This window comes from Geomonas anaerohicana, from assembly GCF_016458305.1.
Classification (GTDB): domain Bacteria; phylum Desulfobacterota; class Desulfuromonadia; order Geobacterales; family Geobacteraceae; genus Geomonas; species Geomonas anaerohicana.
In genome coordinates this window covers 402,595-460,265 of sequence record NZ_JAEMHL010000002.1, presented here as the reverse complement: position 1 = coordinate 460,265, position 57,671 = coordinate 402,595, and the positions used below count along the sequence as shown (strand labels likewise).

General features: G+C 62.2%; 44 protein-coding genes (2 of these 44 only partly in view). 13 read left to right on the top strand and 31 right to left on the bottom strand.

The window, feature by feature from the left end:
- The 30 genes from JFN91_RS05340 to secA all read right to left on the bottom strand — a co-directional run.
- A protein-coding gene (locus tag JFN91_RS05340; RefSeq protein ID WP_328745865.1) for a shikimate kinase crosses the window boundary here: on the bottom strand, positions 1–325 show its 5' portion. 191 nt of this gene lie to the left of the window's left edge; 325 of the gene's 516 nt are visible here — the first part of the coding sequence; its start codon is at positions 323–325; its stop codon lies beyond the left edge, outside the window.
- Positions 326–555: 230 nt separating this feature from the next.
- Positions 556–1,737, bottom strand: coding sequence for a chorismate synthase (aroC, locus tag JFN91_RS05335; protein WP_199388153.1), 1,182 nt, complete (start codon positions 1,735–1,737; stop codon positions 556–558).
- A gap of 166 nt (positions 1,738–1,903) precedes the next feature.
- On the bottom strand, positions 1,904–2,206 hold the full coding sequence (locus JFN91_RS05330; RefSeq protein WP_199388152.1) for a disulfide isomerase DsbC N-terminal domain-containing protein: 303 nt from the start codon (positions 2,204–2,206) through the stop codon (positions 1,904–1,906).
- 39 nt (positions 2,207–2,245) lie between these two features.
- On the bottom strand, positions 2,246–6,877 hold the full coding sequence (locus JFN91_RS05325) for a CFI-box-CTERM domain-containing protein (RefSeq protein ID WP_199388151.1): 4,632 nt from the start codon (positions 6,875–6,877) through the stop codon (positions 2,246–2,248).
- 71 nt (positions 6,878–6,948) lie between these two features.
- Positions 6,949–7,530, bottom strand: a complete 582-nt coding sequence (locus tag JFN91_RS05320; RefSeq protein WP_199388150.1) for a hypothetical protein — start codon at positions 7,528–7,530, stop codon at positions 6,949–6,951.
- 17 nt (positions 7,531–7,547) lie between these two features.
- Entirely contained in the window at positions 7,548–10,361 is a 2,814-nt protein-coding gene (gene pilQ / locus JFN91_RS05315) for a type IV pilus secretin family protein (protein WP_199388149.1), read from the bottom strand.
- A 12-nt stretch (positions 10,362–10,373) separates the two neighbouring features.
- Positions 10,374–10,910 (bottom strand): pilus assembly protein PilP, encoded by a 537-nt coding sequence (locus tag JFN91_RS05310; protein ID WP_199388148.1) that lies wholly within the window; start codon positions 10,908–10,910, stop codon positions 10,374–10,376.
- A complete protein-coding gene (locus JFN91_RS05305; protein ID WP_199388147.1) occupies positions 10,885–11,490 on the bottom strand; it encodes a type IV pilus inner membrane component PilO in 606 nt (201 codons plus the stop codon). Before JFN91_RS05305 ends, JFN91_RS05310 begins: the two co-directional genes overlap by 26 nt.
- 75 nt (positions 11,491–11,565) lie before the next feature.
- A complete protein-coding gene (locus JFN91_RS05300) occupies positions 11,566–12,114 on the bottom strand; it encodes a PilN domain-containing protein (protein ID WP_199388146.1) in 549 nt (182 codons plus the stop codon).
- Positions 12,111–13,163 (bottom strand): type IV pilus biogenesis protein PilM, encoded by a 1,053-nt coding sequence (gene pilM, locus JFN91_RS05295; RefSeq protein WP_199388145.1) that lies wholly within the window; start codon positions 13,161–13,163, stop codon positions 12,111–12,113. Before pilM ends, JFN91_RS05300 begins: the two co-directional genes overlap by 4 nt.
- Before the next feature lie 17 nt (positions 13,164–13,180).
- Entirely contained in the window at positions 13,181–13,378 is a 198-nt protein-coding gene (locus JFN91_RS05290) for a helix-turn-helix transcriptional regulator (RefSeq protein ID WP_041248407.1), read from the bottom strand.
- Positions 13,379–13,768: 390 nt separating this feature from the next.
- Positions 13,769–14,389 (bottom strand): pilus assembly protein PilX, encoded by a 621-nt coding sequence (locus tag JFN91_RS05285; RefSeq protein ID WP_199388144.1) that lies wholly within the window; start codon positions 14,387–14,389, stop codon positions 13,769–13,771.
- Positions 14,390–14,403: 14 nt separating this feature from the next.
- Positions 14,404–15,561, bottom strand: coding sequence for a prepilin-type N-terminal cleavage/methylation domain-containing protein (locus JFN91_RS05280; RefSeq protein WP_199388143.1), 1,158 nt, complete (start codon positions 15,559–15,561; stop codon positions 14,404–14,406).
- Positions 15,558–15,971 (bottom strand): type IV pilus modification PilV family protein, encoded by a 414-nt coding sequence (locus JFN91_RS05275; protein WP_199388142.1) that lies wholly within the window; start codon positions 15,969–15,971, stop codon positions 15,558–15,560. The genes JFN91_RS05280 and JFN91_RS05275 overlap by 4 nt, the downstream gene beginning before the upstream one ends.
- The gene (locus JFN91_RS05270) at positions 15,937–16,431 is read right to left on the bottom strand and encodes a pilus assembly FimT family protein (protein ID WP_199388141.1); all 495 of its coding nucleotides are present in this window, start codon (positions 16,429–16,431) and stop codon (positions 15,937–15,939) included. Before JFN91_RS05270 ends, JFN91_RS05275 begins: the two co-directional genes overlap by 35 nt.
- A 167-nt stretch (positions 16,432–16,598) precedes the next feature.
- Positions 16,599–17,225: a pilus assembly PilX N-terminal domain-containing protein gene (locus JFN91_RS05265; protein WP_199388140.1), complete on the bottom strand. Its 627-nt coding sequence runs from the start codon at positions 17,223–17,225 to the stop codon at positions 16,599–16,601.
- Positions 17,226–17,240: 15 nt separating this feature from the next.
- Positions 17,241–18,473 carry a PilW family protein gene (locus tag JFN91_RS05260; RefSeq protein ID WP_199388139.1) on the bottom strand — a complete coding sequence of 411 codons (1,233 nt, stop codon included), beginning with the start codon at positions 18,471–18,473 and terminating at the stop codon, positions 17,241–17,243.
- Positions 18,470–18,880, bottom strand: coding sequence for a prepilin-type N-terminal cleavage/methylation domain-containing protein (locus JFN91_RS05255; protein WP_199388138.1), 411 nt, complete (start codon positions 18,878–18,880; stop codon positions 18,470–18,472). Before JFN91_RS05255 ends, JFN91_RS05260 begins: the two co-directional genes overlap by 4 nt.
- Complete coding sequence (locus JFN91_RS05250) at positions 18,852–19,340, bottom strand: pilus assembly FimT family protein (protein ID WP_199388137.1); 489 nt, start codon at positions 19,338–19,340, stop codon at positions 18,852–18,854. Before JFN91_RS05250 ends, JFN91_RS05255 begins: the two co-directional genes overlap by 29 nt.
- Positions 19,341–19,343: 3 nt before the next feature.
- Positions 19,344–25,004 (bottom strand): pilus assembly protein, encoded by a 5,661-nt coding sequence (locus JFN91_RS05245; RefSeq protein WP_199388136.1) that lies wholly within the window; start codon positions 25,002–25,004, stop codon positions 19,344–19,346.
- 55 nt (positions 25,005–25,059) lie between these two features.
- Complete coding sequence (locus JFN91_RS05240; protein WP_199388135.1) at positions 25,060–25,854, bottom strand: DsbC family protein; 795 nt, start codon at positions 25,852–25,854, stop codon at positions 25,060–25,062.
- A 363-nt stretch (positions 25,855–26,217) separates the two neighbouring features.
- Positions 26,218–27,585 (bottom strand): sigma-54-dependent transcriptional regulator, encoded by a 1,368-nt coding sequence (locus JFN91_RS05235; protein ID WP_199388371.1) that lies wholly within the window; start codon positions 27,583–27,585, stop codon positions 26,218–26,220.
- A gap of 213 nt (positions 27,586–27,798) precedes the next feature.
- Positions 27,799–29,274 (bottom strand): sensor histidine kinase, encoded by a 1,476-nt coding sequence (locus JFN91_RS05230; protein ID WP_199388134.1) that lies wholly within the window; start codon positions 29,272–29,274, stop codon positions 27,799–27,801.
- A 10-nt stretch (positions 29,275–29,284) separates the two neighbouring features.
- Positions 29,285–30,109, bottom strand: a complete 825-nt coding sequence (locus JFN91_RS05225; RefSeq protein WP_199388133.1) for a prepilin peptidase — start codon at positions 30,107–30,109, stop codon at positions 29,285–29,287.
- Between the two features lie 137 nt (positions 30,110–30,246).
- Positions 30,247–32,913, bottom strand: a complete 2,667-nt coding sequence (locus JFN91_RS05220) for a valine--tRNA ligase (RefSeq protein WP_199388132.1) — start codon at positions 32,911–32,913, stop codon at positions 30,247–30,249.
- 239 nt (positions 32,914–33,152) lie between these two features.
- Complete coding sequence (locus JFN91_RS05215; RefSeq protein ID WP_199388131.1) at positions 33,153–34,517, bottom strand: response regulator; 1,365 nt, start codon at positions 34,515–34,517, stop codon at positions 33,153–33,155.
- Between the two features lie 238 nt (positions 34,518–34,755).
- A complete protein-coding gene (locus JFN91_RS05210; RefSeq protein WP_407932152.1) occupies positions 34,756–35,895 on the bottom strand; it encodes a serine hydrolase domain-containing protein in 1,140 nt (379 codons plus the stop codon).
- A 76-nt stretch (positions 35,896–35,971) separates the two neighbouring features.
- Entirely contained in the window at positions 35,972–36,376 is a 405-nt protein-coding gene (locus JFN91_RS05205; RefSeq protein WP_199388129.1) for a DUF2914 domain-containing protein, read from the bottom strand.
- A gap of 89 nt (positions 36,377–36,465) precedes the next feature.
- Positions 36,466–37,641, bottom strand: a complete 1,176-nt coding sequence (gene argJ, locus JFN91_RS05200) for a bifunctional glutamate N-acetyltransferase/amino-acid acetyltransferase ArgJ (protein ID WP_199388128.1) — start codon at positions 37,639–37,641, stop codon at positions 36,466–36,468.
- A gap of 314 nt (positions 37,642–37,955) precedes the next feature.
- On the bottom strand, positions 37,956–40,838 hold the full coding sequence (gene secA / locus JFN91_RS05195; RefSeq protein WP_199388127.1) for a preprotein translocase subunit SecA: 2,883 nt from the start codon (positions 40,836–40,838) through the stop codon (positions 37,956–37,958).
- A 380-nt stretch (positions 40,839–41,218) separates the two neighbouring features.
- On the opposite strand from secA, the gene mnmH reads away from it, so the two are divergent.
- Positions 41,219–42,244 carry a tRNA 2-selenouridine(34) synthase MnmH gene (mnmH, locus tag JFN91_RS05190; protein ID WP_199388126.1) on the top strand — a complete coding sequence of 342 codons (1,026 nt, stop codon included), beginning with the start codon at positions 41,219–41,221 and terminating at the stop codon, positions 42,242–42,244.
- A gap of 162 nt (positions 42,245–42,406) precedes the next feature.
- On the opposite strand, the gene JFN91_RS05185 is transcribed toward mnmH, so the two are convergent.
- Positions 42,407–43,306, bottom strand: coding sequence for a DUF2156 domain-containing protein (locus JFN91_RS05185; RefSeq protein ID WP_199388125.1), 900 nt, complete (start codon positions 43,304–43,306; stop codon positions 42,407–42,409).
- Between the two features lie 236 nt (positions 43,307–43,542).
- Here JFN91_RS05185 and JFN91_RS05180 point away from each other — a divergent pair, with 236 nt between their 5' ends.
- The 12 genes from JFN91_RS05180 to JFN91_RS05125 all read left to right on the top strand — a co-directional run.
- Positions 43,543–45,513 carry a cache domain-containing protein gene (locus JFN91_RS05180; protein ID WP_199388124.1) on the top strand — a complete coding sequence of 657 codons (1,971 nt, stop codon included), beginning with the start codon at positions 43,543–43,545 and terminating at the stop codon, positions 45,511–45,513.
- A 35-nt stretch (positions 45,514–45,548) separates the two neighbouring features.
- Positions 45,549–46,931, top strand: coding sequence for a sigma-54-dependent transcriptional regulator (locus tag JFN91_RS05175; protein ID WP_199388123.1), 1,383 nt, complete (start codon positions 45,549–45,551; stop codon positions 46,929–46,931).
- A 374-nt stretch (positions 46,932–47,305) separates the two neighbouring features.
- Positions 47,306–47,503 (top strand): hypothetical protein, encoded by a 198-nt coding sequence (locus JFN91_RS05170; RefSeq protein ID WP_183346746.1) that lies wholly within the window; start codon positions 47,306–47,308, stop codon positions 47,501–47,503.
- A 70-nt stretch (positions 47,504–47,573) separates the two neighbouring features.
- Positions 47,574–47,825 (top strand): hypothetical protein, encoded by a 252-nt coding sequence (locus JFN91_RS05165; protein ID WP_012529954.1) that lies wholly within the window; start codon positions 47,574–47,576, stop codon positions 47,823–47,825.
- Positions 47,826–47,856: 31 nt separating this feature from the next.
- Positions 47,857–48,909: a hypothetical protein gene (locus JFN91_RS05160; protein ID WP_199388122.1), complete on the top strand. Its 1,053-nt coding sequence runs from the start codon at positions 47,857–47,859 to the stop codon at positions 48,907–48,909.
- A gap of 867 nt (positions 48,910–49,776) precedes the next feature.
- Entirely contained in the window at positions 49,777–50,088 is a 312-nt protein-coding gene (locus JFN91_RS05155; RefSeq protein WP_183346748.1) for a DUF485 domain-containing protein, read from the top strand.
- Positions 50,089–50,104: 16 nt separating this feature from the next.
- On the top strand, positions 50,105–52,099 hold the full coding sequence (locus JFN91_RS05150; RefSeq protein ID WP_199388121.1) for a solute symporter family protein: 1,995 nt from the start codon (positions 50,105–50,107) through the stop codon (positions 52,097–52,099).
- 207 nt (positions 52,100–52,306) lie between these two features.
- Positions 52,307–53,524: a putative nucleotidyltransferase substrate binding domain-containing protein gene (locus JFN91_RS05145; protein WP_199388120.1), complete on the top strand. Its 1,218-nt coding sequence runs from the start codon at positions 52,307–52,309 to the stop codon at positions 53,522–53,524.
- 61 nt (positions 53,525–53,585) lie between these two features.
- Positions 53,586–53,909: a DUF4212 domain-containing protein gene (locus tag JFN91_RS05140; RefSeq protein ID WP_199388119.1), complete on the top strand. Its 324-nt coding sequence runs from the start codon at positions 53,586–53,588 to the stop codon at positions 53,907–53,909.
- Entirely contained in the window at positions 53,902–55,422 is a 1,521-nt protein-coding gene (locus tag JFN91_RS05135; protein WP_199388118.1) for a VC_2705 family sodium/solute symporter, read from the top strand. Before JFN91_RS05140 ends, JFN91_RS05135 begins: the two co-directional genes overlap by 8 nt.
- Positions 55,423–55,675: 253 nt before the next feature.
- Complete coding sequence (locus tag JFN91_RS05130; protein ID WP_199388117.1) at positions 55,676–56,941, top strand: putative nucleotidyltransferase substrate binding domain-containing protein; 1,266 nt, start codon at positions 55,676–55,678, stop codon at positions 56,939–56,941.
- Positions 56,942–56,949: 8 nt separating this feature from the next.
- Positions 56,950–57,671, top strand: partial view of a sugar phosphate isomerase/epimerase family protein gene (locus JFN91_RS05125; RefSeq protein WP_199388116.1) — the 5' portion only. Its footprint extends 73 nt past the window's final position; only the first 722 of its 795 coding nucleotides appear in the window; its start codon is at positions 56,950–56,952; its stop codon lies off the right edge, out of view.

Sequence of the window (57,671 nt, the reverse complement as noted above, 5' to 3'; positions counted from 1 at the left end):
TGGTCTCCACGCTGGCGGTGAGGTTCACGATGCAGCCGTGGCTGCGCATCACGGCCCGATTGGCGGGCGCGATGACGACACCGCCTCCGGTCGAAACCACCTGGCCCGCCCCGGTGGCCACCCGCTCCAGGGTTGTTGACTCCAGTGCCCGAAAGGCGGGCTCGCCCTCTTCGGCGAAGATCTCCTTGATGCTCCGCCCCGCCTCCTGGACGATGACCTGGTCCAGATCAACGAAAGACCAACCCAGCCGCTGCGCCAGCACCTGTCCCACACTGGTCTTGCCGCACCCCATGAAACCGGTGAGAAAAATGTTCTTGAAACTCACAAATACCTCTAACGCAAAGACGCGGAGCCGCTAAGGCGCAAAGTAGAACCTGATTAACGATGATCTTCCGCTACCTGCCACTCCCCCCTTTGCGAAGGGGGGCCGGGGGGGATTTGCCGTTCCCAAACCAAAAGCAAATCCCCCTAAATCCCCCTTCGCAAAGGGGGACTTTGTTTTTCTTCGCGCCTCCGCGCCTTGGCGCCTTTGCGTTAATGCCTTTGACGTGCCTTTTAGAATTCCCGCAGGTACTCGATGTAGGACGAGTAGTTCCTGGCGGTCTCGGCCACCGAATCGCCGCCGAACTTTTCCATGAAGGCGTTGACGATCTCGACGGCGACCACGGCCTCGGCAACCACGGAGGCAGCAGGAACCGCACAGCAGTCCGACCTTTCCACGGTGGCCTCGAAGGGCTCCTTGGTCAGGATGTCGACCGACTTGAGAGGCGTGTACAGGGTCGGGATCGGTTTCATGGCGCCGTACACGACGACCTCCTCGCCATTGGTGATGCCCCCTTCGAGTCCCCCGGCGCGGTTGGTGTTACGGTAGAAGCCGGTCTTCTCACCGCGCGCCACGCGCTGCTCGTCGAAGTAGATCTCGTCGTGCACCTGGGAACCGGGAAGACGCGCCGTCTCGAACCCTGCACCGATTTCCACACCCTTGAACGCCTGGATGCTCATCACTGCCGCGGCCAGGCGCGCATCGAGCCTGCGGTCCCACTGCACGTGGCTCCCCAGGCCTACCGGAAGACCGGTCACCCTGACCTCGACCACCCCACCCAGGGTGTCGCCGGCAGCCTTGGCGCGGTCGATGGCCTCTACCATCTCGGCCTCGGCCTTGGCGTCATAGGTGTACACGGGCGAGGCGGCAATGACCTCCTGCAGCGCCTTCACGGAGAGATCCGGACGCTCCGCCTTCACTCCGCCCAACTCAACGACGCAACCGGTCACCGCGATACCGAAGCGGGACAGGTAGGCCTTGGCTACCGCCCCTACCGCAACGCGCACCGCGGTTTCCCGGGCGCTGGAGCGCTCCAGGATGTTGCGCACGTCGTTGTGGGCGTACTTCATGGCGCCGGGAAGGTCGGCATGGCCGGGCCGGGCGCGGGTGACGCGGATGGAATCGTCGCGGTGCTCCGGGCTGACCGACATGCGCTCTTCCCAGTTCACCCAGTCGGAGTTTTCCACCACCAGGGTGACAGGGGAGCCCAGTGTCTCGCCCCAGCGCACGCCGGAACGGATGCTGGCGCGGTCGGTTTCTATCTTCATGCGGCCGCCACGGCCGTAGCCACCCTGCCTGCGCAACAGATCCGCGTTGATGTCACTTTCGCTGAGCTTAAGCCCTGAGGGGAGACCTTCGATGATGGCGGTCAACTGCGGGCCGTGCGATTCGCCCGCGGTAAGGTATCTGAACATGCGTGCTCCTAGTATTCTAATTCAGCGCCCGGCGTAGCTGCCACCCGCCTGCACGTCGCAGCGGATATTAGCAGTAAATCATGCCGCAGGCAAAACAATATAACCAGATAAACGAAAGCCAGGATCGTCCCTGGCTTTCGCACACATCTGGTTGTAGTAGGTACGGCTACTTCGCCATGAATTTCTTCAGTGTCTCCGCGGTGATGTTCGCCTTGGTTTCCGCCGACATCATGCTGCCGGAGAATAGGTACTGGCAATTCTTGTCGATGTAGAAGACGACCGGCTGCTTTTTGACGCCGATAACGACCTCGTACAGTCCGGCATACGGCTTCTCCGAAATCTGCAGCACCTCGAAGTCGGTCGGAACGAACTTCTTGATGGTCTCCTGTACCTGCTCCTTGGCGGGAGCCTTGGAGCAGGCGGTAAGAGTCATGGTGATGAAACAAAAAACAAGCAACTTCTTTAACATCAAAACACTCCTGAAAATCTGATTACGCGCCGAGGCCTGCTACTGCACGCTCTCCCTGGCGGGTGCCGCCACACGCAGGTTGCGCAGGCGGTAAAAGAGTACACCCACCGGCAGGAGCAGCAGGGCCAGCGGATATTTCACCGCGAAGATGAGCGGGGTAAGCGCCCAGCGGGTCAGCATCCTCAGGAAGCCGTGCTCGTAGATGAAGTCCGCGATGGGCGGGCTGTGCTTGTAGTAGAAGGAGACGAAAGCACGACCCGGTGCCGACTTGAGCAGCACGTTGTCGCGGAAGTGCCTGAGCACCACGACCTGCGGGTCGAGGTAGCTGCCGTAGGCCGCAGTCGCGATGAAGCAACCGCTCTTGCCGGAGCCGGACGGGGGCGGAGTCGTGGTGCCCGGATCGGTGGTGGGGGTGCCGGTGGTGCCTACCACGATGGGATCCTGGATGAAGCCGGCCCTGCCGTCGGAGTCATAGAGGTCGTTGTTGTCGTAGATCTTGAACGTCGCCGTGTTGCCGACAGCCGCCCCACCCACCGGGATAATCGGGGTCCACACGTTGTTCACGACTTTATAGAACTCGGGGTTCGCAGGAAGCGAGGCGAAGGTGACGTCGACATTGACGGTTCCGGCTGCCTGGATGTTATCGATCCTGATTCCGGTGACCGAGCTGATGTTGAAGTTAGCCGGCTTGTTCGAGGCTACGAAGCTCGCGGGAATGGTCGCGTAGGCAATGGTGCTGCTGCCGGTGACGCTGCCGGGGGTCGCGTTGAACGCGGCCACCGAGCTCACGCCGTTGCCGGTCAGGGTGAGCGGATAGACGGAGCCGCTGGAATCCTTGATGTTCAAGGTGGCGGTGTAGTTTCTTATCGCCTTCGGAGTGAAGACGATGCTCACCGGCAGGGATCCGCCGCTGGCGACCGGGTAGTTGGTCTGCACGTTGGCCTGGAAGGTGGTCGGATCAGTGGTGCTCACTTCAGTGAAGGTCACTGCCGAGGAACCGTTGTTGATGATGGTGACCGTGGTCGAGGAAGTGTTGCTGTTGGTTAGCTTCCCGCCGAAGGCGTAGAAGGAGCTGTCGATACCACCAGTTTGGTAGACGACGGAGCTCGAAGAGACACCCGGGCTGTTGACGGTGATGGTGAGAAGCTTGTTGACCGCGGTCCCGTCCGCGTCCTTGAGCTGTACCACGAAGTCATAGTTGCCTGCGCCGGTGGCAGTGCCGCTCAAGACGCCGGTCGCGCCGTCAAGGACGACTCCGGGGGGCAGGTTGCCGGACACCGACCAGGTGTACGGCTTGGTGCCGCCGATGCCGACCAGCTGCTGCGTGTAGGAGGAGCCGGTCATGACCGCAGGAAGCGAGATGGTCGAGATGGAGAGCGTCGGGTTGACCGTGACCGAGAAGGAACGCTCGGTGGTGGCGCCGGTAGCGTCTGTCACGACGACGGTGAAGTTGGTGGTGCCTGTGCCGGTCGGGGTGCCGGTGAGGGCGCCGGTGCTCGGATTCATCTGGATGCCCGGGGGAAGCGTGGTGCCGTCCTTGAGGGTCCAGGAGAACGAGGGGGTGCCGCCGACCATGGCGAGTTGCTGGGTATAGCTGGTCCCGACGACGACCGCCGGAAGGCTGGTGGTCGTGATGGACAGCGCCGGGTTGATGGTTATGCTGACAGTCTTGGTCGCCTTATAGGTCTTGTTGGCGTTGTCGGTGTAGGACGCCTCCACCAGTATGTTGTTGGTTCCGGCGATCAGCGGGCCGGTAACGTCATCAGTGATGCTGCCGTCCGCGTTCAGGTGGAGCCCCTGCGGCACGGAGCTGAGCGCCTTCCAGGAGACCGAGTTGGTGGGCACCTGGGTGCCGTTGAACGTGGCGGTTAACTGCTCACGGTAGCCACTGTGCAACTGGGTCCAGGGCTTCAGGGTGGTGTTGTCGATGCTGAGCGAGGTGACGTTGATGGTGAACGTCTTGGTGGACGTGACACCTGCGTTGTCGGTAACCTTGACGGTGAAGGTGTAGCTGGAAAGCGCAGCGGGGTCCACCGTACCGCTGAGGACACCATTGCCGTTGGCGTCAGTGGTGATGTCGTTCATGCCAAGCGGCAGCGATCCGGAGATGACCGTCCATTTGCTGTAGGGGGTCACGCCGCCGTTGGCAGTGAGTGTGGTGGTCGGGTAGGGCTGGCCGGCCGTGGCGTCGGGGAGCGCGGTGCTGTCGATGGACAGCGCCCGGGTTCCGATGCCCGCGCCGGAAAGGTAGATGACCGCGGTGCCGCCGTTGGAGTTGAAGGTCATCTTGTAGTTGTTGGACGGGCTTCCCGCGAAGGAACCGGCGCCGGTCGGCGTAAAGCGGACCGTCATGTCGGCGCTGGTGCCCGGGCTCACCGTCACCGGCTTCGGCGTCATAAGCGAAAACGGCGCGGCCGGGTCGGTGATGGAATTGATGGTGAGCTGCGAGTTGCCGTCGTTGCGGATCTTGAAGTTGATGTCCTTGTACGGCGTGGCGGTGGTGATGTCCACGTTGCCGAAGTCGATGGCACCGTTGAAAATCGGGTTCCCCTGCGCGTCGGTGATGACCAGCTGGGGCAGGGTCGAGTACTCGAGCAACTGCGCGGTGATGTCGGAGTTGTTGTTGAGACGACCGTCGGTCCAGACCACCATGAACTTGCGGAAGTACACGTCGCCGAAGGACACGGCAGGTGCCAGCTGGTTACCCTCGCCGACGGTGATGATGGTGTTGCCGCCGGAGAGATTCCCCTGCGGGTCCACGAACTGGCCGTAGACGTCGATGTTGGAGATGTTGGCGCTCTGGTTCCTGGCGTCCTCCCAGGCCACGAGGTACCTGGAGTTGACGCTGTCGAAGGCCGCAGCCGGGGCGCTCTGGTCGCCGATTGCCTTGGAGACGTAGATCAGGGAGCCGTAAGGCACGAAGCTGGTGATGTCAAAGAGTTGGGCCTGGATGTCCTTGCCGGTCACGGCGGCGGTGCTGTTTTCCTCCCAGCCGATCAGCATGCGGTACTTGTTCGGGTCGACCGCCAGGGTCGGGGAGGTGGCATCGGTGCCGAAGCTGTAATCGGTGACCAAGCCAAGGCCGGCGTTGCGGCGAACCTTGATCTTCGGGGTGGCATCCACGTTGCTGCCAGTGAAGACGGGGGCTTTATAGGTACAGGTGGCGCCGTTGTTATCCTTGGTGTAGGCGACGGTCAGGCCGACGAGACTGTTGATGCCGCTCCATGCGAAATAGTTTTCACCGGTGCTCGGGTTGAACGCGAGCTTGGGCTTGGACTCGGCGAGCTGGGAGCGCCAGGCAGCCGTGATCGCGTTTCCGCTATCGGAAAAGTCGCTTGTGAGGACCAGTGTCGAAACTGAGGATTTCGCGCTGAGGACCCCGCCCATCGGAGTGATGGTAACCGACCTGATCACGTTGTTGTCTACGAAGGGGTAGGCGACGTAGTTGACCAGGACGCTGTTACTGCAGGTAGCGCCTTGAAGCTCAGCTGTGTGTTGCGTGTCGAGGTCGCTGATATCGACCCAACTGACGACGAACTTGTTGGTGACCGAGTTGTAAATGACGTCGGGGTCGGTCTGGTTGGTGTGAGCGGTTATCTTGTAAGGGAGCCCGGCGCCGCTGTAGTTGTACCCCGCCGGCGTGGTCATCGTGACCTGGGTTTCGGAATCGACCGTCTCAATCTCATACCAGATGTTGTTGATGGCGATCCTGTCGCCCTTTTGCACGCCGTCGCTCACGAAGTGGGTGCCGGTGCCTGTGACGGTCGCGCTCGGGGTCGAAGTGCCGTAGGCGAAGTAGGATAAACCGCTGACCCGCTGGGGAACGTTGTTCACCAACGGGAATCCTGCGTAATTGGTGGTCAGGGTCAGGTTGGTGTCATCGGTGACGGAGGCGACGGAATAGGCGACTCCGGCGATCATGAAGACATCACCGGGGTTGATCCTCCCCGTGAACGTGGTCCCGGCCCCCACCACCGCCTTGGGCGAAGTCGGATCGATGGCCACGGTGCCGTTGGTGACCGGCGCGGTGTAAGAACCAGTGACGGCCACGGTGCCGGCCAGCGAGATGGCGACGTGCTCGGTGATCGGGAAGTTGGCAGGAGCGTTAACGACGACGCCGGCCTGATTGAGGTAGTGGCCGTCGGAGGCCCTCAGGAACTGGCCGTAGATCTGGCTCCATCCGTTACGGGAGTCGGTCCATACCACGAGGTAGCGGCTGTTGGCAGGTGTGTTGGCGTCCGGAAAGAAGGCAACCTTGGGCTGGCGCTTGTCCCCGACGGAACCGACGTCGCTGATCTGGAAGTCGGTGGTGATGAAGGTCATGGGGGGCGTCCCCACCTTCGCAACGTGGCTCGTCGTGTTGTCGAACCTGAGCTTGCCGTCGGCGTAGAGGTTCTGACCGAAGGTGATCTTGCCCCAGATACTGGTTGCGCCGGCCGTGCGCGAATCGGTCCACGCGGTCAGGTACTGGTGGTTGATGTTGTCGAAAGCGACCGCGGGCTGCGCCTGGTCGTTAGAGTCGGTGGTTATCTGCTGGTCCGAGTCGAGCACCTTCCCGGTCGATTTCCCCGCCAGCTTGGCTCCTGCCTTGGAATCCTGTCCGCTGCAACCGGTGAAGACCGTCATCAGCACCAGCAGCAGGATCCAGCACAAATTTCTTTTCAAATTCATCGCATACCTCTTGAATATTTTGGCTCGTTACACGCAGCTCACCGCGTTCCGACAAAACGGAGATTGACCGTCTACTGGATGTTGGTGAAGGTCACTGGAACAACGGCACGGATAGTGCCGTCGGTGCCACTTTCCTCTGTTCCGGCGATGTTGATGGTGGCGTAATACTTGTACTGGGTCGGCGTGCAGGAGGCGATCGACGAGTTGGTGGCGAAGAAATCAGTCAACGCGGCAGTGGTCACCGGAATGTCGCGACTTGCGGAGTTGCCGGGGGGCACAATACCGCCGAACCATCCCTGGAGCCCGAGGGCAAGGTTGCCGGGTATGGCTGGCGCGCCGGCGATCGGAGAGAAGGTCACCGTGTAGCTGTTGAGGGAAACGTTCTGCCCGGTGATGGTGCTGTTGTAGATGGAAGAAAGGACCGTCACTGTCGGATCGGTTACCCCGGGGTTTACCGTCCCGGAGATGACGTTGTTGGTGCAGGTGTTCCCGGAAGCTATCTGCACCACAATCTGGTCCGGAGTCGTCTCGGTATGCAGCTTTACGGTCTTGAAAAGGGCCACGCTAGCACCGGGGTCGGACTCCCCCCCCCCGCAGGATGTCAATGCCAGCAGCCCCACACTCAACAACAAAAGCCCCTTCAGTTTCTTCATTCAAGCTCTCCTTTTTATTACAATACAATTTTCGGCGTAATGAATATCAAAAGTTCAGTCTTCGTTTTCTGCTTGCTGTTGGACTTGAACAACCAGCCCAGCAGCGGGATGTCGGCGAGGAAGGGGACACCGGTGTCGGTCTCGGTTTCGTTGTCGACGTAGATGCCGCCGATGACGGTGGTGTCGCCGTTGGAAACCACCAGTTCGGTGGTGGCCTCTTTCTTGTTGATCGGAGGCGGCGACCCGACGCCCGGGGAGTTGTTGCTGGCCTTGATCTTCATGCTGACGGAACCGTCGGCGGTGATGTGCGGCGTCACCTCGAGGGTCAGCGCTGCTTCGACGAACTCAGTCTTGGTCCCTTCGGCAGAGGTGGTCTGGTACGGGATCGACTGTCCCTGGGAGATCTTGGCCGCCTTGTTGTTCAGCGTGACCACCTTCGGGGTGGAGATGATCTTCACCTGGCCGATGGTCGCGGCGGCGGCGAGCCTCATGTCGAGCTTGATGTTGCTGGTCAGCTTGCCGAAGGAAACCCCCATGCCGATACCGCCGGAACCGGAAGCGCCGGGGCCGGCCGTGGAGACGACGCCGCCGAAGGTGGTTTCCAGGGAGTTGATGCCGGCGACGGAGGCGGAGCCGTCCGAGTAACCAAGCGACCACTGCACGCCGAGGTCACGGGTGAAGGTCGAGGTGGCCTCGACGATGCGCGCCTCTATCTGGACCTGCTTTTCCGGCAGGTCGAGGGTCTTCAGCAGCGCCCTCATGTCATCGAGAGCAGGCTGGATGTCCTTCACGATTACGCGGCTGGTACGCTCGTCCTTGGTGATGATGCCGCGCTCGCTCTTCATGATGTTGAATTGGGTGGCGACATCGTTGATGGAGGCGTAGTTGACCTCGAACACCGCCGTTTTCAGCTCCAGCAGCCTTTCGGCCGCTTTCTTCGCCGCAGTCTCCTCGTCGGCCTGGTTCTGCATCTTGTTACGCGCCTTGATCTGCACGATGTTCCCCTGCTGCACCATGGCGAGCCCTTTGCTGTCGAGGATCACGTCCAGTGCCTGGTCCCAGGGTACGTTGACCAGCTTGATGCTGATGGTGCCGGTGACGTCGTCGGCGATGAGGAAGTTCAGGTTACTGACCTCGGCGATCAGCTGGAAGATCTTCCTGATGTCGGCATCGGAGAACTCGAGAGTGACCCTCCTCCCCTTGTACACCTTCTTCACGGCCCGCTTCTCGACGTTGCCGGAGATCTCGGTCATCGCCTCCTCGGCGCGGGGGGCGGCCAGCTCGTCGGCGGCCTCGGGCGCCCTGGGCTTGGCGGCAGGAGCCGGCGGCAGTTTCGCCGCCACGGCCGGGCCGGGGTTGACGATGTCCCAGGTAAGGACGTCACCCTTGCGGCTGGTGGTGTACTCCGGGCTCCCCTGCAGCTTGACCGCGATCTTGGTGACATAGCCAGCTTTGACCTTCACCTGGTACGGGGTGACGGCAAGGACCGGTGAGCCGAACTTCGAGGTATCCATGGCGCGCTGCAGCGACTTGGGCACCTGGCAGTTGTTAATGGTCAGGGTCAGCCCCTGGGGGCTCCGCACTGGTTCGCCGGGCTCGCAGGTGCCGTGCAGCTTCAACGCGATGCGGGAAACGCCGTCGACGATCTTGAAGTCGACCGCCTCCAGCGCGCCCTTTACGTTGCGCCCGGGCGGGACTTCAGCCTTCATCTTGGCGACCGGTGCCGGTGCCGCTGCGGCCGGTGCAGGAGCAGGAGCAGGAGCAGGAGCAGGTGCCGGGGCCGCGGCGGCCGGTGCAGGAGCAGGTGCCAGGGCCGCGGCTACTGCCGGGGCGGGGGCGGGCGCCGCGGCTGCGGCTGCGGCCGGGGCCTTACCCTTTAATTTGATCTTCACGCCGAGGTCGCTTTTGACGACCTCGAAAGCGGGGAGCCCCTCGCCGGAGGCATCGAGCACCACGCGCACCTTGTCAGGGGTGGAGCCGACCCGGGCGTTGGCGACGCCGAAGGCGCCGACCGGGATCACGTTCTGCGCCAGCGCGTTTTTGACCTTGAACAGATCGACCACGATACGGTCGGGTTTGGCGAGCTTGAAGGAGTTGAAGGTTTCCACCCCTCCCTGTACCGAGAGTTCGACACCGTCAGCCGCGGTGATGACCGCGTTCAGCTTGGGCTGGCCGCCGTTTTCCGCCTCGTTTTTCGCAGCCGGGACCGGCTTGGCAGCAGGTTTGTCGGCAGGCGCTGTCGGCGGCGCGGGGACTGCCGCTTTGGCGTCGGCGGCCTGGGGTGCCGGGGTCTTCGCTGCCGCGTCGGCTACCAGGGTCTTCTCCTCGATGCGCGGCTCGGCGATGGGAGCTTCCTTGGTTGCGGGCTCGATCTTGGCCTCGGCCTCGCGCGGCAGGCTGATCAGGAGCTTGTTCTTGCTGGCGGGATCGGTGGCGACCGAGAAGTCGACGTCGTGGTTGAGCACCAGGGCGACCCGGGTCAGCACGCTGCCACCGACAGGCTGACGCTCGATCTCGATCCGCTTGACGCTGCCGCGGTTGACCTCGATGGGCGAGGCGACCGCACCCGGCTCGGTCTGCGAGATGTCGACGATGATCTTCGCCGGCTCCCCCCCCTTGTAGGAAGTATAGGTAAGGGGCCTGTCGCTGGTCAGCTCGACGCTGGAGCCATCGTCCGAAACCGTCACGGAGCGCAGGGTGGCAAAAGCCGCGGCCTCTGCCTGAGCAGGCTCGTTAACGGCGGTCATCCTCTTGACGCATCCGGCAGAAACCGTCAACAGGACGATGAGTGCCATGGCATGACAAAGAATTCTGCTCTGGTACATGGTCATCTGAAACGCTCCTTACCTTTTCTTGGCCAGCGTGAGCACGGTGGTTTTACTCTTGCGACCGCTCTTCTCCACGACCTCCACCGTCGAGGAGGTGATCCTGGAGACCCTGCCGTTGGCGTTGCCTATCTGCATGCCGACCTGAACTACGTAACCTTTGCCGGTGGGGTCGATCACCAGTGCCTTGTTCTCCCTGAGCCCGGCGATGATGCCGGCGACCTTGAACTTGGTCACCTCGAAGCTCTGGATCGGCAGCAGTTCGACAGCAGGCGCCCCGGCGGGACGGGCGCCCTGGCCGGCCGGCGCTGCCGGAGCCGGCGGCACCAGCAGCGGCTTGAAGGGATCCTTCTTGAAGAGGACCGCGGCACCAGCCTTGGCCGCGGAGGAGAGCTGCTGTTGTACCGGCGGCGCCGGTTTGGGCGCGGGGGCGGGTTTCGGCGCGGCGGGAGCGGGAGGGGGCGGCGCCGGGGCCTCTTCCTTTTTGCAGCCGTACGAAAACGCCAGCAACAGCGTCAAAAGCAGCGCGCTATTTCGGTTTATTGGCATTCGCATTCTTGCTCTCTTTGGGATCGAGGAAACGGAAGGTGGTGGCCAGGCAGTTCACCTTCATGGTGGTGCGCCCCGCAGTTTCCTTGATGTCCGTGACGTTGACGTTGGTGATGTTCACGATGCGCGGCAGTTTCCCGACCGCGACGAAGAAGTCGGCCACGTTGAAGAAGGTCCCGGAGACGGAGATGTCAACCGGCACCTCGGCGTAGAAGTCCTTGGGAACCTCGGGCTTGGGCCTGAACAGCAGGAAGTCGAGACCGGCCCCCTTGCCGGAGTTGGAGATGCTGGTCAAAAGCGACGGGATCTCCTTCTGGTTGGGGAGTTCGGTCAGGGCGTTGTCCAGGTCACGCTTCAGCTGCTCGAATTCGGCCTTGAAGCGCGGCAGGTTGTTGGCGATGCGCCGGTTCTCGTCGATCTGCTTTTGCAACTCCTGCTGCTGCGTCTTGAGCGCCTCCAGTTCCAGGAGCCGGGGACGGTGCAGCCCGTAGTAGAGACCGACCCCTTCCAGGGCCAGCAGCAGTATCAAGAGCGCGACCTTCTCTTTGGTCGGCAGCTTCAGCAACTTCTCTATCTGTGGATCCATGGCAATGCCTCTGATTCAGCTTCTTGGTTTGCGCGCTGCCTGCTCGCGCCGCATCCTGGGCCGGAGGTCCCGGCGCTACGGCTTCTGGTCCTTGATCTGGAACGACAGGTCGAAACGCTTGTACTTGATGCCGCTAAAGTCCGCCTGCTCCGAGACCACCAGTTCCACGTTGGTGAAGGCACCCGACGCCTGCAACGTCTTCATGAACACCGCGATCAGGTCCTCGCTCATGGCGCCGCCGGACAGCGTTACCGCCGAGCCGTTCTCGGTGTACCTGGTGAGCCAGAGCTTGTCCGGGGTGGAGTCGGAGAGCGCGGCCAGCCGCGACGCGGGACCGGTCTTGCCGCGGCGCAGGCGGTTCAGCACGTCGAGCTTCTTCTTGACGTCGGCCTGCAGCTTCTTCAGGTTGTCGATGACCCCGATCTTGGTCTTCAGCTGGGCCAGTTCCGCCTCGGCCTGGGTGATGTCGGACTTCACCGTGTTGACCTGGCTGCGCAGGTAGATCCACCAGCCCAGCCCCACCACCAGGACGGTCACCAGGGCGATCACCAGGATGGTGACCTGCTGGCGCATGGTTTCCTTCTTCTTGGATGCCCGTATCGGGAGGAGGTTTATCTTGATCATTTGTCTCCAGCCCTCCTCGTAGCGAGCCCCACCGCTACCGACATGAGCGGAGCGATCTCATCGAGATACCGGGAATCGAACTCCTTCTCGTTCACGGTAACCCGGGCCAGCGGGTTCAGGATCTCGACCGGGAGCGCCAGCCTCTGCTGCACCGCCTCGATCAGCTGCTGCGTCTTGGCCGCGCCGCCGCTCAAAAAGACCTTGGTGATGCGCTCCTCGCCCGCGGTGGAGTTGTAGAAGTCCAGGGAGCGGCGCATCTCCAGGGCGATGGTGTCATTGACCCGCTGCAGCACCTCGCCCAGGCGCGGGTCGGAGGAGTGCTCGGAGCCCAGCTTGATCTCCTCGGCCTCGGCGCTGCTGATGCCGAACTGCTTCTGGATCTCCTCGGTGTAGAGGTTGCCCCCCATCTGCACGTCGCGGGTGAACAGGGAGACGCCGTCCCTGACGATGTTGAGGTTGAAGATGCTGGCGCCGATGTTGACCAGTGCCACGACCTGGTCCGGGTCGACCGGGTAGTTCAGCTCGAAGGCGTTCTGGACGGCGAAGGAGTCGACGTCGACCACCGCCAGCTTGAGCCCGGCCTCCGCGAACACGGAGATGTAGTCGTTGATGATGTCCTTTTTGCTGGCAACCAGCAGGACGTTCATCTTGGAGGGGTCCTGCTCGTCGGGGGAGAGAATCTGGAAGTCGACGTTGACGTCGTTGATGTCGAAGGGAATGTACTGCTCGGCCTCCCAGTGGATCTGGTCTTCCAGTTCCTCGACCGGCATCACCGGCAGGGAGATCTTTCTGATGATGACCGAGTTGCCCGAGATGGAGCAGACGGCCTCTTTGGCCTTCACCCCCAGGGTCCCCAACAACTGCTTGACCGTCTCGACGATCGAAGAGCTGTCCATCAGGGTGTTGTCGACGATGGCCTCGGCCGGCAGCGGCAGGATCCCGATCTTCACGAGCTGGAAGCCGCCCTTGGCCGGGCGCAGCTGCACGAGCTTCACGGCACTCGATCCTATGTCGACCCCTACTATGTCCTTCTTCTTGGAGAAAAGCATCGCGTGGTCCTATCTACCTAGTCCTGGAATACCTTGTTTTTGTCGGAGAGGGAAAACCCGAGTGCAAGCAGGATCTTGCGCTTGGTCTCCATCCTGCAGTCCTCACCCCGTTCGATCCGGTCAATGGTGATGGGCGATACCCCAGCCAGTCGTGCCAGCTCGGCCTTGCTCATCAGGCGTTCTTCCCGGAGTTTCTTGACGCTGTTCATGATCATAAGTAGGCACCGCTTGAAGACAGATGTTACGAATTTTGGCGCACTTTCTCATCAATAAAAAGGAAAGTCAATATTTTATTTAAAGTTATATGTAATTATACTTCAGAATAAAAACTTTCCCATGGGGAGAAGCTGCGCCTCCTGTCTCACACGCGTTTTCTAATGGGCGGGATGGGGAGATCATACCAATAAAAAGGCGAGTTGCAATTTTCGGCAACCCGCGTAGGTGAAAAGTCGCGACTCAAGCTGCAAGCAGAGGGGAACCGACCAGTGTTGTCCGGTTGGATGTTGCAGTGGTAACCAAAGTCCCCCCTCCCCTGGCGGGAGGGGGGAGCTGCAAACATCTAACCGGACAACTAGGACCGGCACCTTGCGGAGTCAGTCCCCTACTCAGTAGGCGTAGAGGACGGAGAGGCGGGCCTTCTCGCGGGTCCCCTCTTCTTCCCGCACCCCCTGCACATAGATGTTGTACATGGCCGGCACGTGCTGCGGGCGGATCACGTCATCCTGGCCCGCCACGGCTCCTCCCGCGTCCAACAGGTAGTACCCGCTGCGGTCGGTATTGCCCGGCACGGTGTCGATGATCTTGGTGCTGACGTTGAACCCCGTCGCCGGCGGCTCTCCCGCCAGGCGAAACGAGGTCTCCGGTGCCTGGGCGGGATCGGGGCTGGCCTGGACATCGCTGCAGGCGGACCAGTCGGCGCGCGGCAGCGTGAGTTTTTGCTGCAGGCATGGATCGAGCGCCACCTTCAGGTCGATTCCGGGGAAGTCGCGCTCGAAGTCGGAGGTCCCGTACCCGGATTGAAAAAGCCTGGGGAGTATCTCGCTGGTGAACAGGTCGAGGCCGCCGTGCGCCGAGGTGAGGGCGCTGCGGTAGCGCTTCTGGCTCGCGGCGACCTGGGTCCCGGCGATGATGGTGGACAAAAGGGCCATCGCGATCACCAGGGAGAGCGTCGTCAGCATCAAAGCGGTAATCAGGGCTGCGCCCCTTTGGCAACGTAGAGCCGCCATAGCCCCCTCCCCTGCTACAGGTTTTTGGGCTGCACCACGATCGTGTACAGTTTCCAGCGATAACTGCGCCACTGCTCACCGAAGGCGGCGCCCATCGCCTGGGAGGTCCAGACGTGCCCCGCGTAATCGGGCAGCTCCGGGTCCCCGACCACGACGGCGCGCGCCGGGTCCTGCACCGGATAGCGGTAGCCCGGGTCTTGCCGCCCCTGCTGGGCCAGGATGTAGACTCGGACCTCCTGCAACTCCTCGCGCAGGTACTCCGCTGTGAACACGCCGTCATCGGGGTCGGGATGGTAGTCGGGTTTGCCGTCATGGTTGGTGTCCATGTAGAACACGACCTGCATGTCCGCCACGCAGTCGAGGATGGGGTACTTGGTGTAGCTGCCGTTCTGCTCGATGGTGGTCTTGTAGAGCGTGCCGGTCCCGGGGTTGCACACGGTGGAGATGTCCGACCTGCGGTTGATGTAGTAATCGGACCGGTTGAAGGGGAAGGTGAGGTCGCCGCCACCGTTGGCCACTGCGTAGACGACGTGGCTGTCGCCCCTCTCCGCCGGTGCGAAGTCGGCATCGACGTCGTCGAGGAAAAAGGTGAAACTTCCGTCGGCGGTGACCAGGTCCCGGACCGGCTTGCCGGAGGCACCGACCCCGGTATGCAGCACGATGGCGCGGGCCTTGGTGCCGATCTTCAGTTCGGGCTCGACGCGCGACGGCCTGGTGACCGCACTGTAGTTCAGATAGCACCAACTGTGACAGACCGTGTTGATGCCGAGGGGGGTCCCCTTGACCACCAGGTAGTCGGAGCCGTTGAAACCGACATCGCTGCCGACGCGATAGCCCGGCGGCGCAGAGAGACCGGGCCTGTCGTTGAAGTTGGCGGCCTTGGCACCGGCGTACCCCGGCACCAACTGCAGCTCCTCGGGCGCTTCGGCATAGTTGAGCCAGGCCGGCAGCGTGTAAGGAAGGCCGAAGCCGGCCAGTTCCAGGTCGCGGCGCATCAACTCCAGCCCGATCAGCCCCTCTATCTCGGTCTCCGTTTTTTTGCCCAGCTGCCCGGTGCTGCGGACGATGTTGGCAAAGGAGCTGCTGATCAGCGTCATCACCACCGCGAAGATGAGCATCACCACGACCAGCTCGACCAGGGTATATCCTCCCCTCCCCCCGCAGTGCCTCATTCGCCGTTTCTCCTTGACCTGAGCGCGAAGATCTCGTGCCGGTTCCCGACGCCCTTGACGGACCAGTTCACCATGACCCGCAGTTTCCTGGTGGAGTTCCCCACCGCGCTCCCTTCCCGGACCACGCTAAAGTGCCAGGGAGTGCCGGCTACCATCTTCTCGCCGGCCTCCTCCTTGTGCACTCCGGTGGTGATCCTGTCGAAAGGGAGCCTGCACCAGTCGTGCATGCGCTCCTCTGCCAGCAGGGTTGCCTCCTTACGCAGTTTGTCCCTGAGGTTTTGGTGGTAGGCCACGTTCACCGACTGCAATAGCCCCAGGAGGCCGACCGTCATGACCAGCAGGGCCATGAGCATCTCGACCAGGGTGAAGCCGCGGCTACTTGAGCTTGATGTTCTCGGTTTTACAGTCATCACCCGTGCCCTTCTTGCCGATGCTCACCCTGGTGGCGGCAACGACCACGCTGTCTACCGCGCCGTAGCCCGGCACCGATTCAAGACAGATGGAACTCCAGCCGTAGGTGATCCCGGTCTCGTCAAAGTCGATGTTGCCGCCGGCAGCGAGGTCCAGGTTGGCGGTGGCGGTCACCGGATACTGCAGCAGGTGTCTTTGCACGGGATGGACCGCCCCCCCGTCCTGCAGCGAGGAGTAGACCTCGAAGCGGTCGGCGTAGATCTTGACCCGCGTCCCCCTGCGCTGGTAGATGGCCAGGGTGCGCGCCTTCAGCAGTTCGGTGAAGAGCAGGCGGGTCTGGGCGTCGATGCGGTAACTCTTCTGGTACTTCTGAAAGTAGAAGGAGCCGATGGCGGTGAGGATGGCCGCGAGGCCGATGGCCAGTATCATCTCGATCAGCGAAAAGCCGCGCGACCCCATACTCCCTCCGGGCCCGTCCCGGATCAGCCGGGCGGCCTAATTTGAACTTTCCAATCTTAGCAGAGCGGGGGTAAAAAAAAAGCCGCAGCGGCGCGGCAAGTGAAAGGTAAAACGACAGCGGCCCTCCTTGTGGGAGGGCCGCCGGGAAGCAGTCGCGAGTGGTGGGACTAGAAGGCGTACAGCACCGAGAGCAGCGCCTTTTCCTTGGGGTTGGAGGCCTTCTCGCCGCGCACCTCGAAGGTGTAGAGGGCGGGGTTGTGTTTGGGCGAGATGCCCGAACCGGTGCCGGCGACACCGACGCCGCTGTCAAGGTAATCGACGCCGGTGGTGTCGGAGTTGCCCTGTACCGTGTCCACGATCTTGGCGTAGACCTTGAAGTTGCCGGCGGAGGAGACCCCCCGCAACATGAAGGTCAGGTCGGGGTTGTCCTTGGCGTCGATGGTCTTGGAAATCGTGTTGCCCCAGTCGCTGGTGGCGTATTTGAGCTTTTTCTGGAGAGCGGTGTCGTTGGTGACCAGGCCGATGTCCCCCATCCCGCCGGAACCGTAGGCAAGCTTGAGCGGGTTGATGGCCGAGGAGTAGTTGTTGAAGAGCTTGGGGATGAACTCGCGCGTGATGAGCTCGGTACCCCCGTAGGCCGCCTCGATGGAGTTGCGGTAGTTCTTCTGGGTGGCGGACACCTTGGTCTCCAGCAACAGCATCTGCATCAGCCCCGCCACGATCCCCAGGCAGATCAGGGTGAACATGAGCGCGGTGACCAGCGCTATACCTTCTTCATTGCCTAACTTTTTCATAACCGTACCGTAGTGCTACTGAATGAGGTTTTGCGGCCGCACCACAATGGTGTAGACCTTCCAGCGATAGTTTTCCCACCCGGTCCCGATCTGGGACGGCAGGTCGAAGGTCCTCCCCATGAGGGGTCCGCCGAAACTCTCTCCCACTGCAATCTGAGAATTGGGATGCTTATAACCGGTGTCCTTTTTACCCTGCTGCGCCAGGATGTAGATCCTGATCTCCTTCACCTGCTCGCGGATGTCCTTGGCGGTTCCCGTGAGCGTGGTCTGGTGGAAGTTGACCTCGTTGGAGCCCGCCTGCCCCATACCGTACACCACCTGCATGTCGGCCACACAGTCCAAAAGGGGAATGTCGGTGAAGTTGGCACCCTGGTTCAGCACCGACTTGTAGAGGATGCCGGTGTTGGGGGCGCAGACCGGGGGGGCCGGTGTCGGGCGGTACACGTAGAAGTCGGCCCGGTTGAACGGCATGCGCAGCGTGCTGCTCTGGTCCACGCCGTACACCTGGAACACGTCGCCCGAGGAGTGCGGCAGGGTCAGCGTGGTGTAGTTGGAGAACGGTGCCGAATAGGCGCCGCCGCTGATCTGCAGTTCACGCTTGGGAGTGTTGTCGGTGAAGGTGTTCCGGATCACCATCACCCGCTCCGTGTTGGCGAAGTCGCGGGTCGGATCGTTCCAGAGAGGCGCGTTCTTCGCAGTGTCGCTGTAGGACACCGTCATCCACTTCTTCTGGGTGGCGTTTTGCGAGTTGGCCACGGTGAGCGATTTGATCACCAGGTACTGCGAACCGACCCCGGCCCTGGTATTGAAGGTCGTGTTGCCGCTTTGCACGGCGCGCGGCGCCCCGTCGGTGTCATAGGTGTAGGTGGCCACGGCATCGTTGAAACTGAGGGGGCTCTTGCCTGTCGGCCAGAACCCCGCAGTCATGGGGATCCCGGTGTCGCTGTTGGTCACCTCGGTATAGCTCCCGGCAGCGGGCGCAGAGCGGGTGGTGAGGGTGAAGGGGAGACCGTAGCCGGCGTTTTGCACGTCGGAGCGGAACATCTCCAGCCCGACCACGTTGCCGATGTCGGTCTCCATGAGCTTGCTCTGCTGTCCGACCTGGGTCAGCACGGTCTGGAACCCCTGCGAGGCCACGATGATGACCGTGATGAAGATGGCCATCACCACGAGCAGTTCGACCAGCGTGTAGCCGTGCTCCCCCCGTACGGGTACATCGTCGACAGGTAGGTTATGGTCGCGCCTCATGGCCTGGCCACCACGGACACCACCCTGTTCATGGTCGTCATATTGCGGTAACTCCATTTCACGATTACGGTGACTTGCTTGGTGCTGGGTTGCAGCCCGTCGTAGGCAAGGATCTGGGTGGCCCGCTCCACGGTGTAGTTCTTGGTGCCGCTGCGTATCTTTCCCGCCTCGTTGAACGTTGTGTAAGCGGTGGAAAGCTTGTCGAAGGTCTTCCCCCTGAGATCGGCCATATACTTCTCCCCGATCCGGTTCCCCTCGTTGCGCAGTTCGTTCTTCAGGTTGTACTGCAGGCTCACGTTTATCGATTGCAGCACCCCGAACATCCCGACGGCGAGAATGACCACCGCCACCAGGACCTCCACCAGGGTAAAGCCGTCGTTATTTCTGATCGATACTGGCTGGGACACAAGCTCCTCCGGTTTGTCTCTTCCCCATGTAGGTGCGCGCGGTCGTAACCACCACGCTGTCGATGTAGCCCGGGTTCAAGGCCACGCCCCCCGGCTCGATACAGATGGAGCGATCCGACACCACCTGCATCCCTCGCGCGTCGTACCAGACCCGGTTCGCACCTGAGCTCATCACAATGGGGAAGGTGAGCGGGACCACGGAAATCGGGTTGGCACCCGCAGTGGTGGCCGATGAGTAGATCTGCAACTGCGACGTGCTCAGGAGCACGATGCGCGGCGTCTTGGTGTACATGGCCTGGACCCTCACGTCGGTGAGCGTGTTGTAGATCTTCCTGGTCTGCGCCTCGATCAAGGACTTGCGCTGCATGCTGCTGAACTGCATGCTGCCGATGGCCAGCAGGGTGCCTATGATGGCCAGTACCACGACCAGCTCGACCAGGGTGAATCCTCTCTCTCGCATGGATCAGCGCTCCTGAATGTGCATGATCTTCTTGACCGGCTTGTTGCCGCTCTTGCTGACGATCGGGAAGGCGTCCGCCGGCGGTTTGCCGGTCATCGGGACGCCCGAGCGCCGGTTCAGGCGCGCGGCCCCGCTGCCGAAGGCCTGGGCCAGGTCGACCTCCTTGAACTCGCCCGTGGAGAGCTGGATCAGCGCCTTACCGGCCAGTGCCGCGTCGCTGGGTCTGCCGCCGGTATCGTACCCCAGGGCCCACAAGAACGAGTTGCCGCCGAAGCCGCACGGGTCGGCGGTGGGCTGGAACGAGGTGAGGAACACGGTGCCGTTGGTGAGCGCGACGGCGTCGGTCACCACGCGCTCCGCACCGAAGTTGCCGCTGGAAAGGTCCAGATCGATCTTCCAGCCGCCGGAGCCGACAGAGGTGATGCTGGTGGACTGGTCGGTCACCCCGGAGGTGACGGTGGCGGTGCAGTTCTTGTCATAGACGTTGCCGGGCAGGGCATTGGTGTTGTAGCAGGGATCCTTGATGCCATAGATCGAGCGCTGGTTGCTGAAGTCGTCGATGTCGGTCCCGGCCCGGTAGTAGTACCTGCCGGAGCCGAAGTAGAGCCACAGGCGCTTGTTCTTGCGGTCCTGGAGCCGGGCGATGGCGGAAACCACCGGACCGGTGTCCTCGATGACCGGGCTCCAGCCCCAGTTGGCGACGGTGCTGGTCTCCTTGGTGGTGATCCTGATCACCCCGCCGTCGCTCCAGGTGTTGGTGCTGGTGTTCTTCTTGGTGTAGCCGACCAGGATGGCGTCGTCCTGGTAGTGCCCGTTGGCATAGGTATCCCAGCGGTCGGCGTCGATGGGGCCGCCCAGCATGGAACCGGCGAAGGCGTTCTCGATGCCGGTATCGATGGTGCGCAGCAGCTCACCGGAGCGCAGGTCGACGATGAAGAACTTCAGGGTCTGGTTGGACTGCCCCTTGAACTGGTTGTTATTGGTGTCGATCTTGCCGGTGGGGCCGGAGCCGAAGACGGCGTACCAGTGCCCGTTCTTGTCGCGCGGTCCCACCCTGACCACGGCCGGGCCGGTGGTGGCGTAGCCCATGGCCGGATCATTGAACTCCCACATGAGCGACGGCGCGTCGGGGTTGGTGACGTCGAGGGCGAAGTAGGTCGAGTAGCCCAGCGCCTTGGTGGCGTCACTGGGGTCGGCAGCGAGCGGGGTCTGCACGCACTCGGCACCGCTGGCGCAGGTCTTGGCGGAGGCCCCGCCGATACCCATGCCGCCGATCAGCACCGTCCTCCAGGTATTCTTGGCGGGGTCGAGGTGGTTGCTGCCGTCCACCAACTGGGTTTGCTTGGGGCAATCGTAGTAGGTGGCCGCGTCCGCGCAGGTCCCGGTGTTGGTGGTGACACCTATGCTGGCATCGAAGAGGACGGTGGCGCCGTCCACGTAGTAGAGGTGGTTGTACTTGGGGTCGCCGTAGTACTGCAGGAACGGCAGGGCCTGTTTCGGAATGTACGCCCACTGCTCCTCACCCAGCCCGGAGCCGGAAAGGGTCGCCTTGTGCGTGCCGCTCGCGGTCACGTCCAAAAGCCCCAGCTTGAAGCTGTGCAGCATGCCGTCGTTCCCGCCGACATAGACCATCCCCCTGTTCTTGTACTCGTTCGAGTTGATAAACATGGCATAGGATGCATCACCGTATCCGCTGGGAGCGGCGATGTTGTAGGTATTCAGTTTCCCCGTGGACTGGATGCGCGGCGTCGAGGAGATGATGTCGCCCAGGCGCCATTCGCTCGCGGCGCTGATCACGTTGGTGACCGGGTCCTTGATTTTCACCTTGCGGCTGCGGTATGAGGCGAACCCAGTCAGGTCGTTTTGATCCACACCGTGCACGTAATCGATGAGCCTGGTTGCCTCTCCGGCGCTGACGTTCAGGTACGGCGCCAGGGTAGCGGAGTTGTCCGTGTTGGAGGTGCCCCGGAAGGTGCCGGACGAGAAATCGATGAGCGAGGTCCCGTTGATGGAGGTGAAGATCTTGCGCGGGCTGGCCGAGAGGTCACGGCCCCAGAGCTGCTTGCCGGCGCGCCAGATACTCTTGACCACGTCGGTATCTTCCTTGACCTCGGGGGTATCCCCCAGGCCGTCGCCGTTGGTGTCCTGGGAGACATAGGCATAGGTGGTGTTGTCAGTGCTATCGAAACGGAAACTCACCACATGGTCCGCGATCAGGTCGAGTTGCTTGTCGGCGTTGGTGTCCTCACGGATGGTGGAACGGCTGATCTGGGGATCCACGAAGTACCAGAGGTTCTGCATTTCACCGATCCAGTCCGACGAGGTCTGGCTCGCGAAGATCTTCCTCGGGAAAAAGACGGCCTGCAGAATGTTGGCGCCGCTCCCCTCGCTGTTACTGAGGATGGAGGCCGCCGTACCGGAAGAAGCCTTGGCGGCGATGGTCTGGAAGATGGTGGAGAGCTTGTCGCGCTGCTCCACCGGGCTTTTCGCCATCTCCAAGGTTGTGCCACCGTTGCTGGCCGTCTTGCCCAGAAGGACCTCGGCGGAGCAGACATCAGTGGTGCCGGTGGACTCGCCGTTGAGCACCACGTAGGTGGTGAAATAGTCGCGCGGGTAGGTGCCGTTTTGGCAGGTTTCTCCGGACGGGCAGTCGCTGTCGCTGCTGCAGGTGGTTGAGGTGTGCCCCGAGCAGTGCACCGGCGTCACCTCCGTGGTGCTGAAGCTGGCGAGGTTCTGGTGCCGTCCGAGCCAGGACATGACCGGCAGGTTGGAAGTGCCGCCATGGTCCACGGACCCGCTGGGCACCGTGCAGGCGCCGGCCGTGGTGCCGGCCTGCGAGGCGTAGAGGGTGGCCAGGTTGCTGACCGCAGTGTTGCGATCGGCGGTGGAACTGCCGTCGCTTACCAGCAGCACGTAGTTCTGCTGGCAACGGTACTCGGACGGGTGCAGGACCTCGTTGAAGTCTACGGGGTTGACAACGCTGGTGGTGTCGATGGCGTTGATGCGCAGGCCGGTGAGCCCGGTGGCGGCACCGGTGACGCGGCTTTTCAGGCTGCCGCCGCTCTGCGGAATGGCGGCGAAGTAGCCGAGCACGTCGTAGAGGGTCTCGGCGAGCGGGGTCCAGGAGGCGGCCCTTATGCCGTCAATTTTCCCCACCAGTGTATCGGACGCGGTATGGGTGCCGGCGGTGTTGCGGACGCAGGCCTGGTTGGAGCCGGAGCAGTTGCTCACGTTGGTGCAGACGTCGGTGCTCAGGTTGCCGCAAAAGCCGTTGAGGCAGGTGTTGGGGCTGGTGCACTGGGCGTCCGAGGTGCAGGCTGTGCCGGTCATGGTGGCGCAGAAGCCCTTACCGACCGGGTAGATGATGACGCCGCCGTCCAGGTTCGCGTTGCCCGAGGCGATGTCGCAGCGGTTGCCGCTGCCACAGTCGATGTTCTGGACGCAGGCCTGTACCGGTGTCACCTGGGTGCTGCCGGTCCCGACGTAGCAGACCTTGGCGTCTTTGACGCCGGCTAGCGCGGTTTCGGACGCGGAGCCGAAGGGGTTGAAGGTGGCCACCCCAAGGCGGATCTTGTCAGAGAACTCCTGGACCAGGCCGATGGGCTGGCAGGTGCCGGAAGTGCAGGTGAAACTACGCTCCGGGTTGGTGGTGCCACAGTCGCTAACCGTCGTGCACGAAGTGGCACCGATCTTCACCCTCATCTTCTGTATTGGTGCGCCAAGCTGCGCCTCCACCCCGATGCCGCTCAGGATGGCCGGCATGTTCTCGGTGATCGCAGTATCGGAGGGGGAGTCGGTCGGGTCGGTGACGGGGGGGGACGCCATGTCCCCGCAGAAGCGATACTGCGCTTCCCTCATGGCAAGGTAGCTGTTGGCGGAACCGGTGGCGGTCACCACCCAGTTACCGCTCGAGTTCTTGGTAAAATACTGTCCTTCGTAGTTGGTGCCACACAAAAGCGCCGGGTTACCCGCACCGATGGCGTCCGGACCGGAGTCGCAGCTCACTGTGCCGTCGGCAGCGCAGTCGGTGGCGACCGTGCACTGCTTGAGGTGGTCGTTGTGACAGGTTTTGTACGAGGCGTAGATGTCGGGGCACTGGTTCAGCACGGTGTTCATGTTGGCAAAGCCGTAGCCGTCGGCAGCGGTGTGGGTTTCACCCCTGATCTTCCAACACTCCTGCATGGACTGCTGAAAGCTGACCTTGGTCTTGGTGGCCGCCCCCTGGGCGGTGAGCACGCAATCGCCGACGTAGTTGGCCACGCACGGGCCGTAATCCTGGGCGGCGGTCACCACGCAGGGCCCCTTGTTCGAGGTCGTCGCCGCAACGTAACCGACGCAGGACCCGGCCTTGCCGGTGAAGTTGGTCCCAGTCGACTTGAACTTGCAGTCCGCATCCGCGGTGCAGGAAGTGGCAGGGGGGGTGTCCTTGCTACCCGGAGTGGGGGTGTACATCGACTTGTCGGTGGAGCAGGTACCAGGTGTGGCCGCAACAGGTATGACACAGTTGGCGTCAGTGCTGCAGGCGATGGTCGGGTCGACGGTGCAGGAGTTGCGGGCGGCGATCTTGCAAGAAGCGGTGTCAGTCAGTCCGGTGCAGGTCCGTGCGAGAGCCGTCTGGCAGACGTAGGCGGATGTGGTCGATTTGTTGAGGTAGCAGTCGGAACTGCTTCCACATGCAGGAACCGACAGCCCCGTGGGAACGTTCTGGCAGCTGCCGGTGGCGGGTGCGGTGCTGGCCAGACAGGAATCCACGGTTTGCTTGATGTCGGCGTTGCCGCCGGTGGCAAGAGCCTGGATGGCGTCCTGGCAGTTGCCGTAGTTGAAGGTCGCACCGCCGAACAGGTTGATGTAGGTCTGGCCCCCGTTGGAGGGGGCGGTCGAATTGTACTGGTTCCCTTCGCCGGTGATGGTGTAGGTCACCTGGAGCGAGTTATTCGGGTCGGGCGTGCCGTCGGCGAAGTTGATGAAGTCGGCGGTATTCTGATCCTTCACGAATGCCTGCCCTACGCAGCCCCGCGACTCCGGGATGAAATAGCTGCCGTCGAACTTGCCGCCGGTCAGGGTCTGCTTCTCGGCATCGAGCTTGGACGCAGTGAGCCAGTTGAGGTAGTTCCCCTTGGCCACAAAGGCAACCAGCGCCTTAGCGGTGGTGTACTCGAGGCACATCTGCCCCGGGAAGGTCTTGGTGACGTTGCTGGCGTTGGTGCCGCAGGAGACCACCGACAGGGCTGCGGCCAGCGTGCTCCCCGCTACCGGCCTGAATTCGTCGCCCGTTCCGTCATTCTGCTTCTTGTAGTAGTAGTAAAACTTGTCCTTGTTGAAATAGCCGTAGTAGCTCTTGGTGCTGTCGAAGGTCTGGTCGTAGCAGTAGAAGGGGCGGCGGTCGAAAACGCTGCAGGTGCCGCCGGGGCAGTCCACGTTGGTGGTGCAACTGTTGGAGGAATTGGAGCAGTGTTTTTTCCCCTCGTCCACGTACTGTAGGTCGTACATACTGGCCGAGTTGTCGATCATGAGCAACAGGTTCGGCGGCACGTTGCCGGCGACGAAGGCGGGCTTTACGCAGTACGGTTCGCCGGGCCAGGAGAGTGTCGCCTGGGCGGGCGTCGGTTGCAGAGCCCAGGTCAAAGCCAGGAAAGAAGCAGCAAGGAGCAGTTTACTTTTCATATTTCCCACCACACACCTCCATATCCAGAGGGACGTTACTCGAACACATCGCCGGCTAACGCAGCAATTCCTGCATCGCCTTGGCATCCTTGTACCCCACCAGTATCCGCCCGTCCGACAGAATCAGGGTCGGCGTGGAAAGGATGCCGTTGCTCTCGGCGAACTTGATGGTGTCATCCACCGGCTTGTGGGCATCCTTGTCCGTGGCAGCCGGCAGCTGTTCGCCCGCGAACGATTTATCCAGAAGGTCCAGAGAGCCCCGCGCCAGGATCACCCGCGACTTGTCGTACGCCTTGGGGTGCATCTTCAAGGGGTAGAGCTTGATGTAGATGGCCAGGTCAGGCTCCAGGGCCGCCAGTTTTTTCAGCTCCGCATGCGCCTTGGCGCAGTAGGGGCACTCGGGGTCGGTAAAGACGAACAGCTTCTTTTTCCCGTTGGCATTGCCCATGACCAGTGCGTTGTCGGTGGTCAGGGTGGCAGGATCGAGGCGCTCCTTGCGCTCCGCCTTTTTGGCCTGCTGTGCCGCCCCCCCCACCGGCTGCCGCGACGCGATGTCGAACACCTGGCCGGCGATGATGTGCTTCTTGCCGTAATCGATGTAGGCCACACCGCTCTGGCCGGCCTGCTCGAAGGTCACCTCGTACAGTCCCCGCACCGGCGCCGGTTTCACATCCTTCACCGGGCCGATCGCCTTCAACAGCGTACTGGCCTCCTGCAGCGTGATGGAGTGACAGGAAGCGCAATCCCCGCTGCATCCTTCCGACATGGCGAAGGCGGGTACGGCAAAGGCAATCAGGGACAGGGCGAGACATGCTGCGAAAATGCGGGTGAGATTTCTTGCGAAGGACATTCAGCTACCTCGTGGGTGATTTCGTTGCTTCGTCAGGGCGAGCAACAACCGTGCCCTGGTCCCGCCCGCGGCGCTGAAGCGGCGGTTTCAGCGTCAATACGGTCAGTTGTGGCATACCATAGCACGGGGGCACCGCAAAAAACTACGCATTTTTTTCATAGCAGCCCCCCCTACCCCGCAAAAAATTGGCACCTGAACCTATCCCCTTCCCCTCGCGGGGACGTTCGAGGCTGACCTCCCCCTCCCTTGACGGGAGGGGGGACCAAGCCCCCGGTCGGAATCTGTGAGAAGCTCGCGGGAGGGGGAGATTTAGTAAATATGCTGCACTGACCTCAGTTAGCGCTTGATGACAGCGGAAGCCGGCTAACCGAGATCGTACTCCTTGAGCTTGTACAAGAGGGCCCGGTGACTGATCTCCAAAAGCCGCGCCGCGTGGGTCCGGTTGCCGGCGGTCTGTTCCAGGGCACGCACGATCAGCTGCCGCTCCAGCGCCTCGGCCCCCTTCTTGATCGAGAGCGAATCGGGCAACTCCCCTCCCCTGCGCTCCAGCCCCACCCCCCTGCGCACCACCTCCGGCAGGCAGCCAAGCCCCAGCGACTCGCCATCGCAGAGCACCAGGCCGCGCTCGACGCAGTTTTCCAGCTCCCGTACATTCCCCGGCCAGCCGTAGCGGACCAGCGCCTGCAGCGCCTCGGGTGTGGGGCGCACCCCGGGCATACCCATGCGCTCGCCATGCTTCTCCAGGAAGTGGTCCACCAGAAGCGGCACGTCCTCCACCCGTTCGCGCAAGGCGGGAAGGGACAGAGTGAAGACGTTGATGCGGAAGTAGAGGTCCTCGCGGAAGCGCCCTGCCGCCACTTCCTCGGTGAGGTCCCTGCTGGTGGCTGATACCACGCGGACGTCCACCTTCTGCGCGGCGGCGGCGCCCAGGCGCCGGATCTCCTCCTCCTGCAGCACCCGCAGCAGCTTGACCTGCAGCGGCAGCGGCAGCTCGCCGATCTCGTCCAGGAACAGCGTCCCGCCGTTGGCCTCCTCGAAGAGGCCGACCTTGTCGTAAGCGGCGTCGGTGAAGGCGCCCTTGACGTGCCCGAACAGTTCGCTTTCCAAAAGCGAGGCGGGGATGGCGCCGCAGTTGACGGCGACGAAAGCCCCCTGGCGGCGCACGCCGCAGTTGTGCAGCGCCCGCGCCACCAGTTCCTTGCCGGTCCCCGATTCGCCCTGGATGAGGACCGTGGTCTTGTGCCCGGAGAGTTTCTTGACCAGGTCCATGATCTGGCCCATGCGCTCGTTTCTGCTGATGATGTCGGGGAAGGCCCGCTCCCGCACCGCCTCGCGCAGCCTGCGGTTCTCGTCCTTGAGCCGCTCCCGCTCCTCCGCCTTCTTCAGCACCAGGGAGATCTCGTCGCTGTTGAAGGGCTTGGAGATGTAATCGTAGGCGCCGAGCTTCATGCACTCGATGGCGTCGTCAACGGTGCCGTAGGCGGACATCATGATGATGGTGGCGCCGACGCCGGACTCGGTGCAGGCGGCCAGAAACTTCTTGCCGTCCATGACCGGCATGCGGATGTCGCACAGGATGAAGGCGTAGCCACCCGCGCGCGCCTTGGCCAGCGCGTCCGCGCCGTCTGCGGACTGCTCCACCAGGTAACCCTGCTTTTTCAAAAGGACCTGGAGCATGTGGCGCAGGTTGGCTTCGTCGTCCACCACCAGGATTTTCTTCTTCTCGGTCAACATCTGCTCCTTCCCACCTTCGCAAAACGCTTGCTGCGCAAGCAGCTACGGCGGGTAAACCCAGTCCCCAGGTCCCCAGGTCCCCAGGTCCCCAGGTCCCCAGGTCCCCATGTCCCCAGTCCCCAGTCCCCAGTCCCTAGCCCCTAGCCCCTAGCCCCCAGTCCCTAGCCCCTAGCCCCTAGCCCCCAGTCCCTAGCCCCTAGCCCCTAGTCCCTAGCCCCTAGCCCCCGGTTCTGTGGCCGGCAGGGTCAGGGTGAAGCGGCTCCCTTTGCCGAGCTCGCTCTGCACGCCGAGACGGCCGCCACAGGACTCGGCTATGCGCGCCGCTATCGCCAGGCCGAGACCGGTCCCCTTGCCTGGTTCCTTGGTGGTGAAAAACGGGTCGAAGACCTTGTTCAAAAGTTCCGGGGGCATCCCTTCGCCGTTATCCGCCACCTCGATGACCACTTCGGCTCCGGACCGCCTCCCCTTTAACCACAGTTCTCCTCCCCTGGGCATGGCGTCCCGCGCGTTGACGATAAGGTTGATCAGCAGTTGTTCGAGCTGGTGCGGGTCGGCGTGCACCGTGGCAAGGCCGGCCTCGACCTCGACCGACACGTCGAGGTGCTTCAGCACGCCCTGATCGGCCAACAGTTTCACCACCTTTTCCAGCAGCGGACGGATCTCCACCTCCTCCCACTGCACGCGCTTGGGACGGGCGTAGTCCAAAAGCCCCCGCACGATCCGGTCGATGCGCCTGGATTCCTCCTCGATGCGACGCAGGTAGTCCGCCTTCTCCGTGTCGGCGGCCAGTTCCTCCCCGAGAATCGCGGAGTACCCCATGATGGCAGCCAGCGGCGTGCCGATCTCGTGCGCCATCCCCGCAGCAAGAAGCCCCACGGAGGCCATCTTCTCGGAACGCACCGTCTCGTTTCTCGCCTCGACCAGTTCCTTGTTGGCCCACTTGAGCGACGCCACCTTCTCCTCGACCTCCACCCTCTTCTCCCTGAGCGCCACCATCATGCTGTTGAACCCTTCGGAGAGTTCGGCGACCTCGGTGCTGCCGGCAACGTTGACGGAGACGCCGAGGTCCCCGGCGGTGATGCGCCGGGTGGCGGAGAGGAGACGCTTGATGGGGGAGACCACGGTACGGGACAAAAGGTAGGAGCCGAAAACGAGCAGCAGCAGGAAGTCCAGGGCGAAGTAAGCGAGGAACAGGTGCCTGGACATGGAGAGCCGATCCTGGACCGGCTGCAGCGACAGCGTGAGGCGTGCCGCGCCGACCACCTTGCCCTGCTGCACGATGGGGGCGTAACAGCGGCCGCTACGCTTGTCCGGGGCGAGCTGGAACAGGGAGCGGCCGCTGGTGAGCACACTGCTCAGGCTGCTGTCAGTCTCGCTGCCGTCGGCCACGGCATAGAGCCGGCGGCCCTCCTGGTCCACCACGACGAGTCCCGTGAAGCCGCGGTCCCGCCTCAACTGTTCGAGATACTGCACGATCTGGCTTTCCGGGTCCGGCGGCGCCAAGGGACGCGGCAGCGCCGAGACGATTGTGGCCAGCAGCACCTTGGCGTCCTCGCCCTTTTGGGCCAGGAGATCGTTTTCCGAGGTTTTGAAAGATATCAGGGAGAGAAGGGCCCACGTGAGCACGAGCAACATGCTCAAGGCGGAGAGGATGTAGAAACTTAAGCTGAAACGGAATGGTTTCATAGGGGCTGTGTCAGCGTCCCATATTCAGATACCAGTGGATGATCTGCCGGCCGTAGAAGACGTACAGCACCGCGGCGGCGGCGAGGAACGGGCCGAACGGTATGGCCAGGGTGGAGTCCTTCTTGCGGATCATCATGAGCGTCACCCCTATCACCGATCCCAGGAGCGAAGAGACGAAGACGATGAACAGGATCGACTTCCAGCCGAGGAAGGCGCCCATCATGGCCAAAAGCTTCACGTCGCCCCCCCCCATGCCGTCTTTCTTGGCGACTACCTGGTAGCCCCAGGCGATGAGGAGCAGACTACCGCCGCCGGCCAGGATGCCGATCAGTGAGTTGAGCCAGCCCAGTTGCGGGATGAAGAAGGAGATCACGAAGCCGAGGACGATACCCGGCAGGGTGATGCGGTCCGGGATGATCTGGTGCTCCAGGTCGATGAAGGTGACCACGACCAGCGCGCTGCAGAAGATAAAGAGGACGCTGAAGTAGAAAAGGCCGGTGAACAGGTACTGGATCGGAGCCCCGTCCTCGAACAGGCGCTGCGGGAAGAACTTGACGTAAAGGGCCAGGGCAAGCAGGCCGTTCAGGAGTTCGACCAGCGGGTACTGGATCGAGATCGGCGTTTTGCAGGAGCGGCATTTGCCGCCCAGCAGCAGGTAGCTCAGGATGGGGATGTTGTCGTACCAGCGGATCTGGTAGTCGCACTTGGGGCAGTGCGACGGAGGCGACACCACCGATTCGCCGCTCGGCATCCGGCAGATGCAGACGTTCAGGAAGGACCCGACCACGGCCCCAAAGAGGAAAGCGAATACGGCGTAGGTGATGTAGGGAGTCAAGGAAACCTCAGAAGCCGTTCAACGTTCAACGTTCGACGTTAAAATCATTCCTCACTTTGTGGCACGTGCCGTAGCGACTCGGTGCCACGAAGTGGTGTGGACTCAAACGTTGAACCTAGAACGTTGAACGGCCGTTCTTACTTAAGCCTCAGTATCTTCTCCAGGCTCTCCTGGAGGAGTTGCTTCTTGTTGCCGAATTCGGCGATCTTCTCGCGCTCTTTTTCGACTACGTCGGCGGGAGCACGCTCGATGAAGCTGGGGTTCTCCAGTTTCTTGGAGAGGAACTCGATGTCCTTCTCGATCTTGGCGATCTCCTTGTTGAGACGCTTCTCTTCTTCTTCGACGTTCACCAGGCCCTTGAGCGGCACGATGATCTCGACGTCACCGGCGACCTGCAAGGAGGCCTCGGCAGGACGCTCGATGCCCTGACCGATGGCGAGGTCGGAGAGACGGGCCAGGCTCATGACGTACACCTCGTTCTTCTTCAACAGCGCGAGGCTTGCCGCGGACTTGCAGTCGAGGATGGCGGCGATCTGCTTGCTCGGGGCTACTTCCATCTCGCCCCTGATGTTCCTGATCCCCTTGATGACCTCCATGACCAGCTCCATCTCGGCGGCGGCGGAGGCGTAGCCCGCCCACTCCGCGCACGGGGTCGGGAAGTCGGAGATCATGATGGAGTCGGCGGCACCGTTCTTCTTGGGCAGTGCCTGCCAGATCTCCTCGGTGATGAACGGCATGAACGGATGCAAGAGGCGCAAGAGGTTCTCCAGCACCAGCCAGAGCACGTATTTGGCCGCGGCCTGACGCTCGGCATCGCCCTTGTAGAGATCGTCCTTGGCGAGTTCGATGTACCAGTCGCAGAACTCGCTCCAGGTGAAGCGGTACAGCTCGCTGGCGGCCTCGTTGAAACGGAACCCGGTCAGGGCGGAGTCCAGCGCACCGGCGGCCTCGTTCAGGCGGTACAGGATCCAGCGGTCCGCGTTGGAAAGCTTGAGCGACGCGACGTCGACATGGTTCGGGTCGAAACCTTCCAGGTTCATCATGGCGAAGCGCGATGCGTTCCAGATCTTGTTGGCGAAGTTGCGGTAGCCGGCGATCCTCTCCTCGGCGAGCTTGATGTCGCGCCCCTGGGCGGCAAAGGCGGCCAGGGTGAAGCGGAAGGCGTCGGTGCCGTAGGCGTCGATCACGGTGAGCGGATCGATGACGTTCCCCTTGGACTTGGACATCTTCTGCCCCTGCGCGTCGCGCACCAGGGCGTGGATGTAGACGTCGGTGAAGGGGACCTCGTCCATGAAGTGCAGCCCCATCATCATCATGCGGGCCACCCAGAAGAAGAGGATGTCGAAGCCGGTGACCAGGCAGGAGGTCGGGTAGAAGGCGGACAGCTCCGGGGTCTTCTCCGGCCACCCCATGGTGGAGAAGGGCCACAGCGCCGAGGAGAACCAGGTGTCGAGGACGTCGGTTTCCTGGCGGATCTCGTCGGAGCCGCACTGGCTGCAGTTGGTCGGGTCTTCCTTGGCCACGGTGATGTGACCGCAGTGGTCACAGTACCAGGCGGGAATGCGGTGTCCCCACCAGATCTGGCGCGAGATGCACCAGTCGCGGATGTTCTCCATCCAGTCGTAGTAGGTGTTTTCCCACTGCTGCGGCACGATCTTGGTGCGCCCGTCCTTGACGGCGCCCAGGGCGCGCTCGGCCAGGGGACCAACCTTCACGTACCACTGCAGGGACATGTACGGCTCGACCACGGTCTTGCAGCGGTAGCAGCCGCCGACGGAGAGGGCGTGATCCTGGATCTTCTCCAACAGCCCGGCCGCCTCGAGGTCGGCCACCACCTGCTTCCTGGCGGCGAAGCGGTCCATCCCCTCGTACTGCTTGCCGGCGGCGTTGACCACGCCGGACTCGTCGAAGACGTTGATGCGGTCCAGGTTGTGCCTGAGGCCCATCTCGAAGTCGTTGAAGTCGTGCGCCGGGGTGATCTTCACCACGCCGGTGCCAAACTCGCGGTCGACGTAGTCGTCGCCGATGACGGGGATCTCGCGGTTCACCAGCGGCAGCAGGACCTTCTTGCCGATCAGGTGGCTGTAGCGCTCGTCCTCGGGGTGCACGGCAACGGCGGTGTCGCCCAGCATGGTCTCGGGACGGGTGGTGGCGACCACCACGTACTCGTCGCTCCCCACCACCGGGTAGCGCAGGTGCCAGAGGTTGCCCGCCTTGTCCTCGTGCTCGACCTCGATGTCGGAGAGCGCGGTGTGGCAGCGCGGGCACCAGTTGATCAGGCGGTTGTCGCGGTAGATGAGCTTCTCTTCGTACAGGCGCACGAACACCTCGCGCACCGCCTTGGAGAGGCCGGCATCCATGGTAAAGCGCTCGCGCTCCCAGTCGCAGGAGGCGCCGAGCCTTTTGAGCTGGCCGATGATCTGCCCGCCGGACTCGCCCTTCCACTGCCAGACGCGCTCGATGAAGGCGTCGCGGCCGAGCTCGAAGCGGTCCTTGCCTTCCGCGGCCAGCTGGCGCTCGACCACGTTCTGGGTCGCGATACCGGCGTGGTCGGTGCCCGGCATCCAGAGCACGTTGTAGCCGCTCATCCGTTTCCAGCGGCAGAGGATGTCCTGCAGGGTATTGTTCAGGGCGTGACCCATGTGCAGCACGCCGGTGATGTTCGGGGGGGGGATGACGATGGAGTAGCCCGGCTTGTCGGAGGGGACGGAAGCGTGGAAGTACCCCTTACCTTCCCACTCCTGGTACCACTTCTGCTCAACGCTTTTCGGCTCGTAAACCTTTTCCAGCTCTTTGTTTGCCATCTAATCTACCTCATGGGAAAAATGCTTTAGCAGGGGTGACCCTGCAAAACTTGCGTCATTGAACTCCTCCCCCCGGAGGGGGGAGGTTGGGAGGGGGGAAAGCAGAGCTGTGACAGCCCCCTCCCTGTCCCTCCCCCTCCGGGGGCGGGAACGTTTGCGGGAAAGTTACCGTCTGCAGCTATGAAAAAAGGGGATCGTGAAATCCCCTGTTTCATAAGCGGATGGGAACGACGTCCGCGTTAGCCGCGTACGCCGCTCTTCAGTTTCCTGATCTCTTCCTTGATGATCACCTCGGCCAGGTCCGGCACCACTTCCCAGACGATCCGCTCGATCACCTCGCGCGACACCTTGGAAAGTGCGGCCACCAGCTGGTCCTCGGTCAGTTCGGGGACGGCAGCCGGCTGAGCTGCTGCCGGTGCGGCTGCAGGCGCGGCCTGAACCGGCGCCGCTTGAACCGGTGCGGCTGCAGCGGGAGCAGCGGCTGCAGCGGGAGCAGCGGGAGCGGCAGGAGCAACGGGTGCTGCCGGCGCTGCGGCCTGCGGCGCGGACTCTTCCACGTCGAACTCGAACGGCTCGTACTCCGGCACGCCGAAAGCCTCTGCTTCTGCCTCTGCCTCGGCCTGCGCGGGCACCGCTACTGCGGCGGCCTCTGGCTCTTCACTGAAAGCGAAGAACTCTTCTTCGCTGGCGGCGAGCGAGGAATCTACTTCCGGCTCTTCCAGTTCCAGCGCCGGGCCGGTCTCTTCGATCTCTTCCGACTCGTCGAAGCTGAAAACCTCTTCCGCCTCGAACTCGGACTCGAAGCCGCCTTCCGGTTCCACGACGCCGAACAGTTCGGACGGCGCCTCCGCGGCGGCGGGAGTCTCTTCCTCCAGTTCGAAGGCGCCCCAGAGATCATCCTCCATGCTCGCCTCTACCGGCTCCACCTGCGCCGTCGGTGCGGCAGCGGCAGGCTGAGCGAAGGCAACCGGTGCCTCCCAGGCGGGCTCCTGCGCGGCGGCAGGCTCTTCCCAGGCGGGTTCGGTCTCCATGCCGACGCTCTCCCAGATATCTTCGGCGGCGGGCGCAGGGACTGCTGCGGGTGCAGGGGCCGCCGGGGCTGCTGCCGCCGGAGCTGCTGCGGCCGGGGCCATGGCATCGAGGGAGGAGAGGTCGCCCCAGATTTCCTCGGCTGCGGCGGCCGGTGCTGCCGGTGCTGCCGGCTGTGCCACCGGAGGAGCGGTCTTGCGGGTCTTGCCCAGCTCCAGCATCTCCTTGACACGGTCGATCAACTGCTGCGACTCGAAGGGCTTGGAGATGGTGGCATCGGCTCCGCATTCGCGCGCCTTCTCTTCGTCCAGCGGCTCGAAGGCGCCGATCAGGAGGATGATGGGAACCGCGCCCAGCACGGGGTCGCGGCGGATCTCCGCGCACACCTCGTAGCCGGTCTTGCCGGGCATCAGCGCGTCGACCAGCATCACGTCCGGCTTGGTCTCCCGCGCCTTGTCAAGGGCAGCAGTACCGTTGTCGACAACGGTCAGTTCAAACTCCTCGTTGGCGAAGATGATCGCCACGACCTTCTGTATGGTGATGCTGTCATCGGCGAGGAGCAGTCTATTGCCCATCTATCCCCCCTCTACTTAGGAAGCTTACTGCAGGAGTTATGTTGCCACGACAAATTCGAGTCGTCCGGCTGATACAGAGATGATCCGGGAAGAGGCTCACAGGATTTCTCGCGTATTGGACTGACAGAAATGGCGGTTGGTAATAAGGCGCAAATACATCCAGTATGACACTAAAAAATGGTAAAAAAAACTAGCATAAAGGGCGTAGGGTGTCAAGGTTTTTGCCCTTTCTTATTAATCACTCGTCATTGAAACGTGCCATGTCCCCGAACTCGACGGGAATACCGAAGATCTGGGCGGCAAGCGTGGAAATATCGCCGCGCAATTTGTTGATCTCGTGCACCTTTTTATACTCCAGGCGCGACGTGAGCAGGATAACGAAGGTGTCGGTGGCGGGGTCGATCCAGATCGACGAACCGGAGTAGCCGGTGTGGCCGAAGGAGACCCGGGAGAAGCCCTGCCCGCGCGGTGCCGAGAAGGGAGAGGAGATGTCCCAGCCCAAGCCCCTGACCACGGTCCCGCCGCGTGAGAAATAGGGGGCGGTCATCTGGTCCACCGTGCGCTTGGCGAGCACGCGCCTTCCCTCCAGCGTGCCGCCGGCGAGCATCATGCGGCAGAAGCGGGACAGGTCACGGGCGGTGGCGAAGAGACCGGCATGGCCGGCCACGCCCCCCAACTGGCGGCAGAGGTAGTCCTGGGGCTCGCCGAAGAGGACGCGGTCGTCGCTGATGGTTCCCGAGCAGCGAGCGGCTTCCTTGGGGTGGAAAGCCGTGTCGGCCATGCCCAGCGGACGGTAGAAGGAGACCTGGGCGTAGAGGTCGAGCGGGGCGCCGGTGGCGCGGCGCACCAGTTCGGCAAGCAGGATGAAGTTGAGGTCGGCATAGTGGAAGCGGCTCCCCACCTCACCCTTGAGCTTCTGGGCGGCGGCCCCGTCGACGGCGCTCTGCATGGGATTGGCGCTGGAGAGCGGGACGTCGTCCAGCCCCGAGGTGTGGGTAAGCAGGTTCATCACCAGGATGGAGTCCTTCCCCTTCCCTGCCAGTTCCGGGAACCACTTGACGACCGGGTCGAGCAGCGAGATCCTCCCCTCTTCCGCCAGTTTCAGGATGGAGGGAGTGGTCGCGATGACCTTGGTCAGCGAGGCGACGTCGAAGATGGTGTCGGTGGCCATGGGAGGTGCGTCGGGGAACGGGGAGATACGTCCGTAGGCCTTCTCGAAGAGGACCTTGTCGCGGTTGCCGATGAGGACGACCCCGCCGGCGATGAGGTTGCGGACCATAGCCTCGTTCATCAGGGAGTCGATGCGAGGCTGGTCGGCGGCGCGGGCTGCGCTGACAAGGAAGATGACCAGCAGGCAGGCGCAGATACTGCTCAACAGGGGGCGCAAGCGCACCCTAAAATACGTGTTTAATCTCAAAGTGACTCTCTCGGTCCGGACTGGATACTGCCTTTGTTTAATTCATCTTGAAACTGACCGACTTGAGAACTTTCCCCTCGCTGTCCACCGCGTCGCAGCGCCATTCTCCGGAGGTCCCTTTCTCCACGACCTTGCGGCTGTAGGTGCGCCAGTGCTCCCCCTTGACCGGCAGTTCGTACTCCGCAACCGCCTCATCGTTGAGATACCAGATCTGCTTGATGGTGGTATCGGTGCCTTCGGGGGCCGAGAACCTGGTGAAGCAGTAGAGCGCCTTGACCGAGGTGGACGAGATGCGGCGCACCGAGTCGATCGGGTTTCCCTTGACGATCTTGGTGGTGACCGCCATCTCCGTGATTTTCAGGTCGCCCGCCCACGACTGGCTCCAGCCGGCGAGGGTTAACAGTGCAGCGGTTGCGATCGAAACAATCGTGGTACGGCTCATTGTGCCTCCAGCAGCGTTTGCGGAGAGTGGGATAACCGGCTTGCAGCCGGCGCCGCCCCGGGCGGGAAGCGGCAGCTTTGGGTGCCTGATCAGGTCCTGTAGTCGCCGTTGATACGGACGTAGTCGTAGGTGAGGTCGCTGGTGTAGACCACGGCCTCGCCGCCGCCGATCTTCAGGTCGATGGTGACCTTGAATTCCTTTTGCTGCAGCACGCGGGTGCCTGCCGCCTCGGCGTCGCCGCCGGCAAAGATGCCGCCGGTGGCCATGACCACGTCGTCGAACAGGATCTCTACCCGCTCCTGCTCCACCTGGGCGCCGGAGTACCCGACGGCCGCGATGATCCTGCCCCAGTTGGCGTCCTGACCGAAGAAAGCGGTTTTGACCAGCATCGAGTTGGCGACGGCAAGCGCGGCCTTCTTGGCGTCCGCCTGGGTCGCGCCCCCTTTCACCCTGATCTCGACGAACTTGGTAGCCCCCTCGCCGTCCTTCACGATCAGTTTGGCCAGGGAGAGAAGCAGGTCATGCAGCAGCGCGGCGAAGGCCGCCCCCTCCGGGGTCCCAGCCTTGATGACCGGGTTGCCCGCGGCGCCGTTGGCGAAGATGAGCGCCGTGTCGTTGGTGGAGGTGTCGTTGTCCACGGTGATGGCATTGAAGGAGCCGTCCACGGCCTGGGTGAAGGCGCTTTTCAGGAAGGCGCCGTCCACCTCGGCGTCGGTGACCAGGAACGAGAGCATGGTCGCCATGTTGGGATGGATCATCCCGGCGCCCTTGGCGACGCCCCATATGCTGTAGGGTTTGCCGCCGGCCTCGCCGCTTCTGCGCTCGATTTTTTCGAAGGTGTCCGTGGTCATGATGGCCTTGGCCACGTCGTCCAGCGTGCCGTGGTCGAGCCCGTCCACGAGCGGCTGGATTCCCTTGCGGAAGCGCTCCATGGGGAGGGCCTGGCCGATGACGCCTGTGGAGGCGATCAGGAGTTCCTCGTCGGAGAGCCCCAGGGCCTCGGCCGTTTTCCTGCCGCACTCGAGGGCGTCGGTCATGCCCTGTTCACCGGTGCAGGCGTTGGCGTTGCCGCTGTTGACCAAAAGCGCCCGGCACTTGCCGTTTTGCGAGCGCTGGCGCGAGATGATCACCGGTGCCGCCTGCACCTTGTTGGTGGTATAGACCGCCGCCACCTGGGCGGGGAAATCGGAAAATATCAGCGCCAGGTCGAGCCGCCCCGGCTTCTTGATCGCCGCCTCTACGGCGGAAAAGCGAAAACCTTTCATAGAACCTCCAAAAACGGTTCAACGTTCAACGTTCAATGTTCAATAGAGCTGGTTGCCTGAGGCCGGCGGACCGGTACGGCTACCTGCATGAACATCCGTTCGACGTTCAATGTTCAATGTTCAATAGAGCTGGTTGCCTGAGGCCGGCGGACCGGTACGGCTACCTGTGACGGACGGCAGGAGCGGTTGCAACCTTCACGTTCAATGTTCTACCACACGGCACCTGCGAAACGGTGCAGAGGCGAGTCACCACGCGTGTTATATCGCAGATATGCGTTTTTCGAACATCGAACGTTGAACGTTGAACGGCCTCTCTACTTGCCGCAGCACTTCTTGTACTTCTTGCCGCTGCCGCAGGGGCAGGGCTCGTTGCGGCCGGCGTTCCTTGCGCTCTTGGCGGGGCCACCCTTGCCATGGTCCTCTTCTTCCTCTTCTTCGACCAGGTTGAAGACCATCTTCTGCGGCTTGGGCTGCTCCAGTTCGTACTGCTCCAGATCCTCCTCGGTGCCGACCTGCACCCAGAAGATCTTCTCCACCACTTCCTGGCGGATCCTGTTCATCATGTCCATGAACAGCTGGTACGCCTCGCGCTTGTACTCCTGCTTCGGGTCCTTCTGCCCGTAACCGCGCAGGCCGATACCTTCCTTCAGGTGGTCGATGGAAAGGAGGTGGTCCTTCCACTGGGTGTCGATGACCTGGAGCATGATCACCTTGATCAGGTGGTCCATGAGCTCGTCGCCGAACTCGTTGACCTTCTGGTTGAAACGGTCACTGGTGCCGCTTCTCAGCGTCTCCTCGAAGTTGATCGGGGTGATGCGGTCGAAAAGCTCCGGAGTGAGGTCGAGGTTGAAGCCGAACAGCCTGAACACGGTGTCGGTGATCCCCTGCCAGTCCCACTCGCGCGCCGGAGTGCGATCGATGACAAAGGCCTGGACCACGTCGGTCACGGTCTCGTCCAGCATGCCGGCGAAGCTCTTCCGGATTTCGTTGCCGGCGAGGATCTCTTTGCGCTGGGTGTAGATCACCTCACGCTGCTTGTTCATGACGTCGTCGTACTCGATCAGGTGCTTCCTGATCTCGAAGTTGTGCGCCTCGACCTTCTTCTGGGCGTTCTCGATGGCCCTGGTGATCAGGCCGTGGGTGATCGCCTCGCCCTCCTCGATGCCCAGCTTGTCCATAATCATGGAGACACGCTCGGAACCGAAGATGCGCAAGAGGTCGTCCTCCAGCGAGAGGTAGAAACGCGAGGAGCCCGGGTCGCCCTGACGGCCGGAACGGCCGCGCAGCTGGTTGTCGATGCGGCGCGACTCGTGGCGCTCGGTGCCCAGGATGTGCAGGCCGCCCAGGGCCACCACCTCGTCATGCTCGGCGGCGCAGGTGGGCTTGTACTTGTCGACGATGGCGTCGAACTGCTTCTTGAACACGGGGAGCACAAGTCCCTGCAGCTCCTCGAAATCGATCTCCTCATGGGCGTCCAGGTAGCCGGCAACGGCTGCGCTGCAGCCGGGATAATCGCGCTCCAGCGCCTGCAAAAGCTCCTTCTCGGACTGGCCGTTGGCCTGCGCCTCGACGTACGCCTGCACGAACGCCTCCGCCTTGCTGTCGGGGGTGCCGCCGTACTCCTGGCGCGCCAGGCCGTCGGGGTTGCCCCCCAGGAGGATGTCGGTACCACGGCCCGCCATGTTGGTGGCGATGGTAACCATCCCCTTGCGACCGGCCTGCGCCACGATCTCCGCCTCGCGCTCGTGCTGCTTCGCGTTGAGGACGAAGTGCGGGATTGCCTCGCGCTTCATGAGCTCGGCCAACTGCTCGGACTTCTCAATGGAGATGGTGCCGACCAGGATCGGCTGCCCTTTTTCGTGCAGCTCCTTGATCTCGGCAATGACCGCGTTGAACTTCTCGCGCTCGGTCTTGTAAATGACGTCCGGGAAGTCCGGGCGCAACAGCGGGCGGTTGGTCGGGATGACCACGACGTCCAGCTTGTAGATCTTGTGGAATTCCTCCGCTTCGGTGTCGGCGGTACCGGTCATGCCGGACAGCTTCTCGTACATGCGGAAGTAGTTCTGGAAGGTGATGGTGGCGAGGGTCTGGTTCTCGTTCTCGATCTTCGCCCCTTCTTTGGCCTCGATGGCCTGGTGCAGGCCGTCGGACCAGCGGCGCCCCGGCATGAGACGGCCGGTGAACTCGTCGACGATGAGAACCTCGTTGTCGCGCACCACGTAGTCCACGTCGCGCTTGAACAGCGCGTGCGCCCTGAGCGCCTGCTGGGTGTGGTGCAGGATCTCCATGTTGCGCGGATCGTACAGGTTGTCGATCTTCAGGAGCTTCTCGACCTTGAGCACCCCTTCCTCGGTGAGGGTCGCGCTCTTCGCCTTCTCGTCCACGGTGAAGTCGCCGGTGTAGGTCTTTCTCTTGCCGGAGAGGGTGTTGGCCTCGACCTCGATCACCTCGCCCTTCTTGAGCATCGGGATGATGCGGTCGATGATGTAGTACTTGTCCGTGGAGTCCTCGGTGGGGCCGGAGATGATGAGCGGCGTCCTCGCCTCGTCGATAAGGATGGAGTCGACCTCGTCCACGACGGCAAAGTTGAAGGGACGCTGGACGTAGTCGGCCAGGTCGAACTTCATGTTGTCGCGCAGGTAGTCGAAACCGAACTCGTTGTTGGTGCCGTAGGTGACGTCGGCGGCGTAGGCCTCGCGGCGCTCCCAGTCCTCCAGGCCGTGCACGATGACCCCGACGGAGAGCCCCAGGAACTTGTGGATGCGCCCCATCCAGTCGGCGTCACGCTTGGCCAGGTAGTCGTTGACCGTCACCACGTGCACGCCCTTGCCGGAGATGCCGTTCAAATAGGACGGGAGGGTTGCCACGAGGGTCTTGCCCTCGCCGGTCTTCATCTCGGCGATCTTGCCGGAGTGGAGCACCATGCCGCCGATCAGCTGCACGTCGAAATGGCGCATGCCGAGCACGCGTTTGCCCGCCTCGCGGCAGACGGCGAACGCCTCGGGGAGCATGGCATCCAGGCTCTCACCCTTGGCATAGCGCTCTTTGAACTGGGCGGTCTTGCCGCGCAGCTCGTCGTCGGAGAGCTTGACCATCTCGGGTTCCAGCTGGTTGATGCGCTCCACGATAGGCCAAAGACGCTTCAGTTCCCGCTCGTTCTTGCTCCCGACAAACTTCTTTATAAGCGCGCCAAACATCTATGAAATCTCCTTAGCAGTGAAAACAGGATAAAAAAAACAGTGTACGCTACCATAAAAGTGAGAAACCCTCAACTGAAAAGGCGCCTGCTATGAGGGATTTGCGGGCGTTGGGCATCTTGCCGGAAGATCATCGCTTCTGAAAAGTTGCCGAAGCGTCCCCGCCCCCGGAGGGGGAGGGACAGGGAGGGGGAGCGTACCGGCTCGATCCGGCTTCCCCCCTCCCAGCCTCCCCCCTCCAGGGGGAGGGGCGCTTTCTCACCGACAGAAGACCGCAGCAGGCGCTTTCAGGGGCTAGTCAGGAATAATTATTCGCCCTGATTGTTGCAATCGATGCGGTGCATCTCTATAATGAGCCCGCCAAAAAGGAGCCTGTGTACGTGGAAACGACCCCATTTAACGAAGAACTTCTGGACAGCCACCTGCTGGTGGACGTCCGTTCCCCCCTGGAATACCAAGAGGATCATATCCCCGGAGCGATCAACGTCCCGCTGCTGGACAACGAGGAACGGGTCGAGATCGGCATCCTGCACAAGGAGTCCGGCCCCTACGCCGCGCGCCGGCGCGGCCTGGAAATGACCGCGCACCGTTTCCCGGAAATGGTGCGGCAGATAGCCGACGCGGCCTGCGGCCGTCCCATCCTGGTCTACTGCTGGCGCGGCGGACTGCGCAGCAAGACGGTCACCTCGATACTCGACCTGGCCGGACTGAAGGCGGTGCAGCTGATCGGCGGTTACAAGAGCTACCGCCACGTGGTTGGCGACTACTTCACCCCTTTCATCCCCAAGGAGCCGCTCATCGTGCTGCACGGCATGACCGGCATCGGCAAGACCACGCTGTTGCAGCGCCTCGAGGCACGGGGCAACTCGGTGCTCGACCTGGAAGGGCTCGCCTGCCACCGCGGTTCCGCCTTCGGACAACTCGGCCTGAACCAGGACCTCACCCAGAAACGCTTCGAGACACTCTTGTGGGACGCCATTCGCAAAGCGCCCGCGGGGAAACCGCTCATCCTGGAAGGGGAAAGCGAGCGCATCGGCCGCGTGTCGCTGCCGGGGGATTTCTACCAGAAGATGGCGCAGGGGATCCGGGTCTGGTGCCACGCCAGTCTCGAGACCCGGGTGGCCAGGCTGATCGAGGAGTACGGCCTCCCCGAGTACAAGGAAGAGATGGGCGTCGCGCTGCAGCGCATCAGGAAGAAGCTGGGGGGGAAGCGGTGCGATGAACTGGCCGAAAACCTTGAGCGCTGGGAGATGGATGAATTCATGAAGGGGCTGGTCTGCGACTACTACGACAAGGTCTACTATAAGAACCGGACCTGGGAGGCGGACTTCGATCTCGACATGGAGGATTTCGACCGCGCCGCCGAGGAGCTGGAACAGCGCCTTGCATCGCTGCCGGTGCAATAACCGACGTCAGCTCTCCGCCACAACCAATCGGCCCAACGCACCTGTAGGGGCGAATAATCATTCGCCCTGGTACCAGCGGCGCCTCGTCCGGCCACCGCGCATGAAGGTGCACCGGCGGCCGGGCGAATAATTATTCGCCCCTACAACCGCCTCCCCCTTACCCTACCCTTTCCGCACCCGATACTTAACCACCAGCTCCACCGGATGGTAGGAAAGCTTCGCTTGCCTAAGAGACTCCTCGCCGAGGTCCTGCTCGCGGTTGAGGTAGCTGCAGTCGGTGAACAAAAGCCGGGAGAATTCCCGGTCCAACAGCTGGTACAGCCCCTCCATGAAGAGATCCCCCTTCTCGAAGTGACAGACCGCCGTCTCCCGGTTCAGCCTCTCGCCCAGCGCAAAACCGCGCACCGCGCCATCCACCAGGATCACCACCCCGGCAAGCCCCAGCTCGCGGTGCAGCCTGAGCGCCTCCGCCGCGCCCTCGATCTCACCCTGAACCGAACTTCCCTGCCCCGCCCCCCGCGGCACGATCTCCGTCCTGACCCGCCCCCACTCTTCCAGGAGCGCCAGCGCCCCGGGCAGGTGCCCGTCGTTCAGGATCTCCACCTGGTGCCGGTGGCGATTGAGGAAGTAGTTCACCCGGTTCTTCTTCTTGTGGTACTGCTTCCCGTTTAGCTGCGCCATCTCGTCCTTCAGGTGCAGGTAGTCGAAGTTGTTGCGGTCGGCCAGCGCCTCCAGCCCCTCCCCCCCGTCCAGGTAGCGCTCCAGGAACGCGTCATCGGCGCCGTACAGGGTGAGCCCCTGGTCCAGAAGCTGCCGCGTCGCCGCGGCGATGTCGCCGCCAAAGGGAGGAAGAAAATAGGCGGAGCCGTCGTAGCCGCGCCCCAGGGCCAGCACCGCATCCCCCAACAGCGTCAGCCGGTACTCGTGCACCTTGCGGAACAGGTACAGGTTCGCGAAAGTCAGCTCCGAGATGCGGGGCTGCAACTCGCCGAAAAGCCGGTCCAAGAGGGGCTTGTCCTGCAGGTCGATGGCGCGGCTTTGTGGGTAACGTGGAATCTCCATGTCTATCTCCAGGGAAAAATCTGTCACAGTATACTCATTTTTTTGCAGAATTGCGAAAAAAGGACTGGCATTTCCCATACCGTATACGGTAGTATCGCGCTTACTCTAGCGGTAGTGTTTGCAAAAAGCTGTTTGGCTAACGCAAAGCCAGTAATCTAAAGCAGAATGCAGCGCTGTCTGTTAGAGAGAGTTACGACAATCACGGCAAAAAGAAAACGGATTTTTCCGGGGGCGCAGTGCAGAGATATCTCTTCAATGTCATAAAGAACCTGAAACTGCGCTGGAAGATGGTGGTCCTGGTGCTCCCCCTGGTCATCATCCCGATATTCCTGGTGGGTGGCATCATCGGCTACATCTCCACCAAGCAGGCCTACCTCGGCATCACCCAGACCAGCAAAGACGACCTGCAGCACATGGCCTCCTTCACGGTCGACCTTCTGAACTCACACTACCAGCAGTTCCAGGTCTACAAGCAGGACAAGGAAAAGACCTTCCACGAAGAACTGAAGACGGTGAGTGAGCTCGCCTACAACGTGGTCAAAAGCCAGGCCAACCTGCAAAAGTCAGGGCGCATGGACCTGGCCACGGCGATGCGCGAGGCCAGGAACGCGCTTTTGAAGGTGAACGTCGGCAAGACCGGCTACATCTACGCCATGAACAGCCGCGGCGAACTGAAGGTGCACGTGGCCCAGGAAGGGACCAACGTCTCCGAGAGCCGGGACGAGACCGGCCGCTATTTCATCAAGGAGATGATCGAGAAGGCGCACCGCGCCAAGCCCGGCGAGGTGCTCTACATCGTCTATCCCTGGAAAAATGCGGCGCTGGGCGACAAGTCGCTCAGGAAGAAGGTGGTTGCCTACCGCTACTTCAAGGAGTGGGACTGGATCATCGCCGCCGGCGGCTACCTCGAGGAGACTTACGAGGACCTCGCCTTCGAGCGCCGGTCCTTCGAGGCGCTCAAGGAGAAGATCAAGAGCAAGAAGGTGGGCAAGACCGGCTACATCTATGCCATGGACAGCTCCGGCAACTTCATGATCCATCCCACCGGCGAGGGGAAGAACTTCCTCAACGCCCAGGACTCCAACGGCCAGCACTTCATCAAGGAGATGTGCGAGCGCAAAAACGGCTGGATCCGCTACCCCTGGAAGAACAAGGGCGACGAGGCGCCGCGCATGAAGATCGTGCGCTACGAGTACTTCGAGCCCTGGAACTGGATCGTGGCGGTCGGCTCCTACGAGGAGGAATTCTACCAGGAGGCCAACGCCATCAAGGGGCGCATCCTGGAGAGCATGGTGGTGCTGACCATCCTGGTCTCGGTGCTGTCCGTGTTCATGGTGCTGCTCGCCTCGCGCGTCATGACGGAGCCCATCAGCCGCATGATCGAGGTGATCCGCAAGGTGAAGCAGGGAAGGCTCGACGAGACCATGCCGGTCGAGTCCGAGGACGAACTGGGCGAGCTGGCCCATGCCTTCAACAGGATGACCAGGATCATCAAGCACAACAAGGAGTTGGAGGCGAACCTCGCCCAGCAGGGGAAGATGGCCTCGCTGGGGGTGCTATCCTCGGGGGTGGCGCACGAGATCAACAACCCGCTGGGGGTGATACTCGGCTACGCCGCCTACATCGAGAAGAAGCTCACCCCGGAGGACCCCAACTACAAGTTCATCCACGAGATCAAGCGCGAGAGCAAGCGCTGCAAGAAGATCGTCCAGGACCTCCTCTCCTACGCCCGGACCCCGCAGCCGGTGCTGGAGGAGACGGACATCAACGACCTGCTGGAACAGATCGTCGACTTCGCCGCCAACCACACCGACATGCACCACGTCACGGTGAAGAAAAGCTTCGATCGCAGCCTGCCGCCCATCATGGTGGACGGCGACCAGCTGCGCCAGGTGGCCATCAACCTGATCCTCAACGCGGGCGCGGCCATGCAGAAGGGTGGCGAGCTGGTGGTGAGCACGGAGCCCGGCGGCGAGGAGTGGGTGAGTCTCAAGTTCCGCGACAACGGCGCCGGCATTTCCCCGGAACACATGGAGAAGATCTTCGAGCCCTTCTTCACCACCAAGGTGAAGGGAACCGGGCTCGGGCTTGCCATCACCAGGCAGATCGTGGAACAGCATCACGGCAAGATCGGCATCGAGAGCGAGATGGGCGTGGGAACGACGGTCGAGGTGCGCCTCCCCCTGCAAAGGGAAGAATACTGCTAACAATGACCGCAAAGCGCGGCTGACGGAGTAGGTCCATGACCAAGAAACGGGTGATGTTGGTAGACAACGAGGAGGGGCTGTGCCGGATGATGGAGGCGGTCCTCTCTGATAACGGTTACGCGGTTTCCGCGTTCACCAGGAGCTTCGAGGCCGCCGAGAGCTTTCAGGCCGGACAGTGGGACCTCCTGGTCACCGACATCAAGATGCCGGGCATGGACGGCCTCGAGCTGCTGCAGAAGGTGAAGCAGAAGGATCCCGCCATTCCGGTGATCATGGTGACCGCCTACGCCACCGTGGAGATGTCCATCCAGGCCCTGAGAAAAGGCGCCTACGACATGCTCACCAAGCCCTTCGAGCCCGAGGAGCTCTTGTACCGGGTCAAGAACGCGCTGCAGCACACCCGTCTCATGGAGGAGAACCGCGAACTGCGCGAGGAGCTGGTGGGGCGCTTCAACTTCGGCAACATCATCGGCGCCTCTACGGCCCTGAAGGAGGTGCTGGAGCGGGTGGAGAAGCTCGCCGTGCGCGACACCTCGGTGCTCATCACCGGCGAGTCCGGCACCGGCAAGGAGCTGATCGCCCAGGCGGTGCACTACAACTCTCCCAGGAAGGAGAAGAAGTTCGTCGCCATCAACTGCGGCGCCCTCCCCGCTTCGCTGTTGGAGAGCGAGCTGTTCGGCTACAAGAAGGGGGCCTTCACCGGGGCCACCGAGAACCGGCGCGGCCTGTTGGAGACCGCCGACGGCGGCACGCTCTTTCTGGACGAAGTGGGCAACCTCCCCATGACGGTGCAAAAGACCCTGTTGCGCTTTCTCCAGGAGCAGGAGTTCAACCGGCTCGGGGACCCGACCCCGACCAAGGTCGACGTGCGCATCCTCTCGGCCACCAACGCGGACATGAAACAGGGGGTCAAGGCGGGAGAGTTCCGCGAAGACCTCTACTACCGCCTGAACGTGGTCAACATCCACCTCCCCCCGCTGCGCCAGCGCCGGGACGACATCGCCCTTTTGGCCGCGCATTTCATCTCACTGCAGAACTCCAAGTTCGGCACCCACATCAAGGGGCTCACCCACGACGCCATGGAGGCCGCGGTCGACTTCGCCTGGCCGGGCAACATCCGCCAGCTCAAGAACGTCATCGAGGCCTGCATCGCCATGGAGAGCAGCGACTACATCACCCTGCCGGTATTGTCCCAGTTCATCGAGGTGGTCCCAACCGATACCGCCGGCGAGGCGCTCACCGAGGAGGGGGAATATTCCAAGGCGCTGATGCGCTTCGAGACCGAGTACCTGAGGGGGCTTTTGCGCAAGAACCAGGGCAACGTCGAGGCGGCCGCCAAGGAAGCCGGCACCAACATGGCCACCATCTACCGCAAGATCAAAAAATACGGGATCCGGAAGGACGAGTACAACAGCTGACCCTATGCAAAAGCGGCGGTCTCTTTTGCAGCATTGCAAAAATGGCCGCCGTCCCGCTTGCAGGCCTGCAAATGCAGGCGATCCATCCTCCCGCCGCCGCGCAACCAGCCGTTTTCACGCCACTTTAAGCCACCACACCGATATCACCATGCCGCACCGAAGGTTAAATCCCGCTGCGCGCCCCTTTAATCTTTCTTCGCGATTTTGCAAAAGTGCCCTCAACGCCTCCGCCTCGCGCCCTCTTCCCGACGACGTAACCACCCGTAATAACTGCACATAACAACCAGCCTCCCGGTAAACAGCAAATTGGTACGGCAGTTGCTAATACTGTCTACGTCACCCTTTCTTTATGTTGTAAAAAGGTATGAGGTCCTATGCAGGAAGCAACGGTCTGCCCCTTCTTCGGCAAAAATGATGATTACTGCGACGTGGGTTGCGGCTACATCTCGCCGCACGACGTGAAGCAGATCATCACCTTCTGCAGTTGCCGTTACCGGGAGTGCCTCAAATACCAGGAGCTGTCCGACCGCATGCCGGTGGGACAACTCGATTCCAACCTCTGCCTGGTGTAGCCGACGGGCGAAGCCGGGCGGGGGCGAATCAAAAGCTGCTCTGCATTACTAATGGAAAAGGAGAACGGCGATGAGTGAAAAAGAACTTGAACTGCTCTCGAGGCTTGAGGAGTTGGAGCGGCACACCTGGCGCAACTCAGCCATCCTGCGCGCCGTCGCCATGGTAGCCTTCACCGCGATGATCGGCATCGTGATCGCCTCCGGCGTGGTCGGCGGCGGGCGCGGCAGCCACTGGTCCGGGCCGGCCTGGAACACCATGTGGCTCTATGGCCTCTTCGCCGCCAACGCGGTCTCCATGTTCTGGACCACCCACAAGGAATAACGCGCCCGGCGCCGATTAGGAGGAACGTCACATGCCGATGAAACTGTCAAACGTGATTCTTCTGTTAGTCGTCGTCGTCCTGTGCGCGACCTTTTCCCTGAGGATCTTCCAGGGGCTCGACGAGATGATGGGGGACCAATACTGGGTGGTGGACACCACGCAGGGCGACCATGGCTGGTACGGCATGGGGCTCCTCCCCCACGTGAAAAAGGTCCCCAAGGAAGTGGTACAGGCGGTCAACACCGACCCCGACAACGACGAGAAGTACATCATCTACGCACAAAACGGTGACTTCGCCGGCAACTCGGTGTACGGCATCTGCCTGGGCATCCCGCTCATCATGTACCTGATCTGGTTCGCCTTCATCCTGGGCTTCCCGGACCGGATCGACCCCTACCTTTTGCCGCGGCGCATCTTCACCCTGACCGTGATCATCATGTGTTCGGTGATCGTGAACCTGTTCCTGATGCGCATCGCCGCCGACTTTGCCCGGGATCCCATGTCCCGCATCGCCAACGTGGCCGGCAACCACGCCTCGCTTTTGTTCCACAACGCGGGAATCTGGTTCGCCATCCTCTTCTCGGCGCTGGGGACGCCCAACCACTCCATGCGCGAGACCGCCGCTCCCGACAGCCGCAACTGGCAGACCCAGGCCAACGAGAAGTTCAACTGGATGTTCGTGCTGCTCTTCGCGGTCACCATCCTCGAGGTGGCCCTGGTCAAGAACAAGCTGGCCCTCCCCGATGCGGCCGTGGACTACTCGGTCTGGATCATCCTGGTGGTGATATTCATGCGGATGTTCGGCTTCTCGCCCAAGTACTGGGTGAAACGGGGACGCGGCATCGCCATCATGTTCGCCGGGACCCTGATCACGCTACCCGTCTTCTACCTCCTGGAGCGGGCCACCGGAACCCTGGGCGCCGGCTTTGCCTCCCCGATCCTGACCAAGGCCCTCGGTCCGGAGAACGCCAACATCGGTCTCTCCCTGATGGTTTCCATCTACCTCATCTTCTGGATGGAGTTCGCAGCGGCGATACGAATGAACGGACCGTCACACCGACTGACAACGGAGAAACACGTGTAGTTTCTTTTCAAAAGAGACCTGATCCAAAAAGGGAAGCCAACACTGGCTTCCCTTTTATTTTGCTTCACTCACCCGCCAATTAGTTTTAAATAAAACATGGTCACTCCACTTTCTGTCTTTCTCCTTTCCACTATATTCCCAAGTTCACAATTGTGTAACTGCATTTTCATTTCGAAGCACAATCTACCGATGGTTACTGGCATTCACCATCATTGATCGGCTTGTGGCGACTCCACGAAGCCGGCTTGACACGTCAAAGCAAGTCCCAAGACGGCAGTTGCCCGCCAAGACCAACCGGTTCCATGCGGGATACTGCCTTTGCGGCCACGAAGGTCCACGAGATTGAGTAACAGGAATGTTTGACACAATAATGCGACAGCGTTTGAGCAAGTCGCAAAACGACTGCACAAAATTCCACAAAACATCACCTTTCGCGACACCACCAAACAATAATAAAAAATAATTTACCGACCACTTTTCTTTTTTGCCGTGTGATTTACAATATTTGCAAGCGACCAGATCGTAAAACGAGGCTCGTTTTGGAGACCAAATTATTTAGAACGGTGTTTATTTTTATTGTACATTTGAAAATCATGTGGTACAACAAACTCACGTATACGGAAAATACGCCGGAAGCCGGCAGCACTCCAAGGAGCGGAACCCAGGCAACCGACCGAGTCAACTCCGCAAAAACAGTAACTTGCAAAGCAGCGCTCCAAACAGAACGCTTTAACCATTTTCAGCAAAACAGCATGGACGTTTTTAGAAACAAAATTTAAAGATCAGGAAAGGGGGATTTATCGGGAACTGAAACCAGAGGGGCGGGACGCCGCCGCAACGCATCTTACTGAGAAAGGAGTGACAACCATGGCAGAAAAACAGTACGACTGGAAAGCAATCGCAAAAAATCCCAAGTTCGTGGAGCTACATCACAAGAAGACGGCCTTCCTTTTCGGATGGTGGATTTTCTCCTGTGTGTACTATTTCCTGCTCCCCATCGGGGCGGCTTACACACCGGGGATCTTCAAGGTCAAAATCATTGGCGTGGTCAATTTCGGGTACATCTTTGCACTCTCCCAGTTCTTCGTCTCCTGGGGGATTGCACTCTACTACTCGCACGTTGCCAACAAGGACTTTGACCGGTTGACCAGGGAACTGATCGACGAATTACATCTCTAGGAAAGGAGGACAGGACATGACCATCAAGAAGATATTCATAGCAGCCAGCTTGGCCCTCTCGGTCGCAGCTGCCGCCTATGCCGAAGAGGCGAAGGCCCCGGCAGCCGGCGCAGCCCCGGCGATGAGCGCACCCGCAGCACAGGGAGCGCCCGCCGCGACGGCAGCAGCCCCCGCGCCCAATGCAGCCGCCTCCGTGGCCACCCCTGCCCCCGCGACTCCCGCGCCGGTCAAGAAGGAGCTCAAAACCAACAAGACCATCACCATCGGGATGTTCATGGTCATCATCGCTATCACCATGGGCGTCGTGGTCTGGGCAGCCAAGCAGACCAAGTCGGCAGCCGACTTCTACGCGGCGGGCGGCGGCATCACCGGCACCCAGAACGGCTGGGCCATCGCCGGCGACTACATGTCGGCAGCCTCCTTCCTGGGTATTTCCGGCCTCATCTCGCTCTACGGCTATGATGGCTTCATGTACTCGGTCGGCTGGCTGGTGGCGTACATCACGGTGCTTCTGATCGTGGCGGAACCCTGCCGCAACGCGGGCAAGTACACCCTGGGGGACATCCTCTCCTTCAGGACCTCGCCCAAGCCGGTGCGCGCCTTCGCCGCCCTCTCCACCGTCGCCGTATCCACCTTCTACCTCACCGCCCAGATGGTCGGTGCAGGCAAGCTCATGGCTCTCTTGGTAGGCATCCCCTACAAGATGTCCATCATCGGCGTCGGCGTCCTCATGGTCGGCTACGTCGTCTTCGGCGGCATGGTCGCCACCACCTGGGTTCAGATCATCAAGGCGGGCCTGCTCATGTCGGGCGCCTTCCTGCTCTCCTTCCTGGTCATGATCAAGGCAGGCTTCAACCCGATCGGCTTCTTCACCACCATCGTGTCCAGCCCGGACATCCAGGACCACGTTTCCAAACTGGTACTTAAAGATGGCGTCATCCTCTCCGGCATGGACGCCGGCCAGCGCTTCCTCGAGCCCGGCCTGTACCTCAAGAACCCGCTGGACCAGATCTCCCTGGGCATGGCTCTCGTGCTCGGCACCGCCGGTATGCCGCACATCCTGATGCGCTTCTTCACCGTGCCGACCGCGCAGGCCGCACGTAAGTCCGTCATCATCGCCATGTTCATCATCGGCGGCTTCTACATCCTGACCACCCTGCTCGGCTTCGGCGCCGCTATCCACCTGACCCCGCAGGGCATCACCGCAATCGACCCGGGCGGCAACATGGCAACCCTGATGCTGGCACAGCAGATGGGCGCCGACATCGCCCCGATCATCGGCGACCTCTTCCTCGCCTTCCTGTGCGCCGTCGCCTTCGCCACCATCCTCGCCGTGGTCTCCGGCCTGGTACTGGCAGCATCCGCGGCCATCGCACACGACATCTACGTGAACGTGATCAAGGACGGCCACGCCGACCAGCACGAGCAGGTCTTTGCAGCCCGCGCTACCTCCTTCGTGGTAGGTGCCTGCGGCATCATGATCGGCCTCGCAGCCGAGAAGCAGAACGTCGCCCACCTGGTGGCACTGGCCTTCGCGGTCGCCGCCTCCGGCAACCTGCCGGTCGTCATCCTCTCGCTCTTCTGGAGGAAGTTCAACACCGCCGGCGTCATCTCCGGCCTGCTGGTTGGCACCATCGCTTCCATCGGCCTGGTGATGGTCTCCCCCAACATGACCTACCCGAAAGTGGTCGCCGCCGGCGCCAAGAAGGTGGTCGTCGCCATGGAGAAGAAGCAGGCCGCACTGCCTGCCGGCCAGACCCTGTCCGAGAAGGACGCCAAGGCGCTTGCCAAGGCGAAGGTTGACGCTCAGCAGGACGGCACCTCCATCGTGGGTCTGGACAAGCCGATCTTCACCCTGAAGAACCCGGGCATCATCTCCATCCCGCTGGGCTTCATGGCCGCCATCCTGGGCGCCCTGGCCTTCCCGAACAGGCGCTCCGAGGAGATGTTCGACGAGGTCTACGTCCGCCAGAACACCGGTTTGGGTATGGCCAAGGCAGTCGAGCACTAGTACCCGGCAACAAAAGCAGCATGGAATTGGGGAAGGGAAACCTTCCCCAATTTTTTTGTCCCGTGCCCAATCGTTTCTTCCCCTTTCCCGCTGCCGGCTCTGCCAAAAAAGTCAAGGAATCGTTCCGGTTATCAGCAAAACAGTTTTACATCGCCGTTTTTTTCTGTAGAATCAACGCCAGTCGGTTTTAATAAGAGGTGGCCGCACATGCCCCATCAGATCTACCCACCGGAGCCAGGCGACGGGGAACTCCTTGCGGAGTTGCTGGGGGAGGTGCACGCCCTGCTCCCGCTATTGGACCGCGACGAGGGGAAGAAGCTGCTGGAAGGGCTGGTGTGGCATACCTCGGAAGAGCTGGGCAAGCTGCGCCTGTACTCGGGGCGCGAAGAGGCCATCATCGAGCGGGTCGCTTCGGAGACCGACTACGCGGTGCTGTTGAAGCTCCATGAGGAGTTGAATCTGCTCGAGATGGAGCGCTTCCTCAACTTCTATTCCGTCACCGCGCTGCACGAAAACTGCACCTGGTACCGTGACGCCTTGGCCGGTCGTGCCCTGGAACTGGTGGCGGCCGAGATGCCCGCCCCACCGCCGGTCCCCTTCGCCTTGGTGAGCATGGGGAGCGACGGCCGCGAGGAGCAGACCCTCATCACCGACCAAGACTACCTGATCGTCTACAGCGACGAGGGGGGCGAAGCAGCCGACCGCTACTTCCAGGAGTACAGCCGGATCCTGGTGGAGCGGCTGGCCGAGATCGGCTTCAAGAAGTGCAGCGGCGGGATCATGCCGGTTAACGACAACTGGCGCGGGTCGCTGTCGCAGTGGCAGCGCCGGTTGCACGCCATCGTGCGCTACGAGACCGAGGACTACGGCAAGAACATGATGGACCTGATCGTCCTCTCCGACGCCCGCTTCGTCGCCGGCGATGCCGAACTGGCGGGGAAGCTGGTCTCCCTGATCCGCTCCCTGCTGCAGGACTACTTCATGGCCCTTTGGGGCATGGCCAAGGCAGCCACCGAGATGAAGCTGGCACTGGGTTTCCTGAAGCGGTTCTGGACCGAGGGGAGCGGCGAGCACAAGGGGGCCTTCAACCTGAAACTGCTGGCCTGGGCCCCGCTGGTGATGAACGTGCGCATCCTGGCCATCAACCAAGGCATCCCCGCCACCTCGACTGTGAAGAGGATCGAGCTCCTTGAAAAGGAACACAGCTTCTCCGCCAACATGGCGCGGGGGCTCGTGGCCGCCTACCGTATCCTCACCAAGCACCGTATCCTGCTCCAGATCAAGGTCATCAAGGGGATCCAGAACGACGCCTACTACCTGAACCCGTATTCGCTCCCCAGCGATGAGCGGGAACGGATGAGGCAGGCGTTACTTCTCATCGAGGACTTGCAGAAAACCATCCACACGAACTTCTCCATAGTTTAGGAGCGAGCGGTACGCGGTGCTGCAGCGTTTTCCCCTGCGCGCCGCCATGAGCGGAGGAGACATGAGCCGGCCCGATAAGCCTTCCAAGGTCAACCTGTTCCGCCCCAAGGAGGGGCACATGCGGGACGAGGTGCACATCATCCTCGCCCTCCTGTTCGGCTGGGGAGTCTGCACCTTCGGGTTCCAGTTCCTGGTCTACGCCTGCCGCGGCACCGGCGCCGGCAGCCTCCTGACCCGCCTCACCCTGTTCAACCTGCCGCTGCACTTCTGGTTCACCGGCCAGTTCCTCCCCCTGTGGTTCATCGTCCTGTGCGTCATCTTCAACATCTACGTGGACCGCATCAGCGAGTACCACAGCCGCAGGAGAGACAGAAGCTATGAATGACTCGTCCTGGTCCATCTTCGTCGTTCTGCTGGTGCTGCTTTCCTTCATCCTGGTCGGGCTCAGGCAGAAGTCGCGCGAGAGCCAGGAATACGGCTTCGGCGGGCGCTACACCGGCAGGATCGGCGGTGGCGCGGCCATCGCCAGCAACTGGATGAGCGCCGCCAGCCTCATGGGCCTGGCCGGCATCATCTACCTGCGCGGCTACCAGGGACTCGCCTACGTGATCGGCTGGACCGGCGGCTACGTGCTATTGCTGGTGCTGTTGGCCAGCCAGATCAGGCGCTTCGGCAAGTTCACCACCCCGGAGTTCGTGGGCGAGCGCTACGGCTCTCCGGCGGCACGGCTCATGGCGGCGGTGATCGCCATCGCCATCTCGGTGATCTACTGCGTAGCCCAGTTCAAGGGGATCGGGCTTATCTTCGCCTTCATGTTCGGCATCGGCTATGAGCAGGGGGTGATTTACGGGGCGCTGGCCGTGGTCTCCTATCTGGTCATCTCCGGGGCGCTCGGGGTCCCGCGCAACCAGCAGTTGCAGTACCTGGTCATCTGCGTCGCCTTCATCGTGCCGCTCATGTGGCTGGCGAGAAAGCTCGGCTATTTCTGGCTGCTGCCGCAGTTCGGCTACGGCCGGGCCCTGACCGACCTGGCCCGGGAGTTCCGCATCGACTTCACCCTCCCCTTCGCCGGGGACTCCCTCTTCGAGTGGTGTGCGCTCTGCTTCACGCTCATGGTGGGGACCGGGGGCCTGCCCCACGTGCTGTCGCGTTTCTATACCGTCCCCAACGTGCGCGACGCCCGCTGGAGCGTAGTCTGGGGGCTCTTCTTCATTGCCCTCATCTACTGGTCCGCCCCCGCCTTCGCCGTCTTCGGCAGGCTTTTGGAGGCGCGCCACGGCATCGCCTTTACCCCCGAGGCGGCCCGCGCTGCGGCCGACGTGATCGCGTTGAAGACGGCCCTCATGGCCGGGCTCCCCGGGTGGCTGGTGGGGGTGCTGGCGGCCGGGGCGCTGTCGGCCGCCTTCTTCACCGTAGCCGGTCTCCTGATGACGGGAGCCGCCTCCATCTCCCACGACCTCTACTACAGCTTCATCAACCCCAAGGCCAGCGAGACCGCGCGCATGCAGGTGGCCAAGGGGGGCACCCTGGTGCTGGCCGCACTGGTGCTCCTGGTGGCGCTCAATCCTCCGGGGCTCATCGCCGAGATCACCGCCGTCGCCTTCGCCCTGGCAGGCAACACCATCTTCCCCCTGTTTCTCCTGGGGATCTGGTGGGACCGCGCCAACCGTTACGGCGCCATCGCCGGCATGGTCACCGGCGTACTCTGTACCGTAGCCACCCCGCTCCTGGGCGGGATACTGCCGGGGGTTGCCTCCTATTTTCCGGTCACCGCCTCCGCCCTGTGCGGTGCGCCGCTGGTCATCTGCGTGATGATCGCCGTCTCCCTGGCGACCCCCGCCCCGCCCGAGGAGATGAGACGCTTCCTGGAGCAGGAGGTACACGGGCACCTCGATTAAGAGGCAAAAGACGTTCAACGTTCAAGGTTCGACGTTAAGCTCCCTGTCGAACTCCGGGCTTTTAACTGGTGCGTTTGCTGTCACAGTGCATGTGCCGAGGGCACGGACGTCTGTCGAACGTTGAACGTTGAACCTTGAACGGCTTTTCGGTCTTCCAGTTGGTGCACTTGCCGTCACAGTGCGCGTGCCGACCGGGCACACACGTTATCGAACGTTGAACGTTGAACCTTGAACGGCTCTTTAGGGGTTGCACATGCCCATGCTTTTGGGAACCAAGGGTGACGAGATCCTCAAGTGGCGCGCCAGTACGGAACTGGTGGCAAGCCTCAAGAAGCGCCTGGAGCGCAAGTGGGGCAGCAGTTCGTCCCGCGAGGCGGAGGCCTTCCTCGGCACGCTGATCGACTCGCTCAAGGATGAAATTTCCTACGAGGGGCAACTGGACCAGGAACTGGCGTCCCTGAACCAGGCCATCGCCGACGCCCCCACCCCGGTGGCACTGGTGCCGCTCCAGGCACGGTACCGTGAGCTGCTCGCCGCCCATTTCCGGCGCCGCAACTCCCCCCTGGCCCTGTGCGGCGCCTGCAATACCCTGCATGACCAGGTGCTGCTACGGGCCGCACACCTGGCCGAGGAGCGCATGCGCGACCTGGGCCAGGGGACGGCGCCGGTCTACGCCCTGCTCGTATCCGGGGACCGTGGCCGCGGCGAACAGACCCTCTACAGCCGCAACCGCTACCTGCTGCTGCACCAGCTCGATTCCCAGCGCTTCTTCCTGTTCAGCCACCAGCTCACCCAGGCGCTCCAGGAGGCGGGGCTCCTGCCCCCAGGGGAGACGCCCTGGCACGGCTCCCTCACCGAATGGCGCTCACTCTTGAAAAGCGGCAACAGCCAGGAGCATTCCCCACCGGAACTGGAGCCGATGCTCCCCTTTGCCGCGGCCCAGAAACAGGCGGCGCCCCCCCTTCCCGAATGGCGCTGGCGCCTGGAGTCGATGGCGGATCTGTGCCACGTGGCCGGCTTCGAGCCCCTGGCCGAACAGGCCCTTACCGCGGCGGCAGCAGCCCTGAGGGAGCAGCGCGGGCGCGATCCGTTTTTCCAGCTGGCACGCCGGGTCATCAGCCTCCCCCTCGCCCTCGGCCATTTCGGGCGCTGGCGCCTGGAGCGCGGCGGCGAGCACCACGGCGAGATCGACATCGAAACGCTCGGGCTCTCTCCCCTGGTGCAGTTGGTGCGCATCCTGGCGCTCCAGGCGGAGGTGCACGAGGGGGGAACGCTGGAACGGGTGCGGCAACTGCTGTACCGCGGTGCTTTGGACGTGGACCTGGCCGAGCGGCTCCTGAAGGCACTGCAGTGCCTGATGCAGTTGAAGATCGAAGGTGAGATTCGCAGCGAGGGAGCGACAGCCTTCGCCAACCCGGAAGAGTTCAGCATGGCCCTGGACGCACGGCTGCGGTCTGCGCTGGAGGCGGTGCTCAACCTGCAGAAGATCGCCTACCAGAGGCTGGTGGGACAGGTATAGGACCAGGCATGCGCATATCGATCTCCGCAGGAACGCTGTTCACCTTCCCCCTCCCCAAGGCATTCGCCATGGCGCGGGAGGCCGGCTTCGACGGCATGGAACTGGTGATAAACCAGGAGTTCCAGAAGGTGAACACGCGGCGGCTGGTGAAGGAGCTGGCCGAGATCATGCCGATCTTCTCGATCCATGCCCCGTTCCTGCAGCTGGACGGCTGGGGGAGCCCGGTCGATTCTTTGAAGCGTTGCGTGGAGATCGCCGCGGACTGCGGCATCGGGCTGGTGAACTTCCATCCCCCTTCATGGCTGGGAATGGAGTTCGCGTACTGGCGCTGGCTGTACCGGATGCAGGATTTTCAAAAGGAGATCGGGGGGGACCAGGTGGCGGTGACCCTGGAGAACATGCCCTGGACCGGCAAATACCGCATCAACGGCTACATCCTCTCGGAGACCCAGAAGCTGATCGAGTTTCTCCACGAAAGGAACCTCTACCTCACCTTCGACTGCACCCACATGGGGAGCGGGCGGGCCAACTTCATCAACGACTTCTACCTCTGCTACAACAGCGGGCGGATCAGGAACATCCACTTTTCCGACTACGGGCATGGCCGCCAGCACCTGCTGCCGGGGCACGGCATCCTGCCGCTCACCCGCTTTTTGAACCACCTGCGTAACACCGCCTACAACGACATCCTGACGCTGGAGCTTTCCCCCCATGAGTTCCCGAAGGGAGA

Coding starts and splice junctions, on each gene's coding strand:
- aroC (WP_199388153.1), bottom strand. CDS start 1,737: ATGTTCAGATACCTTACCGCGGGCGAATCGCACGGCCCGCAGTTGACC.
- JFN91_RS05330 (WP_199388152.1), bottom strand. CDS start 2,206: ATGTTAAAGAAGTTGCTTGTTTTTTGTTTCATCACCATGACTCTTACC.
- JFN91_RS05325 (WP_199388151.1), bottom strand. CDS start 6,877: ATGAATTTGAAAAGAAATTTGTGCTGGATCCTGCTGCTGGTGCTGATG.
- JFN91_RS05320 (WP_199388150.1), bottom strand. CDS start 7,530: ATGAAGAAACTGAAGGGGCTTTTGTTGTTGAGTGTGGGGCTGCTGGCA.
- pilQ (WP_199388149.1), bottom strand. CDS start 10,361: ATGACCATGTACCAGAGCAGAATTCTTTGTCATGCCATGGCACTCATC.
- JFN91_RS05310 (WP_199388148.1), bottom strand. CDS start 10,910: ATGCGAATGCCAATAAACCGAAATAGCGCGCTGCTTTTGACGCTGTTG.
- JFN91_RS05305 (WP_199388147.1), bottom strand. CDS start 11,490: ATGGATCCACAGATAGAGAAGTTGCTGAAGCTGCCGACCAAAGAGAAG.
- JFN91_RS05300 (WP_199388146.1), bottom strand. CDS start 12,114: ATGATCAAGATAAACCTCCTCCCGATACGGGCATCCAAGAAGAAGGAA.
- pilM (WP_199388145.1), bottom strand. CDS start 13,163: ATGCTTTTCTCCAAGAAGAAGGACATAGTAGGGGTCGACATAGGATCG.
- JFN91_RS05290 (WP_041248407.1), bottom strand. CDS start 13,378: ATGATCATGAACAGCGTCAAGAAACTCCGGGAAGAACGCCTGATGAGC.
- JFN91_RS05285 (WP_199388144.1), bottom strand. CDS start 14,389: ATGGCGGCTCTACGTTGCCAAAGGGGCGCAGCCCTGATTACCGCTTTG.
- JFN91_RS05280 (WP_199388143.1), bottom strand. CDS start 15,561: ATGAGGCACTGCGGGGGGAGGGGAGGATATACCCTGGTCGAGCTGGTC.
- JFN91_RS05275 (WP_199388142.1), bottom strand. CDS start 15,971: ATGACTGTAAAACCGAGAACATCAAGCTCAAGTAGCCGCGGCTTCACC.
- JFN91_RS05270 (WP_199388141.1), bottom strand. CDS start 16,431: ATGGGGTCGCGCGGCTTTTCGCTGATCGAGATGATACTGGCCATCGGC.
- JFN91_RS05265 (WP_199388140.1), bottom strand. CDS start 17,225: ATGAAAAAGTTAGGCAATGAAGAAGGTATAGCGCTGGTCACCGCGCTC.
- JFN91_RS05260 (WP_199388139.1), bottom strand. CDS start 18,473: ATGAGGCGCGACCATAACCTACCTGTCGACGATGTACCCGTACGGGGG.
- JFN91_RS05250 (WP_199388137.1), bottom strand. CDS start 19,340: ATGCGAGAGAGAGGATTCACCCTGGTCGAGCTGGTCGTGGTACTGGCC.
- JFN91_RS05245 (WP_199388136.1), bottom strand. CDS start 25,004: ATGAAAAGTAAACTGCTCCTTGCTGCTTCTTTCCTGGCTTTGACCTGG.
- JFN91_RS05240 (WP_199388135.1), bottom strand. CDS start 25,854: ATGTCCTTCGCAAGAAATCTCACCCGCATTTTCGCAGCATGTCTCGCC.
- JFN91_RS05230 (WP_199388134.1), bottom strand. CDS start 29,274: ATGAAACCATTCCGTTTCAGCTTAAGTTTCTACATCCTCTCCGCCTTG.
- JFN91_RS05220 (WP_199388132.1), bottom strand. CDS start 32,913: ATGGCAAACAAAGAGCTGGAAAAGGTTTACGAGCCGAAAAGCGTTGAG.
- JFN91_RS05215 (WP_199388131.1), bottom strand. CDS start 34,517: ATGGGCAATAGACTGCTCCTCGCCGATGACAGCATCACCATACAGAAG.
- JFN91_RS05205 (WP_199388129.1), bottom strand. CDS start 36,376: ATGAGCCGTACCACGATTGTTTCGATCGCAACCGCTGCACTGTTAACC.
- argJ (WP_199388128.1), bottom strand. CDS start 37,641: ATGAAAGGTTTTCGCTTTTCCGCCGTAGAGGCGGCGATCAAGAAGCCG.
- secA (WP_199388127.1), bottom strand. CDS start 40,838: ATGTTTGGCGCGCTTATAAAGAAGTTTGTCGGGAGCAAGAACGAGCGG.
- JFN91_RS05185 (WP_199388125.1), bottom strand. CDS start 43,306: ATGGAGATTCCACGTTACCCACAAAGCCGCGCCATCGACCTGCAGGAC.
- JFN91_RS05175 (WP_199388123.1), top strand. CDS start 45,549: ATGACCAAGAAACGGGTGATGTTGGTAGACAACGAGGAGGGGCTGTGC.
- JFN91_RS05170 (WP_183346746.1), top strand. CDS start 47,306: ATGCAGGAAGCAACGGTCTGCCCCTTCTTCGGCAAAAATGATGATTAC.
- JFN91_RS05165 (WP_012529954.1), top strand. CDS start 47,574: ATGAGTGAAAAAGAACTTGAACTGCTCTCGAGGCTTGAGGAGTTGGAG.
- JFN91_RS05160 (WP_199388122.1), top strand. CDS start 47,857: ATGCCGATGAAACTGTCAAACGTGATTCTTCTGTTAGTCGTCGTCGTC.
- JFN91_RS05155 (WP_183346748.1), top strand. CDS start 49,777: ATGGCAGAAAAACAGTACGACTGGAAAGCAATCGCAAAAAATCCCAAG.
- JFN91_RS05150 (WP_199388121.1), top strand. CDS start 50,105: ATGACCATCAAGAAGATATTCATAGCAGCCAGCTTGGCCCTCTCGGTC.
- JFN91_RS05145 (WP_199388120.1), top strand. CDS start 52,307: ATGCCCCATCAGATCTACCCACCGGAGCCAGGCGACGGGGAACTCCTT.
- JFN91_RS05140 (WP_199388119.1), top strand. CDS start 53,586: ATGAGCCGGCCCGATAAGCCTTCCAAGGTCAACCTGTTCCGCCCCAAG.
- JFN91_RS05135 (WP_199388118.1), top strand. CDS start 53,902: ATGAATGACTCGTCCTGGTCCATCTTCGTCGTTCTGCTGGTGCTGCTT.
- JFN91_RS05130 (WP_199388117.1), top strand. CDS start 55,676: ATGCCCATGCTTTTGGGAACCAAGGGTGACGAGATCCTCAAGTGGCGC.